A 57013-nucleotide genomic window follows, 5' to 3' on the forward strand; every position below is an offset into this window, starting at 1 on the left:
GGCGCCCCTTTTCGAGGAGCACCGGCGGCACGCCGAAACACCACCGGCGGCCGGGGCCTTCGGACCGGGCCGCCGTCATGTCGAGCGGAGTTGCGTCAGGCCAGGTGGTTGGCCTTCAGGAACGCGGTCGCGACCTTCGCCGGGTCCTGCTTGTCGACCTGCACCGCCTTGTTGAGGGCGATGATCGCCTGCGTCGTGAGCAGGTCGTTCACCTGCTTCAGCGTCTGCGAGAACGCCGGGCCCATCTGCTTGAGCTTGCTGGTCTTGATGATGGGCACGACCTGCTGGAAGCCGAAGATGGCTTTCGTGTCGGTCAGGACCGCGTACTTGCCCGAGGCCAACTGGCCGTCGGTGGTGAAGATCGCGATCGAGTTGATCTTCCCCTGGTCGAGGGCGGAGTACTGCGTGCCGATCGTCAACGGCTCGAACTGCAGCTTGTTCAGACCGTAGGCCTTCTTCAGACCGACCACGCCCTGGTAGCGGGTGCGGTTCTCCGGCGGACCGCCGTAGGTGAACGAGCCAGCCTTGGAGAGGTCACCGATGGTCTTGAGCCCGTACTTGGCCGCGTACGACTTCGAGACGGCGACGCCGTCCTTGTCCTGGAACGGTGTCGGCGACAGCACCGTCACACCGCGTCCGGCCTCGTACTTGGTGGCGCCGGCAAGCGTGATCGCCGCCGTCTTCGGCTGGTCACCGAGCTTCGCGAGCTCGGTGTAGATGACGCCCGTGTACTCCGGCAGGCCGTCGATCTTGCCGGACTGCAGGGCAGCGTCGGCGATCTCCGAGCTGCCGAGGTTCGGCTTCAGCTGAACCTTGTAGCCCTTGGCCTCGAGCGCCTGCTGGTAGAGGTCGCCGAGCAGGTACTCCTCGGCGAAGTTCTTGTCGCCCATGATGAACGTGGGCTTGCCCTTACCGGGCATGGAGGTGCTGCCGCCCCCGCTGCTGCCGCTGCTGCTGCTGCTTCCGCCGCTGCTGCCGCTGCTGCCGCCGCTGCCACTGGAACTGCAGGCAGCGAGAGTGGCCGCACTGACGACGGCCATGCCGACGACTGCGGCGCGAGCCACCATTCGACTTCTGATCACCATTTCTCCTTTTCCTTCAACCGCACCCGATACCCACAACGGGCGAGGCTTTACGCGGCGTCGGTCGACTCCGCGGCAACGTTGCCGCCCGCTTCGTTGAGCAGCACCTGGGTCTGCGTGCTCGACCGGAATCCGCGCGCCTGCAGCTTCAGACCGGTCGGTGTGACGGCTCGCTCGAGACCGAGGAAGACGAATTGCGAGATGAACGCGAGCGCGATGAGCACGTACGTGCCGCCGATGACGCCGGACAGGTGGAACGACGCCTCGTTCGAGATGATGTCGCCGAGCCCGCCGCCGCCGAAGAAGCCGGACAGGGTGGCCGTGGCGATGACGAACACCACGGCGGTGCGGACGCCGGCGAAGATCAGCGGCAGCGCGAGCGGCAATTCGACGCGCAGCAGCACCTGCCACGGTCTGAGCCCGATGCCCTTCGCCGCGTCGACCGTCTCCGGATCGACGCCGTCGATGGCGACGTAGGCATTGGTGAGCATCGGTGGGAACGCGAGGATGACCAGCGCGATGATCACATCTGTCTCCCCGACACCGACGATCGGCAGGAAGATCACCAGGATCGCCAGGCTGGGCAACGCCCGGCCGAGGTTGGAGATGTTGATCGCGAGGAACGACAGCCGGTGCAAGTGGCCGAGGACGATGCCGATCGGCAATCCGATAGCGACCGCGATGCCGACGGCGATGCCGGAGATCTCCAGGTGCGACCAGACGCGACCCAGCACGTAGCTGTGGTTGTCGCCGATGAAGGTGAATGCCTGGACGAAGTCGTTGCTCATCGCGTCACCGCCTCCGCCTGGTCCAGGGAGTGAGCAGTCGCTGGCCGCCCGCGAGCAGCGCGTCGGCGATGAGGGCCAACGCGATGCACATGACCGCCGCGGCGATGAACTCGGTGTTGATGTTGCGTTGCGAACCGTCGTAGATCGGCTGCCCCAAGCCCTTCGGGATGAGGCTGAACGCGGCGATGGTCGCAAGCGAGATGACCGTCACGGTCGCGACGCGCAGGCCGGCCACGATCGTCGGCAGCGCGAGCGGCAGTTCCACCCGCATGAGGATCTGCGATCTCGTCAGCCCGCTGCCCCGTGCTGCGTCGAGCACCTCGGGCGAGATGCCGGACAGACCGGCGAGCGTGTTGGTGAACAAGATCAGCAAGGTGTACGCGACCAGCGCGATCTCGACGGTGACGTAGTTGATGCCCGTGATCGGGACCAGCACTTCGAACGCAGCCAGCGACGGAATGGTGTACAGCAGGCTGCCGAAGAAAGTGACCGGCGCGACGAGAAAATTCGCGAAGTGCGCGAGGACCGCCAGCGTGAAGGCGATCACGAACCCGATGACCACGGCCACGACCGTCATCCCGATGTGTTGCAGCAACGCAGGTTTGAACACGCTGTCCCAGTGCGAGCTGAAGTAGTCCCAGCAGAACACCCGGTTGTTCTTGATGCACGACGACTGTTGGAACGTCGGGATGACCGGCCCGCTACCGGCGACGAAGCTCACGTCAGGCCGGCTGATTCGCGACGCTGTCGTGCCGACCTTCGCGCAGCACCGCCTGGATGATGTCCATCGTCACGTAGCCGGCAGGTTGCCCGTCGCCGTCGAACACGACCTCGCGGGAGGACGACTCGGTCATCATCCGCGACAGCCCGTCGCGCAGGCTGGCTTCGGTCCGCAGCGACTCGTCGCTCATCTGCTCGCCGCCGGAGCTTTCCCGGTCGGCCAACTCGACCTCGGAGAGGCGGGTGAGCGCCAGGCGCTTCAGGCCGCGGTCGGCTCCCACGAACTGCGCAACGAAATCGTTGGCCGGGTTGGCGAGGATCGCGTCCGGGCTGTCGTACTGCACGAGCTCGCCGCCCTCACGCAGGATGGCGATCTTGTCACCCATCTTGATGGCCTCGTCGATGTCGTGCGTGACGAAGACGATCGTCTTGCGCAGCTCGCTCTGCAGGCGCAGGAACTGGTTTTGCAGGCGGTCGCGGTTGATCGGGTCGATTGCGCCGAACGGTTCGTCCATGAGCATGAGCGGCGGGTCGGCGGCGAGCGCACGGGCGACGCCCACACGCTGGCGCTGACCACCGGACAGCTGGCTCGGATACCGCCTGCCCATCTCGGCCGGCAGGCCGATGAGCTCGAGCAGTTCGGCCGAGCGCGCCGTGGCGCGCTTCTTGTCCCAGCCGAGCAGCCGGGGCACGACGGCCATGTTGCCGTTGATGGTCAGGTGCGGGAACAGACCGATCTGCTGGATGACGTAGCCGATCTCGCGGCGCAGCTCGGTGGGATTGCGATCCATGACACTGCGGTCGTCGAGCAGGATGTCGCCGTCACTGAGATCGATCATCCGGTTGACCAGCCGCATGGCAGTGGTCTTGCCGCACCCGGACGGTCCGACGAGCACGCACACCTCGCCGGCCGGCACGGTGAACGACAGGTCGTTGATGGCCGGGGTCTCCTGGCCGGGATATCGCTTGGACACACCGCGGAACTCCAGCGGTGCTGCCGCGGCTCCCTTGGGGGCGGCTTGCGCCGCGGTCGAGGAAGCAGGCTCGGTGTTCGTCACGTGGAGTATTTCCGCCCTTCGAGCTACCAGAGTCGGTACATGATAGCCACACGGTTAACCCCACTGGATCACGTTGACGTCACTATTCGTTGCCCTTGTTTTGCGGCTTTTCCGCCGTTGGCGGCCAATTGCCCGCACGCTCCGTCTATGTCTTGTCCGCGGGTGTCACGCACGGTGACAGTTACTCCGCGTTCCTGCAGCCGCCGGACGAACTCGCGTTCGACCCGTTTCGGTGAGGCGTCCCACGCCGATCCGGGAGTCGGATTGAGCGGGATGAGGTTCACGTGCGCCATCCGTGGGCGCAGCAGGTCGCCGAGCAGGTCGGCCCGCCAGGGCTGGTCGTTGACGTCGCGGATCATGGCGTACTCGATCGAGTACCGGCGACCGGTCACCGCGGCGTAGTGGTCCGCCGCGGCGAGCACTTCGGCGACAGGCCATCGCGTGTTGACCGGCACGAGTGTGTCGCGCAGCTCGTCGTCCGGTGCATGCAGCGACACCGCCAGCGTGACGGCGAGTTCCGCAGCTGCCAACCGCTCGATCGCCGGCACCAGACCGACGGTGCTGACGGTGACGGAGCGGCGGGACAGGCCGAGACCGCGCGGCACGGGGTCGATGAGCCGGCGCACCGCGTCGCGCACCCGCGCGAAGTTCGCCAGCGGTTCCCCCATCCCCATGAACACGACGTTGGACAGCCGGCCCGGTACGCCGAGCACGCCGTCCGCGGTGGCCCGGGCCGCGGCGCGGACCTGGTCGACGATCTCGGCCGTCGACAGGTTGCGGGTCAGGCCGCCCTGCCCGGTCGCGCAGAAGGGGCAGGCCATGCCGCAGCCGGCCTGGCTGGAGATGCACACGGTGACGCGCTCGCGTGACGCGGTGCGTGCCGGATACCGCATCAGCACGCTCTCGACCTGGGCGCCGTCGTGCAGGCGCCACAGCGTCTTGCGCGTCATGGCGTCGTCGGTGGTGACGGTGCGCACATCGGTGAGCAGTCGCGGCAGCAGCGCCGCGCCGAGCTTGTCCGCCGCAGCCGCAGGCAGGTCGCTCATCGCGGCGACATCGGCGACGTGCCGGCCGTAGTACTGGCGCGCCAACTGGTCGGCGCGGAAGGCGGGCACGTCGCACTCGGTCACGGCCGTGCGCAGTGCGTCGGGCGCGAGGTCGGCAAGGTGGCGCGGCGGCGGGGTGCGCCGGGGCGCCGCAAAGACCAGCGGCAACGAGGAAGTCATGACACGTCCATTCTCGCAAACGGCTACGTCACGGGTCTGCTGCATCGACGCCGGTGACCAGCAGATCCGCCCGCTCGTCGGGGTGGTCGCGAGCGACATACGCCTCCTCGGACGGCATCCAGTCCTCGAGCCAGCGCGTCGTCATCGCTACGCCGTCGCGGGCGAGAGCACGGTGCAACCGCACGTCGCGCGGCGCGTCGACCCATACCCGCACGTCCCAGGGCACGTCCACCTCGGCGCGGGTGGCCGATACGCCTTCGACGACGACGACGCGCCCCGGTGCGATGTCGTGCCACTCGGCGGCGCGGTCGGCGTCCCAGCTCCAGCGTTGGTAGCGGGCAGCGTGGTCTGCCCGCAGCGGCGCGGCGACCTGCTGCTCGAACCGCTGCCAATCCCATTCGGCGACGTGCGGACCCGACAGGTCGTCGACGTGTACGACGCTCACCCGCGACGACGCGCCGCCGAGCCGCGCGGCGAAGGTCGTCTTACCGGCCGCGCCGCGCCCGTCGACACCGATCCACACCGTCTGCGCAGGCCGACGGTGCGCGACGTCGAGGATGTAGCGGATCGCCTCGGCCGCGGACACCGATCGCGGCGCCACAGCTGTCAGACCGGCGCGAACGCGGACAGCAGCAGGTACGCGACGGCAGCGCACGGCAGCAACGAGTCGAGCCGGTCCATCAGACCGCCGTGCCCGGGCAGCAGCGCGCCCATGTCCTTGATCTGCAGGTCGCGCTTGATCATCGACTCGCCGAGATCACCCAACGTGGCGGTGACGACGATCGCGAGACCGAACAGCAGGCCCTTCCACCACGCCTCGTGGAAGGTCAGCGTGCAGAACAGCACGCCGGCCGCGGCGCAGGCCACGACCGATCCGGCGAATCCCTCCCACGTCTTGCCCTTCGACACGATCGGCGCGAGTGGGTGTTTGCCGAACAGCACACCGGTCGCATATCCCCCGGTGTCGCTGCACACGACGGTGGCGACGAACGCGAGCACCCGCGCCGCGCCATCGTGCGGGTGCGCGAGCAGCACGGCGAAGCCGGCAAGCATCGGCAGGTACGCGATCGTGAACGCCGACGCGGCGACGTCGCGCGCGTAGTGCTCGGCGCCGTCGCCGATCCGCCAGGCCAGGACCGCGACGAACGTCAGCAGCACGGCGAGCACGAGGCCGCTGGGCCCGCGCTCCCACGCCGCGACGAGGGTTGCCGCCGCGCCCACCACCACGGGCAGCAGCGACACGTGCACCTGCGCGGAGCGCAACGCCCGCGTCATCTCCCAACAGCCGTAGAGGACAGCGAGCCCGACGATCACCGCGAAGCTCGGCCGGTAGGCGAACAGGCTGACCAGGATGACCGCGCCGAGGCCGACGCCCACGCCGATCGCCGCGGGCAGGTTACGTCCCGCCCGGGACCCGGGTGCGCCGGGCGCGGTCACGTCGTCCGGTGCAGCGGCCTCGGGTGCAGCGGCCGGGGGGGCAGTCCCGGGTGCCACAGCGTCGGGCGCCGCTGCCCGCAGCGGGCCGGATCGACGTGGCACCGGCGCGGCAGTGCGTTGCTGAACCGCGGGACCGCCGAGGCGCCGTGCCCGGCCGAGCGGCGACCGAGCGGCGTCCTGCGGCTGGGCGTCTTCGATCGGTTCGCGCTCGTCCGGCACGCGGTCAGACCTCGAGCAGTTCGGTTTCCTTGGACTTCACCGCATCGTCGACGCGGGCGGCGTAGCCGGAGGTCAGTTTGTCGAGCTCGCTCTCCGCGCGGTGCACCTCGTCCTCGCCCGACTCGCCGTCCTTGACCATCTTGTCCAACGCGTCCTTGGCGTGCCGGCGCACCGACCGGATGGACACCTTGGCGTCCTCGCCCTTGCCCTTGGCCACCTTGACGAGGTCGCGGCGGCGCTCCTCGGTCAGCTGCGGGAACACGACCCGGATGAGCTGGCCGTCGTTCGTCGGGTTGACACCGAGATCGCTGTCGCGGATGGCCTTCTCGATGGCCCCCAGCGTGCTGGCGTCGTAGGGCTTGATGACCGCCATACGCGCCTCGGGGACGTTGACCGTTGCCATCTGCGGGATCGGCGTCGGCGCGCCGTAGTAGTCGACGACGAGGCGGGCGAACGCGCTGGCATTCGCGCGTCCGGTGCGCAGGCCCGCGAGGTCGTCGCGCGCCACATGCACCGCCTTCTCCATCTTCTCCTCGGCCTCGAAGAGAATCTCGTCGATCACCGGTGCGTCCCTCCACTGGGTGCGCTGGCATGGACCAGCGTGCCGATCTTGTCACCGCGCACGACGCGAGCGATGTTGCCCGGTGCGAGCTCGAACACCACGATCGGCATCGCGTTGTCGCGGCACAGGCTGAATGCGGTGGCGTCGGCGACCGTCAGGCCGCGGCGCAGGACGTCGTCGTAGCCGATCTCGTCGAACTTGGTGGCGTCGGGGACCTTCTTCGGATCGGCGTCGTACACGCCGTCGACCCCGCTCTTGCCCATCAGCAGCGCGTCGCAGCCGATCTCCAGCGCCCGCTGCGCACCCGCGGTGTCGGTGGAGAAGTACGGCATGCCGACGCCTGCTCCGAAGATCACGACCCGGCCCTTCTCGAGGTGCCGCTCAGCGCGCCGCGGGATATAGGGCTCGGCGACCTGGCCCATGGCGATCGCCGTCTGCACGCGGGTCGGGACGCCTTCCTTCTCGAGGAAGTCCTGCAGCGCCAGGCAGTTCATGACCGTGCCCAGCATCGCCATGTAGTCGGCGCGGTCGCGGTCCATGCCGCCGTGCGACAGCTCCGCACCGCGGAAGTAGTTGCCGCCGCCGATGACGACGGCGATCTGCGTGCCGTCCGAGACGACCTCGGCGATCTGGCGCGCGATCGAGCGCACCACGCCGGGGTCGACACCCATCGCCCCGCCGCCGAGCACCTCGCCGGAGAGCTTCAGCAGCACGCGGTGGTAGCCGCGCCCCGCGACATCGGATGACGAAGGGGCCGCCTCGGTGCGTGTCATGGCGACCCCTTCTCCTCGTGCCACGAGTACTGCGTGAACGTCCGCGCCGACCCTAGCGGCGCGCGCCGGTCAGGCGGCGCCGACCTCGAAGTGCGCGAACTTGTCGATCGTCACGCCCGCGGTGTCGAGCACCTGCTTGACGGTCTGCTTCTCCTCGCGCACCGACGCTTGCTCGAGCAACACGTTGTCGGCGAAGAAGGCGTTGAGGCGGCCGTCGACGATCTTGCTGATCGCCTGCTCCGGCTTGCCCTCCTCGCGGGTCTTCTCCTCGAGCACGCGCCGCTGGTCGGCTACGACATCGGCGGGGACGTCGTCGCGGCTCAGGTACTTGGCGCGCAGGGCCGCGATCTGCATCGCCGCACCGCGTGCCGCCTCGGGGTCGGAGCCTGCGAACTGCACGAGCACGCCCACCTGCGGCGGCAGGTCGGACGCCTTGCGGTGCAGGTACGTCGCGACCTGGCCGTCGAGCTTGACGGCCCGGCGCAGTTCCAGCTTCTCGCCGATGACCGCCGCGAGCTCACGCACGCTCTCCTCGACGGTCTTGCCGTCCTTGAGCGTCTCGGCCTTCAGGGAGTCGGCGTCGGTGGCCGACGACGCCGCGAAGTGCGTGACGATGTCGCCGGCGAGCGTCTGGAACTGCTCGTTCTTCGCGACGAAGTCGGTCTCGGACGCCAGCTCGATCATCGCGCCCTCTGCGGCGGCGACAAGGCCGTTGGCGGCCTCGCGCTCCTGGCGCTTCTCGTTCTTCGCGTTGCCCTTGATCACGAGAATCTCGCGGGCGCGGTCGACGTCACCGTCGGCCTCCTCGAGCGCCCTCTTGCACTCCATCATGCCGGCGCCGGTGAGGTCGCGCAGCTTCTTCACGTCTGCGGCCGAAAAGTTCGCCATGGTGTTCTGTCTGTCCGTTCTCTTCGTGATGACGTGTGTCGTGGCGGGTGCCCGCCCCGGCGCGTCAGGCCGAGGGGGCCGAGTCCGCGGAGGCGTCCGCGGTGGCAGCCGAGCCGGCGGCCGCGGCCGACTGCGCGGGAGCAGCTGCGTCGCCGCCGGTCGGGGCGAGCAGATCGCGCTCCCACTCGGCGAGCGGTTCGTCGGCGGCAAGCTGACCGTCGGCGCCCTCGGACTTGTCGCTGCGGCCCGCGTTGGCCGCTTGGGCGGCGCGATCGCGCAGGCCCTCGGCGACGGCGTCGGCGATGACGCGGGTCAGCAGCGCGGCGCTGCGGATGGCGTCGTCGTTGCCCGGGATCTTGTAGTCGACCTCGTCGGGGTCGCAGTTGGTGTCCAGAATCGCGACGACCGGGATGTTGAGCTTGCGGGCCTCGCCGACGGCGATGTGTTCCTTCTTCGTGTCGACGACCCACACGGCGCTCGGCACCTTGGTCATTTCACGGATGCCGCCGAGGGAACGGTTCAGCTTCACCATCTCGCGGGTGAGCATGAGCTGCTCCTTCTTGGTGGCCACGCCCTCCCAGCCGGCCTGCTCGCGCGCCTCGAGCTCCTTGAGCCGCTGCAGCCGCTTGTAGACGGTCTGGAAGTTGGTGAGCATGCCGCCCAGCCAGCGCTGATTGACGTACGGCATGCCGACGCGGGTGGCCTGCTCGGCGATCGACTCCTGCGCCTGTTTCTTGGTGCCGACGAACAGCACCGTTCCGCCGTGCGCGACGGTCTCCTTGATGAACTCGTACGCGCGGTCGACGTAGTTCAGCGTCTGATGCAGATCGATGATGTAGAGCCCGTTGCGCTCGGTCAGGATGAAGCGCTTCATCTTCGGGTTCCAGCGCCGGGTCTGGTGGCCGAAGTGGACACCCGACTCCAGCATTTCCTTCATGGTGACGACGGCCATGCCTGTCGTTCTCCTCGTCCTTCGTGCGCGCAGCGTCGGCGAACTGTTCCGCCACACTGCGCGCGGCCTCGGTTGTTGCGACCGGCTCGGTGAGCCGACCGCCCTGGTGCCCGGTGTCGCGAACCAGGGGGCCGTGTGGACTGACGTCGTTACGGACCGAGGCTGGCCGCCAACCTCCCTCTTGCGATCAGGAGGCGGACACGCGAAGTCAGCCCGGTTGCCCAGGCTGCGTCGCCCATAGTAGCCGGTCCAGTGGCGTTCTTCGACCGGCGCTACCCGTCCGCAGGCCCGGGCACAAGGGCCACGACGATGTTGTGGACGGTCGGCACCGTCGTCCACAGCTGCGCGGGAACGTCGCCGCCGGGTCACCGCCCGCGGCGATGCTGCACACATGCATCGTTCGGGCGCCGGAACACTCGCAATTTCGGTGCTGGTCGCCGTGCTGATCTCGGGCGCGCCGGCCGCCGGCTCGGCTGCTGCCGGCGGACCGGGTGTTGCGGCAAGCGATGCCACCGGCCGATTCGCGTTCGCAGACCCGTCGCCGGCGCCGGTCGTTGCCGCGGCTGTCAGCTACTCCGCACCGTTGGCCAGCGGGTTGCAGGTCGTGCGCGGCTTCGACCCACCCGCGACCCGGTACGGGCCCGGACATCTCGGCGTCGACCTACGCACGACGCCGGGCGCGCCGGTGCTTGCGGCGGGCGCCGGTGTGGTGAGTTTCGCGGGCTCGGTGGCGGGGCGGGGCGTCGTCGTGGTCGGGCACGCCGACGGCGTCAGCACCGAGTACGAGCCGGTCCGGCCGCTGGTCCACGCGGGCGCCCGCGTTGCCCGCGGCCAAGTGCTCGGTGCACTCGACGGCGCGCATCGAGGATGTGCCGGCAGCTGCCTGCACTGGGGCGCACGCCGGGCCGGCGCCTACTTCGACCCGCTGACCCTCCTGCAGCGGCTGGGGGTGGTGCGTCTGCTGCCCTGGCACGGACCGGCTCCATAGCCGGCGCCTCTGCGACGCCGGCCAGGCACGAGTGCGCTAGGCCCTCGGGTGCGCGCGTGCGTAGGTGCGCCGGAGTCGTTCTACGGAGACGTGCGTGTAGATCTGCGTGGTGGACAGGTTGGCGTGGCCGAGCAGCTCCTGCACGGTGCGCAGGTCTGCGCCGCCTTCGAGCAGGTGCGTCGCAGCGGTGTGCCGGAGTCCGTGCGGTCCGATGTCCGGTGCGCCGGGCACTTGCGCGACCCGGCGGTGCACGATCGTGCGCACCGCGCGGGCGTCGAGTCGCCCGCCGCGCGCGCCGAGCAGTAGCGCGGCCCCGGAGTGTGCCGCCCGGAGCTCGGGGCGCCCGTGCGCGAGCCAGGCATCGAGCGCGTCGTCGGCTGCAGCGCCGAATGGAACGGTGCGCTCCTTCGCGCCCTTGCCGAGAACTCGCAGGACGTGGCGGCGCCGGTCGACGTCGTCGAGGTCCAGCCCGACCAGCTCGGACACCCGGATACCCGTGGCGTAGAGCAATTCGACGACCAGCTGGTCCCGTAGCCCGATCGCTGCTGCGCCGCGGTCGGCCTGCACCGATTGCGCGCCGGCGGGGTCGGGCTCCGGCCGCGCCGGCCGGCCGACAGCTGGGAATGTCACCGGGTCCCTGCCGGCGTCCGGCCCCTCGGGCGCGCCGGCGTCCGGAGCCTCGCGCGCGCCGGCGTCCGGCCCCTCGGACGCACCGGCAGGGTCGACGTCCAGCATCCGGTTGGCCTCGTCGACACGCAGGACATCGGGCAGCGTGCGAAGCGCTTTCGGGCTGGCGAGCAGCTGGCCGGGGTCGGCGTCGAGCAGGCCGGTGCGTTGGCCCCACGAGCAGAAGGTCCGCAGGCTGGCGGCGTGCCGGGCCAGGCTCGCACGCGACATCCCGCGAGTACGCAGGATCGCCAACCAGCTGCGCAGCATGTGCAGGTCGATGTCGCCGACCTCGGTGCCGCCGAGTCTTGCCAGGTGGTCGAGAAAGCCGACCAGGTCGGTGACGTAGGCGCGGACGGTGTGCGCGGAACGAGCGCGCTCGAGCAGCAGGTGCCGCTCGAAGTCGGCCGCTGCGCGCTGCAGTGCCGCCGGCAGGTCCGCGCGCAGCTGCTGTCGGTCCGGGCGCGCCGGCGAGTTTGCGGTGACCACGCTCTGACGGTGCGCGAGACCGGCGCGCCGGGTCAAGGCGCCACGCTGGAGTGCGGGAGACAGGCAGCTGCGCGCTGGTAGCCCAACCGCAGTGTCGGGGCGGGCGGTAGCGAGGCGTCACGCACCGCTGGGCCCGCGACCGGAACCGAACGGGGTGGGGGTTCGATCGGCCCCGGCCGCGGGGGCTTGTGGCGGTGTCGATGGAGCAAAAGTAGGCCCGCAGCCGGGCCCGGTCGGGGTGGGGTTCGACCGGGCCCGGCCACGGGGGTCTAGGTGGTGAGGCGCCCGGCTTCTGTGCGTCGTCGCACGCGGTTCCGCATACCGGATGAGGGCGGCATCCAGCGCCAAGAGTCGTCCAGGCGAGCGCCTGCCCGGCTTCGTCGCGCTGCATCGTGCACGGTCGCACCCCCCGAATGCGATCTGACGCAAAGGCACACATTGCCAGCGTCAGCGGCGCATCATGCCGCTCATCTGTTCGGCCGTACCGAAGTCAGCATCCACCAATCGAACAACAATTGCACGCGGTGGTTGCGCTGCTCAACTTCTCTGGCGACATAGACGGTAACTAGACGAGTTCGGCACTCTTTGGGGCCTCCCGTGACTACCGAACCGCACCCGGTGGGCACTGTCAGTGCTCGGCGGCGTTGCGGTCGCTGGGCGCGAGGCGGTGCCCGGCGCCGTCAGCAACGACGAGGCCGCGCGTCTCGAGATCGGGCAATGCACCCAGCACGGTCGGCAGCGGCAGGCCGGTGACGCGGACGAGTTCGTCGGGCCGCACGGCGCGCCGGGCCGGCATCGCGTCGAACACCAACCGGGTGGCCGGATCGAGCTCGTCGAGCGCCTGCTGCAGGGTCGTGCCGCGTTTCGGTACGCGGCTCTCGTCCGCCGCCTCGTCGCCGATCCGGCCGATGACCTGCACGACGTCGCGTACCGAGGTCACCAATGTGGCCGGCGCGTCCGAGTTCGCCAGCAACACATGACACCCCGCCGACATCGTCGAGGTCACCGGTCCGGGCACCGCCATGACCGGCCGGCCGAGTCGTTGCGCGTGCCCGGCAGTGTTCATGGCACCCGACCGGGCCGCGGCCTCGACCACCACGGTGCCGGTCGAGAATGCCGCGATCAGTCTGTTGCGGGTGAGGAAGCGGTGCCGGCGGGGCGCGCAGCCCGGCGGGCTCTCCGACACGAGCAGTCCCTGTGCGGCGGCGCGGTCGAACAGGGCTGCGTTGGACACCGGGTAGGGACGGTCCAGGCCGCCGGCGGACACCACGACCGTCGGCGCGCCGACGGCCAGCGCCCCGCGATGCGCCGCGGCGTCGATGCCGTGCGCGCCGCCGGACACCACGGTGAACTCGCGTCGAGCCAGGCCGGCCGCGAGGTCACCGGCGACATGGCTGCCGTACGGCGTGCTCGCTCGCGAACCGACGATGCCGACCGACTGCGTGCCGAGCGTGGCGAGGTCGCCGCCGCCGCGCACCCACAGCGACAGTGGCGGGATCGGCTCGCCGTATTCGGCGATGTCGCGCTTTCCGGCGTTCCACGTCCGCAGCCGGCGCACGCCTGCCGCCTCGAGCGCGGACAGCGTGAAGTGCGGCCACTCCGCACTCTCCGGCACCACCAGATGAACGCCGTGCCGGGCAGCGATCTCGAGGTCGGCACCGGGATCCGCGCCGTCTACGCGGGCCGCGGTGGCCTTCGCGAGTTCCTGCTGCTCCGGCGTGAACGACTCGGTGTCGTCGAGGCGGGTCGCCTCCGCGAGGCGGCACACTTCGGCGGCCACCCGCACCGCGCCACGCTTGCGTACCGCGTCCCACACGGGGATCGAGGCCGGCTCGGCTACTCGACTGAGCAGGGCCCGGGCGAGCAGCACCTGCTCGGTCACGCCGCCCACTGCTGCGACCTCCCGGTGCGGTAGTACAGCGCCTCGCGCACATGTTCCACACTGGGTTGCGGCGTGCCGGCGAGGTCGGCGATCGTCCACGCGATGCGCAACACGCGGTCGAAGCCGCGGGCAGTCAGCGTGCCCTTCGCCAGGGCGTCGTAGGCGCCGCCCAGCACCGGCGCGCCGAGCAACCACCGCGCCGAACGCAATTCCGCGCCCGGGACATCGCCGTTGCACCGCCACGGCGTACCGGTCCAGCGCCGTGTGGCGCGCGCCCGGGCCTCGAGCACGCGCTGCGCAACCGTCGCGCTGGAGTCACGTTTGGCCAGCGGATCGAGGAAGTCGCTCTGGCTGACCGGGTCGACCTCGACGCGCAGGTCGATGCGATCCATGAGCGGGCCGGACAGGCGTTGCTCGTGCCGGCGGCGCACGAGCGACGGACAGATGCACTGCACGCCCGGCCGGGCGCAGGGGCACGGGTTGGCAGCCAGCACGAGTTGGAACCGCGCCGGATAGCGCACCGCTCCCCCGCCGCGGTGGATCACCACGTGTCCGGTCTCGAGCGGTTGCCGCAGCGCATCGAGCGTGCTCGGCGCGAACTCCGATGCCTCGTCGAGGAACAGCACGCCGTGATGGGCGAGGCTGATCGCGCCCGGCCGGGCAAGGTGTGGGCCGCCGCCGACCAGCGCCACCGCCGATGCGGTGTGATGCGGCGCCTGCAGCGGCGGGCGCCGCACGAGCCGTGCTTGCGCGTCGAGCAGACCGGCCACCGAGTGCACCGCGGTGACCTCGAGGGCCGCGGCGTCCTCCAACGAGGGCAGCAGGCCCGGCAGTCGCTCGGCCAGCATCGTCTTGCCCGCGCCCGGGCTGCCCACGAGCATCAGGTTGTGCCCGCCCGCGGCGGCGATCTCCAGTGCGCGTTTGGCGGTCTGCTGACCTGCCACATCGAGCAGATCCGGCCCGTACTCGCCGGCGGCGGAACCGCCGTGCTGGTCGGCCACCGGCTCGAGCGCGGGACCTTCGCCGGTCAGCCACTGGACGATGTCGCGCAACGAGTCGGCCGCGCGGATGTCGACACCGTCGACCAGACACGCCTCGGCGGCGTTCTCCCGCGCGACCACGATGCGCCGCGCGCCGTGCTCGCGAGCGGCGAGCGCGGCCGGCAGGACGCCGCGCACCGGACGCAACCGTCCCTCGAGACTGAGCTCGGCGATCCACACGACGCCGTCGACCGCGTCGGCACGGACCTGCTCGGCTGCGGCGAGCACGGCGATCGCGATGGCGAGATCGAACCGGGAGCCGATCTTGCGCACGTCCGCCGGCAGCAGGGCGACCGTGACCTTGCGGTTCGGCCACGCGGCACCGGAATTGACGATCGCGGCCCGCATGCGGTCGCGCGACTCGACTACCGAGGTGTCCGCCCGGCCGGTGAACGACAGCCCGGGCAGGCCGGCGGAGATGTCGCACTCGACCTCGACCAGCTGCCCCGTCACGCCGGTCAGCGCGACGGCACGGGTGCGGGCGAGGGCCATCAGAACGCCCCGACGAGGTGGTCGACGTCGAGCGCGGAGCCGGCGCGATCACGGATGACCGAGACGACGTCGAAGCGCACGGTCTGCCAGAACGGCACACCGCCGCCATCGCGGTGTGCGGTCATCCACTGCCCGGCAAGGCGCCGGATCCGCGCCGCCTTGCGGGCGTCCACGGCTTCGGCCGGCAGCCCGTACGCGCGCGAGGACCGGGTCTTGACCTCGACGAACACCAGTGTCGCGCCGTCCCGGGCGACGATGTCGAGTTCCCCACCCGGCCCGCGCCAGTTGCGGTCCAGGATCTGCATGCCGCGCTCGCACACGAGGTCGGCAGCAACCTGCTCGCCGAATCGGCCTACGGCGTCCTTGACTCGCATGTGCCGAGGATGGCCGGTGTGCCGGACGGTGGGCGACGACCGCGGCGTGGCTGTGGACGGAGTTTGAGGGTTGGTTTGACAAACCCAGCAGCGGTCAGGCGTCGCCGTAGTCGGCGACCGGGCCCCGCTGGCGCAGCGGCCGGGCGCGGCGCACCGCGGCGTGCCGCAGCCGCGCCGCGCGGCCGCCCTCGATCGACAACAGCGCGGCGAGCAGCAGCTCGCCGCGATCCTGCGCGCGACCGCCGACGCCACCGCTGCGCAGCAGATCTGCCGACGCGGCCCCGAGCAGGCGCCGGACGTGGCGCGCCGCTTCGGCGGAAAGGCCCCAGCCGCGCTGCAGTTGACCGGGCGGGGGCAGCTCGCCGTGGTTCGCGGTGTGCCGGACGAGCGCGATCCAGGTGGGCACGTGGATGCGGGTGCCGTGCCAGATCGTCGCGGTCAGCGCGGAATACTGCCGGCGGCACCCGGCGCACTTCCACACCCGCCGAGCGGTCGCTGTGCCGGTTCGGGTGCGGCGCGCGCCCGACTCAGCGCCCGGTCGCAGGAAGTAGGCGCGGGCGTTGCCGCAGTGCGGGCACCGCGGGCCGTCCGGCCAGCGCAATGCCTCTACGTAGGCGTAGGCCTCGGCGACCGCTGCGAGGCGGCCGTGCGAATCGTGCGCCGCGTCAGCGACCGAAGCCGCCCTTGTCCGGCAGCGCGAGATCCGGCTTGTCCAGCTCCTCGACGTTGACGTCCTTGAACGTCACGACGCGGACCGACTTCACGAAGCGCGCCGGGCGATACATGTCCCACACCCATGCGTCGCGCATCGTGAGCTCGAAGTACACCTCGCCGTCGGCGTTGACCGGCTTGAGGTCGACCTCGTTGGTCAGGTAGAAGCGGCGCTCCGTCTCGACCACGTAGCTGAACTGAGCGGCGATGTCGCGGTACTCGCGGTAGAGCTGCAGCTCCATCTCGGTCTCGTAGTTCTCGAGATCCTCGGCGCTCATGTCGATCTCCTTGCGCGTGCGGCGATCATGCGGTCTCACCGAGGGGCTCGGCGGGGGCGTCCAGCAGGCCCACCACCTCATTGTCGCTCGCGGCCACCACCTGGCCCATCGCCCGGCGGACGTTGACGTAGCGGCGGCGGTGCTCCGGACACGGCCCGCGGGCGGTCAGCGCAGCCTCATGCGCAGGCGTGATGTAGCCCTTGTGCGCGAAGAACTCGTAGTCCGGCCACCGGTCGTGCAGGCCGGTCATGATCGCGTCGCGGGTGACCTTGGCGAGGATCGAGGCCGCGGCGATGCACGCGACCGTCGCGTCGCCCTTCCACACGGCGATGGACGGCACCGCGAGGCCGGGCACCGCGAAACCGTCGGTCAACGCGTAGTCCGCGCGGGGTGCCAGCGTGCCGACGGCGCGGCGCATGCCCGCCAGGTTGGCGACGTGCAGGCCGTACGCGTCGATCTCGGCCGCCGGGATGACGACGACGGTGTAGGCCAGGGCGCGCCGCACGATGCGGGCGTACAGGCGCTCGCGCACCGCCGGTGTCAGCACCTTCGAGTCGTCCAGCCCGTCGATCTGCCCGGCCCGACCCGGCGGCAGGATGCAAGCGGCGACCACGAGCGGCCCGGCGCAGGCGCCCCGACCGGCCTCGTCGGCCCCCGCGACGTACCGGAAACCGGCCCGGCCGAGCGCGGATTCGTACCCGCCCAGTGGGCCGTCACGTCGCACGACGACGCGCGCGGGCCGGAACCGCAACCCGGATGTCGCCGCCGTCGCCATGACGACCGAGGCTACCCAACCGCCAACGCCAACGACCGGGGCGGCCGGTCAGCGGTGGACGGAGCGCCGACGCCGTCTGCGGCGCACGGCCAGCGCCGGCAGCACGGTGGCCACGGACGCCACGCCCGGCAGCGCCGGGCCGGCCGCCGATGCGGTGCTCTCGAACGTCGACGGGGTGCCCAGGGTGCGCCATCGCGACGGCGGCCACGCGATCACGAACGCCTTGCCGATGACGTCGCCGTCCGGCACGGTGCTCGACTCCGGGTCGCAGTCGCTGTCGTTCGAGGTGCTCTCCCCGCCACCTGGCGTGCAGTGGTAGCGCGAGTCGGCGGAGTTGCTGCGATGGTCGCCCATCACCCACAGCCGACCCTTCGGCACGGTGACCGGACCGAAGGCGGGCATCTGGCCGTCGTCGGGATCGATGTACTTATAGGGCTCGTGCAGCGTGCGCCACGGGCCGTTCGCGCCGCTGTTGCTGATCATGACCTCGCCGGAGGCCGTGCCCTTGACCGTCTGGCCGCCGTCGGCGATGACCCGCTTGACGAGCACCTGCCCGTCGGGCGGTACGAAGCCGATCAGCTGACCGAAGCCGCGTACGAGGCGCAGTACGGGGTTGCCGGGTGGCTTGCTCGTGCCCGGCTCGGACCATCCGCGCGGCGCGTGGAACACCACGATGTCGCCCGGGTGCGGGTCGCGGAAGTCGTAGATCGGCTTGTTGACCAGGATGCGGTCCCCGTGGCAGCTGGGGCAGCCGTGCAACGTCTTCTCCATCGACTGCGACGGGATGTAGAACGGCTGCACCACGAACGACTTGACCAGGATCGCGATCACGATCGCGAGCAGCACCAGACCGGGCAGTTCCCACCACGGCGCCTTGCGCTTGGGCTTGCGATTGCGGCGCTTGGCCGCCCGCAGCCGGCGCCGGCGCGCGAGGAGGGAGTTGGAATCACCCAGCCGGCGTGCGGTGCGACCGCCGTCGGTGGGCTCGGTCGTGGTCGACGAGCCCGCGCCGTCATCACCGGGATTGCTGTCGGCCGAGGAATCCGCAACTGCTGAGGTCGTCTCGGACGAGGCGTCGTCCGGGGCGTCCTCGGCTGCCTCGGAGCGCTCGTCCGCCCGGCTGTCCTCGCTCATGCGGGGGTGGTCGCGGCGTAGGTCAGCGCGCGACGGTCTCGCGCTTCTCCTTGATCTTCGCCTTCTTGCCGCGCAGATCACGCAGGTAGTACAGCTTCGCCCGGCGCACGTCGCCGCGGGTGACGACCTCGATCTTGTCGATGACCGGCGTGTGCACCGGGAAGGTGCGCTCGACACCCACGCCGAAGCTCACCTTGCGCACGGTGAAGGTCTCCCGGACGCCGCCGCCCTGACGCCGGATGACCGCGCCCTGGAAGATCTGGATTCGCGAGCGAGTGCCCTCGATGACCCGGACGTGCACCTTGAGCGTGTCGCCGGGGCGGAAATCGGGGATGTCGGCGCGCAGCGAATCTGCATCGAGCGTGTCGAGGGTGTTCATGTCGCGGTATCGCTCTCGTCGTCGTGTCGTGCAGGTCGTGGCTGCGGTGCGCTCGGCAGGGCCGCGCACGCCCCGGGGCTCCGGCCGGGCTCGGTCCCCGCGCGCAGCTGCGCAGCAGGCAACCCCACGATGATGCCACATCGACCCGCGCCGCTCCGAATCCGTGCGGCGGTCAGGTCAGTGCGCGGATGCGCCGGGCTCGCGCAGTAGGTCCGGCCGCACCGCTGCGGTGCGCTGGTGCGCCCGCTCCTGGCGCCAGCGTTCGATCGCGGCGTGGTTGCCGGACAGCAGGATGTCCGGCACCGCGCGCCCGCGCCACGACGCGGGACGGGTGTACAGGGGCGGTTCGAGCAGGCCACCGGACTCGGGGGCGAAGGTGTCCTCGACGGCCGAGCGTTCGTTGCCCAGCACGCCGGGCAGCAACCGGCAGGTCGCCTCGACGATGACCAGCACCGCCGCCTCCCCGCCGGAGAGCACGTAGTCGCCCAGCGAGACCTGCTCGACGGGCATCCGCTCCGCGGCGTACTCGACAACTCGCGAATCGATGCCCTCGTAGCGGCCGCAGGCGAACAGCAGCCACGGTTCGGCGGCGAGCCGGTGCGCATCGTCCTGGGTGAACGCCCGACCGGACGGGGTGGGGACCACCAGGCGCGGTTGCGCCGGCGCGTCGGCGGGCGCGATGTCGTCCAGCGCGCGGCCCCATGGTTCGGCGCGCATCACCATCCCCGGCCCACCGCCGTAGGGGGTGTCGTCGACGGTGTGGTGGACGTCGTCTGTCCAGTGCCGCAGGTCGTGGACGCCGAGCGAGACCTGACCACGGTCGATCGCCTTGCCGAGCAGCGACTGACGAAGCGGCGCGAGGTAGTCCGGGAAGATCGTGACGGCGTCGATGCGCAGGGTGCTCACAGCTCGAACAATCCTTCTGGCGCGTCGACCACGACCGTCGCGCCCGCGATGTCGACCGCCGGCACGATCGCGCTGACGAACGGGACGAGCCGCTGCGCGCCCGCGACCTCCACCGCGAGGTACGACGCGCCGCCCGCGTGCTGGACATCGCGGATGGTGCCGATCTCCCGACCGTCGGGGGTGCGGGCGACGAGCCCGATCAGGTCGGTGTCGTAGAACTCGTCCGGGTCGTCGAGCGCGGGACGCTCCGCGGCCGGGACGAACAGCTGCACGCCGCGGATCGCCTGCGCGGCCGCGCGGTCGTCGCAGCCGTCGAAGTGGACGACGAGCTTGCCGCTCGACGTCGTCGCGGTGGCTACCCGTAGTGGCCCGGCCGACTCGGGCTCGGTCCGCAGCCATGCCCCCGCGACGAATCGTTCGCCAGGGGCGTCGGTCCACGGCTCGACGAACACGTCGCCGCGCACGCCGCGCGGTGGGCCGACCTTGCCGACGGCGACGAGATCGGGCGCTGCGTCGCGGGCAGCGTCCACGCCGACCGGGTCAGTGCCGGTCGACGTCGACGACGTCGACCCGGATGCCCCGCGCGCCGACCGAATCGCCGACACCACTCATGACCTGGCGCAGCGCTTTCGCGGTGCGGCCGTTGCGGCCGATGACCCGACCGAGGTCGTCCGGGTGCACCCGGATCTCGAGCCGCTGCCCGCGCCGGTTGTCGATCATGTCGACGCGGACGTCGTCGGGGTGGTCGACGATGCCCTTGACCAGGTGCTCGAGCGCTTCCTCGAGCACGTCAGCTCTCCGAGGCCGCGTTCTCGCCCGCGGCCGGCGCGGTGCTGTCGGCCTCCGCTGCGGGCTCTGCGGCCTTCTTGGCGGCACGCTTGCGCGGCGTCGTGGCCGGCGCCTCGGGCTCGCCGGACACCTCGCTCAACGCGGCGTTGAACCGCTCCTGCTTGTTCGGCTTCTCCGGCGCGAGCTTCATCGGCGGCGGGGCGGCCTCACCCTTGAACTTCTGCCAGTCGCCGGTGACCTTGAAGATCGCGGTGACGGCCTCGGTGGGCTGTGCGCCGACGCCCAACCAGTAGGCGGCGCGGTCGCCGTCGACCTTGATGACCGACGGGTCGTTCTTCGGGTGGTACTCCCCGATCGTCTCGATCGACCGGCCGTCGCGACGGGTACGAGAATCGGCGACGACGATGCGGTAGTGCGGCTCGCGCATCTTGCCGAGGCGCATGAGCTTGATCTTTGTTGCCACGGGTTCTGCTGCTCCAGACGTTCTGCGGTTGGACGCGCCCTGCCGGCGGGGAACACACCAGCGACGGACGGGCATCCGGGTGGACTGGCCGCCGCACGGTGAGAGGGTCCGCGCCCGGCCGGTACTCAGCACATCATTCTGCCAGACGGATCGGAGCGCGCCGAATCCTCAGCCGACGACGGCGCCACGCAGCAGCGTGCGGCGCGGCAGCATGACCGCCGTCAGGTCGGCGCGGGGATCGGTGTCGTAGACGATCAGGTCCGCCGACGCGCCCTCGACGAGGCCGGGCAGGCCGAGCCATTCCCGCCCGCGCCACGACGCCTGGGCGATCACCTCGGCTTGCGGGATGCCCGCGCCGACCAGCGCGCGGATCTCGTCGCGGACCAGGCCGTGCGGCAGCGAACCGCCGGCGTCGGTGCCGGTGAAGACCGGGACGCCGGCCTCGAACGCCGAGCGGATGCGTTCGCGCGACGTCGCGAACAGCGCGCGCATGTGAGCGGCGTAGGTGGGGAACTTGGCCACTGCGCTGTGTGCGATCTGCGGGAAGTTGTCGATGTTGATCAGGGTCGGCACCACCGCAGCGCCGGATTCGGCCGCCGCGGCGATCAGGTCGTCGGTCAGGCCGGTGCCGTGCTCGATCGAGTCGACGCCGGCCGCGATCAGACCTGGCAGGGCGTCCTCGCCGAACACGTGCGCCGCCACCCGGACGCCGAGTTCGTGTGCCCGCCCGATCGCTGCGACGAGCGCGTCGTCGGGCCAGGTCGGCGTCAGGTCGCCCGCCCCGCGATCGATCCAGTCGGCGGCAAGCTTGACCCACCCGTCGCCTGCGGCGGCCTGCCGCTCGACCTCTGCCACCAGCTGGTCCGGTTCGATCTCGACGCCGAGGTCGCGGATGTAGCGCTTGGTCCGCGCGACGTGCCGGCCGGCGCGGATCAGCCGGGGCAGGTCGTCGCGCTGTTGCACGCTGCGGTTGTCGACCGGCGAGCCGGCGTCGCGCAGCAGCAGGGCGCCGGCGTCGCGGTCGAGCCGCGCCTGCTCGGCCTGCGCGTCCGGGTCGGCGACGTGACCGCTCGGCGCGAGCCCGACGTGACAGTGCGCGTCGCCGAAGCCGGGCGTGATCCCGCCACTGGTGGCGATCGTGTCGGCGTCCCCGGTCGGCCGGGTGAACGTCAGCCGGCCGTCGACGACCCACGCGTCACGTTCGGTCTCGTCGGGCAGGAAGACGCCACGCAGGTGCAGGGTCACCGGCGCGACGTTACCGATCGGCCGCCGGTCTACGGACGGAAGTAACCGAACACGTCGAGGGCGGCTTGCGTGTTCCCGCCGTAGTTGTAGACGCCGAACTGATGACCGCCGGACAGCCCGACGACCGCCGAGTTGGACACCACACGTCCGGGTCCGAAGTTGAGGTTCGACGTCTTGGCCGACGGCAGGGTCGAGCCGGCGAACAGGTAGAGGTAGCTCGAGGCTGTCGTACTCGCCTCCACGGCGCCGGTGAACAACGCTGTCGCCCCAGCGGGGACGTCACCCACGTTTGCACCGTAGAAGATCGCCGAACGATTCGCCGGGATGGGCGCCGGCGGGTGCCCGGAGGCATTGCCGCCGTTGCCGGTACGCGTGTCGACGATGCGGTACGCGGACGGCAGCGGCACGTACTGCGCACCGGTGCCGGGAGCCAGGTAACCGATCACGTCGACGATGACGTCCGCGCTGCTGCCCCTGTCCGTGATGCAGAAGGTTCCGTCACCGGACAGGCCGACGACCGCGAGATTGGCCCGGACGTATCTGCCGAAGTTCAGGGTCGAGGTCGTCGACGAACAAGTCGGCGCCGCGCTGAGGTAACCGGAGGCAGTGGTGTCCGCGCTCGTCACGTTGACGACAGCGGCGGTGGCCCCTGCGGGAACTGCGGGGTCGACCGTCACCGTCTTGTTCGGTGCGACGACCCCCTTGTGGCCGCCGGTCGTGTCGCGGGTGTTGAGCACGCGGTTCGCGGGAGACACCGCGGTGTACAGCGACCGCCCGGCGTCGGTGCCGAAGTACCCGACCTCGTCGGCGACGACGTCGACGGTGCCGTACCCGTTGCGGATCACGAATTTGCCGTCGCGCACGGGGACGATCGCGAGCTGCGCAGCCGTCGGCACGGCGGTATTGAGGTTCAGGTTGTCCGTGCCGGGATAGGCGCTGCCGTAGGGATAGACGGTCAGGTAGGTCCCGGCCGTCGCTCCGGTGCCGGTCAGATTGACGGCCACCGCGGTCGCGTCGGTCGGCAGGCCCTGCACTGTCACTGTCGCTGTGCCTGCCGCGCCGAGTTTGGCGTGATGTCCGCCAGTGGACGTGCGCGTGTCGAGAAGTCGCTTCGGCGCAACGGCCTGGTAGCCGGACCCCTGCGCCGGCGCCACGGGACTGGCGGCCGGCGTCGGCCCCAGCGTCAGCAACCCGTGACCCATCTGGTTGCTGGGCGGGTCGAGAGGAGTGGCTGTGCTCGTCGAACGGCTCGCGCGCTGCTCGAGGAAGTTCTGGATCTGCGCGGCGTCGAACGACGAGTCGGCCGCCTTGACGAGAGCTGCGGCACCGGCGACGTGCGGCGACGATGCCGACGTGCCGTAGAAGCCCATGCCGTTGCTGTCGCCGGCGTCCGGTGTGCCGTACTCCGGGGAACTGACGCCGTCCCAGCCGGTGATGTCCGGCTTGACCCGCGAGTCCACTGTCGGCCCCTGGGCACTGAAGTCCTCGAGCACCCCCTGGGGGGTGTGATCGGCACCCACGTCCGCGGCGCCGACGGAGAACACGAACGGTGAGTCCGCCGGCTGTTCGATGCTGCCGGCCGCGGCGCGTGCCGGGAAGTTCTGGGCCTGCTCGGACTGGCCGACGTCGCCTTCGTAGTTCAGGTCGTAGTGAACCTTCGGGAAGCCGCTGCCGAGCTCGACCTCCAGATACCAGATCTGCGGAGTCGCGTTCGTATCGGTGATCGGGATGTCGAGGACCGGTGCCGTGCCTGGCGACTGCTGCACCGCTGTCGGGTTGCCGCTGTTGATCGGCGTCGTCGTGTCGCAGTCGTCGTCGTCGCACTGTTCGCCGAACGCCTCGAACGTGACGTCCGCCGATGACGTCGGCCACTGGTCCCAGCGCAGCACGAAGTCGGCCGAGCCGCCGCCGGACACGTCGTCGGCACCCGGCACGAAGACGCCGTCGTTCTCCTCGTCGTCATCGATATCGGTGCCGGTGATGTCGAGCAGTGAGTCCCTGTTGACGTCGGCGAACGTTCCGGACCAGTGATCCTGGGCGTCGTTGCCTGCCGATTCGACCCACAGGATTCCGGCCTTCCGTGCGCGCGCGACCGCTGCCGACGCGGAGTCGCTCGGGCCGGTGCCGTCGCCGCGCGCATCGCCGTCGAAGCCCAGTGAACAGTTGACGATCGACACGCCGTCGCTGATCGCCTGGGTCGTGGCGTCGTTGAACGTGACGTTGTCGGTGACGCAGTAGAGGTTCAACGTCGCGCCGGGCGCCATCTGGTGGACGATCTCGGCGACCGCGGTCCCGTGGTCGGTGTCGTCGACATCGGTGCCGCAGTAGTTGTCGACGGTCGTCCCGGCGGGCAGGTCGCCACTGCCGATGGCGCCGGACAGGTTGCCGAAGCCGGCGTCGACGATGCCGATCGTCACGCCCGAACCCGTGTCGCCCGGCGTCGCGCTCTGCCAGGTGTCCGCTTCGCTTTGCGTAACGCCCTCGGACGTCGGCCCGGCGTGGGTCCACGCCTTTTCCGGCGCGTGCATACCGGTCACCGCCGGCGATTTCCGCAACGCCGACACCTTGGTCTTCGATACGGCAGCGGTGATCTCCCCCGGCACGCTGCCGAGCACCTGACCGCCCGTGCTGCGAACGGCGTCGGCAAGGGCCGTCGCCGACGTGCCTGTCAGAGTTACCTCGGTCGACGATCCACGAGCAGCGTTGAGCGACCGGGTCAATTGCTGCGCGGCCGTCAACGGCTTCGGCGTTGCGCTGTGCCTCGGCACCGACGCTTGCCGGTGGTGCCGCCAGAAGCCCGAGGCGAGGTGTTGGGCGACCGCGTGCCCGTGCGTCGCCGGACTCGGCACGGCACGGGCCCCGGCGGGTGTGGACACGACTGCGGCGGACAGCGCCGCCGCGGTGACGGCGACGGCGAGGACAGGAACGACACGGCGCATGCGACGGCTCCGGGTGACGAGCGGATACCGTCTGGGCGCAACGGCGAGCGGACCCTAACACCCGTCGTCGACAAGATCGACCACGAGATGATGAAGAAGCGATCGCCCGACGCGCAGAGAGCCGCCGACCTCGCTCAGTGCAGGTAGATGCTGTTCGGTCCCGGGGCGGTGATGCGCGATCCGGGCCCGGAGATCGCATCGGGCGACGTGTCCAGCTTGACGTAGGAGTACTGCCCGCGGACCCCGTCGTTGCTCGTCAGCCCGGAGCAGCCGTCTCGCAGGTTCTCGCAGTCGAAGCGCTTGCCGCTCGCCAGGTGCACGTCCAGCCGCGACGGGTAGTAGAAGCTGAACGCGTTGCCGTCGTGATCGGGGTCGACCTTCTTCTCGGCCGCGTCGTCGCGCCACCGGTTGGACAGCAAGCGCTGGTCGGCGCTGCTGTCGTGTTTGACGTACTTGTCGAACCACGCGGTGGTGTACCAGTCGATGAGGTCCGCGCCGCGCAGCGAGGCGCCGAACGCCTGGTTCGGGATGAAGGAGAAGTCCAGGTGCGAGCCGCCGCGGATGATGATCTCGCCCGTGTCGACGCCGTTCTTGGTGTACTGGTGCGTCTCGACCGACTTCGCGTTCGGATCGGGCTGCGACGTGTTCGGCGTCGGCGGCAGGCCGTAGTCGGCGGACAGCCCGAGCCCGGGTTTGGTGATCGGCACGACCTTGCGCGCGGCCGGGTCCGCCGGGCAGTCCTGCTCGCCGATCGAACCGGAGCCGCCGGGCATGCTGCCGCTGCTCGGGCCCGGGCCGCCGAGGTTGTCCCACGCGACGACGGCGCTCACGCGCGGGTCGAACTGCGCGATGTAGGACACGCCCGCCGCGCCGTAGGAGTGGCCGGCCAACCCGATCTGCTTGGTGTTGAGCAGCTGCCAGAACGGGTTGTAGGCCGCGTCGAGACCCGCCTTCGCGCGCGACGTCTGCTCGGCCGCGTGGCTGGTGCCCGTCGTGCAGCTGGGCACCGGCTGGTACGGGTGGCTCTTGGTCGAGAGGAAGAAGTTCAGTGCGTCCTCGGTGCCGTCGTAGAACGGCCGGCCGTCACTCTGGGCCGGGAAGCCCTCGTTGGCGTCGGCCCCCTGGCCCCGCGTGTCGGACTGGCCCTGGCCCTGCGGGTCGAAGGTGAGCACCACGTACCCGGCCTTGGCCAGCGCTTGTGCGGCGTACCAGTACATCTGCTCGTCCGCCTGCACCGACCCGTTGGTGATCACGACACCGGGCCGCTTCGCCGGGCCGCCCTTCGTGGCCCACACGTGGCCGGACAGCGTCGCGCCGTTGCGCGCGGAGAACAGCACGGGCCGCACGATGCCGTAGCCGTTCGTCGCCCAGTCGTAGAGGCGCACGTCACCGGCGCAGCCGTTGCCGCCGTTCCAGCACAGATCGGTCTCGAAGGACCGTGCCGGGTCCGCCGCCTGGGCCGCGGTTGCATGGGCCAGGTTCTGCGCGCTGGCGGCCGTCAACCGGGCTTGGTACGCGGGCGTGTCGTAAACCGCCTGGCGCTGCTGGGTGATGGAGAAGTTCTTCGCCTCCACCACCGGGTCGAAGCCCGCGGCGCCGGCCGCACCCCCGAAGCCCAGCACCGCGGCGGCGGTGACCGCCGCCGCGGCCAACGGTGCGAGCACCCGCATGACGAAATGCCTGCTACAGCGCATGGAACGGTCCTCCCGGCAACGCGAAAATCGGGCAAATCGCGCCCAGCCTGAAGTGCGTCGGCCTGCCCGGCAACTCGGCACGGCAGGTATTGGCCGGCTCAGCCTGCGGCGGTCCAGGCGGCGGCGAGCTCGCGGCGTGCGTCGGCCAGCAGTTCGGGCAACACGCGGGTATGGCCGACGATCGGCATGAAGTTCGTGTCGCCGCCCCATCTCGGTACGACGTGCTGGTGCAGGTGCGCGGCGATGCCGGCGCCGGCGACGGCGCCCTGGTTGATGCCGAGGTTGAATCCGTGCGGCCCCATCACGCTGCGGATCACCCGCATGGCCTGCTGCGTGAACCGCGCGACCTCGAGGGTCTCCGCCTCGGTGAGCTCGGGATAGTCGGCGACGTGCCGGTACGGCACGGCCATCAGGTGTCCTGAGTTGTACGGATACAGGTTGAGCACGGCGTACGCGTGCTCGCCGCGCGCAACGATCAACGCGTCCTCGTCGGCTCGTCTCGGCGCGGCGCAGAACGGGCAGCCGTCGTCCGGGCCGTCACCGGTGGGCTTGTCCTGTCCCTTGATGTAGGCCATCCGGTGCGGCGTCCACAACCGGCCGAAGCCGTCCGGATCGCCGGCGAACGCCGCGGCGTCCTCGACCACCACGCCGGTCGCGACGTCGGCCGCAGCGTCATCGGCCGCAGCGTCATCGGCCGCCGCGTCGTCGGCCGCATCGTCGTCGGATTCGCTCACGCGAACATCTCGGCCGTCGGCGAGCCGTTGAACCGGCGCGCGACGGTGGAGACGATCTCCTCGATCGCCTCGTCGACGGTGATGCCGTTGCGTTGCGAGCCGTCGCGGTACCGGAACGACACCGCGCCCGCGTCGGCGTCCGTCGCGCCGGCGATCACCATGAACGGCACCTTCTGTCGCTGCGCGGTGCGGATCTTCTTCTGCATGCGGTCGTCGGATTCGTCGACCTCGACGCGGATGCCGCGCTCGCGCAGCTGCTCGGCCACCCCGTGCAGGTACGCCACCTGGTCGTCGGTCACCGGGATACCGACCACCTGCACCGGCGAGAGCCAGGTCGGGAAGGCGCCGGCGTAGTGCTCGGTCAGCACGCCGATGAACCGCTCGATGGAGCCGAACTTGGCCGAGTGGATCATTACCGGTTGCTTGCGGGTGCCGTCCTCGGCCTGGTACTCGAGCTCGAAGCCGCGCGGCTGGTTGAAGTCGTACTGGATGGTCGACAGCTGCCAGGTACGGCCGATCGCGTCGCGCGCCTGCACCGAGATCTTCGGGCCGTAGTACGCGGCGCCCCCCGGGTCCGGCACGAGTTCCAGGCCGGTGTCCACGGCGACCTGCTCGAGCACCGCGGTCGCAGCCGCCCACTCCTCGTCGCTGCCGATGAATTTGTCCGGATGGGTGTCGTCGCGCGTCGACAGCTCGAGGTAGTAGTCGCTCATGCCGAAGTCGTCGAACAGGCTCAGGCAGAAGCGCAGCAGATGCGCGATCTCGTCCGGCGCCTGCTCGGGAGTGACGTAGGAATGCGAGTCGTCCTGCGTCATGCCGCGCACGCGGGTGAGGCCGTGCACGACGCCTGACTTCTCGTAGCGGTATACGCCGCCGAACTCGAACAAGCGCAGCGGTAGCTCGCGGTAGGAGCGCCCGCGCGCCTTGTAGATGAGGTTGTGCATCGGGCAGTTCATCGCCTTGAGCCGGTACTCGCCGCCCTCGACGTGCATCGGCGGGAACATGCCGTCCGCGTAGTACGGCAGGTGGCCCGACGTATGGAACAGACCCTCCTTGCTGATGTGCGGGGTGCCGACGTACTCGAAGCCCTCCTCGATGTGCCGCCGCCGGACGTAGTCCTCCATCTCCCGCTTGAGCACGCCGCCCTTGGGGTGGAACACCGCCAGGCCCGACCCGATCTCGTCGGGAAAGCTGAACAGGTCCAGCTCCGCACCGAGCTTGCGGTGGTCGCGCCGCTGCGCTTCCTCGAGCCGCTGCAGGTGCGCCTTCAGGTCGTCGCGCGAGGCCCACGCGGTGCCGTAGATGCGCTGCAGCTGCGGGTTCTTCTCGCTGCCGCGCCAGTAGGCGGCCGCGCTGCGCATCAGCTTGACGGCGGGGATCATCCGCGTGGTGGGCAGATGCGGGCCGCGGCACAGGTCGGTCCACTCGCGCTCGCCGGACTTGGCGTTCAGATTGTCGTACATCGTCAGGCCGCCGGCACCGACCTCGGTGGCCTCCTCGTCGGTGGCGGTGGACTTCAGCCCGATCAGCTCGAGCTTGAACCGCTCCCCGGCGAGCTCGTCGCGCGCGGCGTCGTCGGAGATGTCACGTCGCGCGAACCGCTGCCCGGCCTTAATGAGCTGCGCCATCTTCTTCTCGATGGCGTCGAGGTCCTCGGGGGTGAACGGCCGATCGGGCAGGAAGTCGTAGTAGAAACCGTCCTCGATCGGCGGCCCGATGCCCAGCAGCGTGCCGGGGAACAGGTCCTGCACGGCCTGCGCCATGACGTGCGCGGCCGAGTGGCGCAGGACGGCCAGCCCGTCCGGCGACTGCGCGGCCACCGGCTCGACCTCGATGTCGGACTCGGGCGCCCACGCGAGGTCGCGCAGCGCGCCGTCGGCGTCACGCACGACGACCGCGCCGCCCGGGCCGGTGAGTTCGACGCCCGCACCGCGCAGCGCGTCGAGTGCCGTCGTGCCCGCCGCCACCGGGATACGTGCGGCGGTGACGGATGGGCGGACGCTGGCGGTCAACGTGGGCTCCTGGCGGGGTGTGGAGAGCGAGCGGGCGACATCTTGGATGCTAATGCGATGAATCTCTTCGAATACGAGGGCACGCGCCCGACGATCGCCGATGACGCGTTCATCGCCGAGACGGCGACGTTGATCGGCGACGTGACGGTCGAGGCCGGCGCGTCGATCTGGTACGGCGCGGTCCTGCGCGGTGACGACGGGCCGATCATCGTGCGGGAGCGGGCGAACGTGCAGGACGGCACGGTGATCCACACGACGCCCGGGGTGACCACCGAGATCGGCCGCGGCGCGACCGTCGCGCACCAGTGCATGGTGCACGGCGCCGTGATCGAGGACGAGGCGCTGGTCGGTAACGGTTGCGTGGTACTCGACGGCGCCCGGATCGGCTCGCGCTCGATGATCGCCGCGATGTCGCTGGTCGCCTCGGGGAAGGAGATCCCGCCCGGTGTGCTCGCCGCGGGCGTACCCGCCCAGGTCAAGAAGGAGATCGCCGGGACCCAGGCGGAGTTCTGGGTGAACATGAACCCGCAGTACTACCCGGAGCTCGCGAAGCGGCACATCGCCGGCGTGCTCCGTGTCGACCGATGAGCCGGACCACCTGAGCGCCTCTAGGATTCGACCATGACCGCCCCCGCGTCCGTGCACGTCGAGCACTCGGCGCCGGTCGATGCCAGCGTCGCCGACGCGTGGCGGGCGCTGCAGGACCCGGAGCGCGTCACCGGCGCGCTGCCGGGCGGCAGGTTGGGCACGACCGAGGACGGCGTCACGCAGGGCCGGCTCAAGGTCCGGTTCGGCGCGATCGCCCCGACGTACCGCGGCACCGCGCGTCTGGTCGAACACAACGCCCGCGCCCACCGCGTCGTGCTCGAGCTGCGTGGCGACGACGCCCGCGATGTGGGCACCATCTCGGCAACGGTCTCCGCGACCGTACGGCGCAGCGGCGAAACCGTCGCCCTGCGCGTCGTGGCCGACGTCGAGCTCACCGGGCGCGCGGCGCAGTTGAGCAGGGACAAGCAACGAACGGCCGTCCGGCAGGTGATCGACCGGTTCGCCGACGCGCTTGTCGACGCGAACGACGAAGGAGACGATGTGACCGACGAGTCGAGCGAGAACGCGTCACCGGAGGCAGCGCAAGAAGCGGCCGCGCGCAGGCGACGCCGTCCGTCGCCGGGGCCCGCCGGGGACGCCGAGGCGGCGCCGCCCGTCGAGGCCTCCGCGCCGCAGCCGGCCGAGCAGCCGCTCGACGACCCGTCCGCCGTCGAGACGTCCTCTGCCGCTGAACCGGAGCCGGGCGTCGAAGCCGTGCCGTTGGCCGCGGAGCCCAGCGGGACGCCCTCGTTCGGCACACCCGGCGGCATCCCGGTGCCGTCCCTGTCCGACGAACCGTCGGTGAACGGTCATCTGCCGGCCGCGGGCGGCACCGACCCCGACGAGCCGCCGCTGGCGAGGATGACCCGCCAGGCGATGGCCAAGCGCGTCGCGCCCGTTGCGCTCGGCATCGTGTTCGTGCTCGCCGCGGCCCGGCGACGCCGCGGCCGTAGCGCCTGAGTCGCTAACGCACGTTCGCCGCGAACCAGTCGACGATCTCCTCCCCGGCGGCCAGCCCGCAGCCGTCGGTGACCTCGACGTGCGGCGCCTGCCAGCCGCTCGCCACCAGCTCGCCGTGCCGCGGAGTGATGCCTCGATCGGCCGCGGCCAGCAGGTCGGTGTCGAGCAGCGAGTCGCCCGCGGCGAGGACGGTGGCAGACCCGGTGCGCCGCGCGATCTCGGCGATCGCCGCCGACTTGGTCAACGCCTGCGGCACCCAGTAGAGCTTGCGGCCCTGCAGGGACACCCGCCAGCCGCGTTCCGCGGCCCACGCCGTCTCCGCGGCGACGAGACCGGCGGGCACGCGGTCTCGTTCCAGCACGGCGTAGCAGAACAGGTCGCACGCCGTCCGCAGCAGCTTCGTCCACTGCGGTGCGCAGATTGCTTCCGCGTGGTCGTGCACGTCTGCCAGCGGCGCGCTGCCGTTGAGGCCGGCGCGTACCGAGTTCGTCCAACCCGCATCGGGCACGCCGTCGACCAGCACGATGCCGCCGTTGGCCGCAACCGCATACCGCACCGGCGGCCCGGGCAGCCGCACCCGGGCGAGTTGTTCGGGCGTCCGGGTCGTCGTCGGCACGACGAGCGCACGCTCGGCGAGCACGGCCAACGACGCCGCCGCGCTCGCGGTCATGAACGCGGAGTCGACGCGCTGGTAGGTCTCGACCGCAGCGACCGCGCATTCGCCGCCGCCCCAGCGGGCCATCGCCCGGCGCGAGTAGATGAGCGTCTGATCGAGGTCGGCGGCGACGAGCACGCTCATCGCGCTGCGGTGCCGTCGGCGCCGGTCGCCCCGCGGGTGTACCGGGGATGGATCAAGCCGACGCAGCTGTAGGTCAGGTCGGCGACCTCGTGCACGGGCACCCCGCGGCGCTGCGCCAGCAGCAGCACGTGTCGCAGCTCTGCGACCGCGTCCGGCCGGATCAGCACCGCCCACGGCACGCGCCGCAGCAGCACCCGGGTCGTCTCCCCGACGCCGGGCTTCACGAGCGTCACGTCGCCGATGCCGAACCGTTCGCTCAGCTGCTCGACCTGCGCCCAGCCGGTCCACGTCGGTGTGCGGTCAGCACGGTGCGCGGCGGGCAGGTCGCGCGCCACGTGCTCGGCCACCGCACCGAAGCATGCCGCGATCGTGTCGACGAAGGCCCGGGAGACGTCTGAACCCGCGAGCTCGCGGTAGCACTTCGCGCCGTGAAATTGCCCAGGCTTGAGCACCTGCTCGTTAAGGACCGTGCGCGACACCAGCCCGGACACCGTCGAGTTCAGGCACGCCGACGGCACCAGGAAGTCCGCGCGGGTGCCGAACGTGCGCACGCACGAACCCGGATCGGCGAGCACGGCGAGATCGGCGACGAATCGGGTGCCCAGCGCCGCGTTCACCGCGGTGATCGCGGCGTCGAGCTCGCGGACGATGGCGCCCTTGCCGGTCCAGCCGTCCACGAAGACGACGTCGGCCGGGTTGTGGTTACGCGCCAGGTAGCGCAGCGCGGTGCGGTCGATGCCGCGGCCGCGCACGATGCTCAGCGTGTAGTGCGGCAGGTCGTGGCCGTGCGCGAACGCGGCCCATCGACGCATCAGCACGCCCACCGGCGTCCCCGCGCGGGCGAGTGACGCCAACACCGGTCGCGGACCCCGCTCGGCGAGCACGAGCTCGGTGACCAGGCCGACCGCATGCGCGATGCGTCGGGCGGAGGCGGCAAGCGCGTCGTCGTACAGCGCGCGGTACTCCGCGTCCGGCTGGTACTCGACGGGCAGCGACTGCGCGTAGTGCGCGCCGCCGGACTGGATCGCCTCCTCGCGTTCCTCGGTCGGTGCCTCGAGCGCAACGCCGGACAGGTCGGTGAGCAGCCACGCCACGTCGGCCGGCGGGTAGCTGCCGAAGTCCGGCCCGCGCAGTGGCGGCGGCAACGGCCGCTCACACGGCAGCACGACGACGTGCACGAGCGAGCAGTGTTCGCGCAGCGACTCGACGAGCCCGTCGCGCAACCGAGCGGTGTCGGCGTCCTCGTCGACGACCAGCACGATGTCGCTGTAGTCGCCGATGTTGTAGGCGAACCGCTCGGCCGGCCCGTCTGCCGGATGGTCGTGCGCCGGGAACCGGACGGCGCTGCGCACCGGATAGCCGTCGATGTCGTGCACCACGACCGGGGACCGCGTGGTCGAGGACATCTGCACCTCGCGGGACGGTTCGCACAGGGCGAGGCCGATCAGCAGCGGCGCATACATCAGCTCCTCGGTGCCGAGCACGAGCACGCTGCTCCCGTGCAGCGCGTCGCGCACCCGCGCCGCGACCTGCTCGGCGGCTGCGCGGGCCGCGGCGACGTCGGCGGGCACCCAGCCGTGCCGTCCGCTCTCGCGCACCCCGGCGGCCCACGCGGCATCGTGGCGTAGCACCTGGCCGCTGCGCGCGGCAGACGACGGCGGTGCGGGCAACGCGGCCGCTGCGGCAGCGGTGTGCGCGCCGAACCCGGGCGGCGCGGTGAACGTCCCGCGGGCCAGGCTGACGACGTCGATGTCCGCGCCGAGCTCGGCGGCCGTCTTCGCGACCACCGAACGAGCCGCCTCGTCGCGCAGATCCACCAGCGCGGCCAGCACGTATTGCCGGCGCGGTGTGCGGGCGTGCAGTGCCGCGATCGTGTTCAGCGCGGTGCGGCCGGTGGATAGCTCGTCGTCGACGAGCACGAGCACGGCGTCCGGATCGTCGAGCAGCCGCGGGTCGGCCGGCAGCAGTCGGTGCGCCGTGGCATGGCTGTGTTCTTCTTCGAACGCCGCGTGCGCCGTGGCGGTCGCGACGTGGCGGCGGGTCGAGTGGAGGTACGGCGCCGCGAGCTGCTCCGCGACGCAGTGCCCGAGCGCCGTGGCGGTTTCCGCTAAGCCGAGCACGACGGCACGCTCACCACCCAGTGACTGCGCGACCGCGGCGCCCAACTCGCAGCCCACCCGGTGGATCACCCGCGGATCCGCCGGGACGTGCTTGCCCAGCACCGTCGACACGAGCAGGTGCGCTCGGCGCGGGTTGTGCCGCAGCCCGAGCGAGACGAGCTCGGGCAACCGCACGTCACCGTCGAGGCTCGCTCCGAACGTGTCGGCGACCCAGCTGCGCGACGTCATCCGTGCAGGCCGGCGCCGAGCAGGTCGACGAACGAGACCCCGTCGCGCGCGACGCCGAACGCATGTGCACGCAGCATCGTCCGGCGTGCCCATGCGGTGTGCGGCTTGCTCTCGTTCATCTTGTTGCCGAAGCTCGACGCGGCGGCGCCGCCACAACCGTCGGTGGCCAGCACGTCACGCGCGTCGGCGTCCTCCTCGGCCGTCACGACGGACAACGCGTGTACGGCTGCGACGTGCGTCGGGTGAATGACGGTCTTGCCGATCAGCCCGTTCGCGCGGTCGAGCACGACCTCGCGGATCAGCCCGTCGAGGTCTGCTGCGATCAGCTCGGCGCGCAGCGCGCGGTCGTCGTGCGCGGCGAACGGCGACTCGCGCAGCTGTGGTTTGAACAATCGCTCGGTAGCCGGGTAGTACTCCCACACCGGCCCGGCGACGACGTAATCGGGCGCGGCGTCGCCGACCCGGCCGAAGACATTGACCACGGCGCTCAACACGTCGGCGACGACGCGCACGTCCCACACCGTGAGGTCGCGGGCGCGCCGCAGAGCCCATGCGGCCGACAGATCGGTGGCGCCGACCCGGATCGCGGGTACGAGTTCGCGGTACTTGTCGATGAGCCTGCGCACGCCGAGCAGCGCGTCCACACGCGACTCGAGATGACCGAGCTGCGCCGACTCGAGCACCGGCATGACGAGCAGCCGGCGGCCGATCCGCTCCCCCGCCTGCACGACCGCGTCCAGATAGGCGCTGGCGTTGTCCTCGGTGAACTTCGGCACTACGAAGCCGGTGAGCGCTCGGGCGTCGTCGCCCAGGTCCGCGACCAGTGATGCGATCTGATCCACGGCCCGCACCCGCACGAACACCATGGGCAGCGCGTCGTCGCCCGCGGCGAGTTCGCGCAACTGCCGCACGGCGTTGTCCTGAGCCGCTGGCACGTCGTCGTCGGCCACCGCGTCCTCGAGGCAGATGACCACGCTGACGACACCCGCCGATGCGCATCTGCGCACGTCCTGCGCGAGCTGCGGACGGGTGGCCGGGCAGTAGAGCGCGGCGCCCATCGCCGTGCCGAGCAGATCGGGCGCGGCATCGACGCCGAATTCCTGCGGTGCACGGAGGAACAGCCGGTCGCACTCGGCGTCGGCGAGGAAGTCGAAATGCCGCATTCGCGGATGATCGCATGCCGAAATGTCGCCTGCATTCACTTTGTCCGACCAACGGACGACGCACCGGTTCTTCCTAAGCGGTAGCCGGGCCGATGCGCCACCATGAGTGCATGACGCAGATGACGATGGGCGCGAACATGCCGCTGCCCGGCCCGGCGGTGCGCGCAGCGCTGACGTGGCGGGCGGGTCCGGGCGTGCCGGACGTGGATGCGTCGGCATTGTTGCTGGGCGCCGACGGAGACGTCGGCTCGGACGCCGACTTCGTCTTCTACAACCAGCCGGCACATGCCAGCGGCGCGGTGCGACTCGTGGGCAAGACGTCCGCGCCGCAGGCCACCGACGCCGTCGACGTCGACCTGGCCGCCGTGCCGGGAACCTGCCAGCGGATCGTGCTCGCCGCGTCGTGTGACGGCGGCGTCTTCGGGCAGGTGCCGGAGCTGACGTTGACCCTGCTCGACCCGGCCTCCGGGGCGCCGCTCGCGGTGTTCGCGATGCACGCCGACGCCGAGACCGCGTTCGTCACCGGCGAGGTCTACCGGCACGACGGCGGGTGGAAGTTCCGCGCCGTCGGCCAGGGTTACGCGTCCGGGCTGGAGGGCCTGGCCGGCGACTTCGGCATCACCGTCGGCAGGCCGTCGCCGCCGATCCCGGCACCGCCGCCGCCGGCTCAGCCACCAGCCGACGCGCCCGCCCCGGCACCGGCGCGGCGCGAGCGCACATACGTCGACACGGCCGGGTCCTTACTCGACCTCGACACCCCGCTCTGACTGCCGGACAACACGGTCCGGGCGTCGAGCAACCGGGGCGCAGACCGTGTCGATCACCGGGACGCCCGCGGCGAGGTCACGGCGCCGGGCGCGTCAGCTCGCTGGTCGGGTCGATGAGGATCTTGGCGTGCCGGTCGGCACGGCCCAGGGTGTCGAACGCGCTGGCCACGCCGCCGAACCCGACCGTGCCGGTCAACACCGGCTCGGCGCGCACCTTGCCGTCGGCGAGCAGGTGCAGCGAGTCGCGGAAGTCGCGCGGCGTGTAGCCGAGCACGAAACGCAGGTCGATCTCCTTGTTGATCGCCAGCGCCGGTCGGATGCGATCGGCCTCCATGCAGACCCCGACGACGACCACGCGGGAGAACAGCGGCGCGGAGGTGATCAGCTGATCGATCACGCCGGGCACGCCGACGCACTCGAAGATCACCGGGTGCTTGGGCGTCGCGGCGCCGGTCACCTCGGCGAGCTGCCACACCCGCTCCCACGGCACGAGCGGCAGGCGGCGCAACTTGTCCATGGTCGATACCGCGAGATCGAGGACCTGTCCGGCGCGCGTCAGGTGGCCGTGCTCCTCGGCGGTGTCGAACGGCGACTCGACCGCGGGATCGACGACGACGTCGGCGCCGCACGCGCCGGCCAGCGCGCGCCGGCCCGCGGAGAAGTCGCTGGCGATCACCGTGCGCACGCCACTGGCCTTGAGCATGCCGATGACCGCCAGACCGACCGGCCCGCAGCCCACGACCACCGCGACCTGGCCGCGGCTCACCTCGCCGCGGCGCACGGCGTGCAGTCCGACAGCCATCGGCTCGGTCAGCGCTGCCAGCTCGGTGGACAGACCGTTCGGGACGGCGAAGGTCAGCGATTGCTCGGCGAGCACCTGCTCCGCGTAGCCACCAGGCGCCTTCGGCGACAGACCGGTGAGATGCACCGTGCCCTCGCGGCGAAGCAGCGGGAACGACACCACCCGGGTGCCGGATTTGAGCGCGCTGCCGGTACGCGGGCCGCGGTCGACGATCTCGCCGCAGAACTCGTGCCCGAGCACCACCGAGTCGCTCGAGCGGAAGACGTCGTCGTAACCGACCTCGCTGGTCAGGTCGGCCAGCTCGTCGCAGTGCGCCCGCGCATGCAGGTCCGAGCCGCAGATCCCGCAACGCAACACCTGCAGCAGCAGCTGCCCTGGCCCCGGCTCGAGGTCGTCGACCTGCGCAACGGCCAACTCGCCGCCGGTGCATGTCACTGCTCGCATCGCGCCCTCCTCAGTCGACCGGGTTGCGGTCGTCGCGCCAGGTGATGCGGTCGTACCCGTAGGCGCGCGCGGCCTCGCGCACGTCACCCGCGATCGTCCCCACCTCGGCCCGTACGACGAGTTCGCCGGCGACGTTGTACACACTGACCAGCACTGCGGTCGTCCCGGCGTGCAGCGTTTCGAGCGGCAGCTCGACCCGGCCGCCGCCGAACGTCGTGACCACCAGTGTGCCGCCCCAACGCAGCTCGGTACGCGATTCGGAGAACGCGTACACCGACATCCGACGCAGGTCAGGGGTTTGGCGCAGGTCGAGACGCAGGTGCTCGAATTCGTCGCGGCCGCCGACGATCACCGGCCGCCGCGACGACGGCGCATACCGGTTGCCGCCCGCCGCGTACTGCACGGTCGACGACGCACCGTCGGCCAGTTCGTACGCCGCGCCCAGCCGCAGGTCGCCGACGGCCGGCGAGCACGCCGCTTCGATCATCAGCGTGCCGATGCCCGACTGCACGCGGGTGAGACGCGCCGCCGGGTCGGCGACGCCGAGCAGCTGCGTGTGGTCCGGCGGCACGGTCAGCCCGCGCACCGGCCGGCGGGCGACCCGCGCGGCTCGGCGTGCCGCCGCCCCGCCACCGTCCGGCTGTGGTGCCGGCGTCGCGTCGGACAGGTCCAGCGAGTTGCTGACTGCGGGCGGCGGCGCGTTGCCCGCCGCCCGACCGGGGCGGTCGAAGGAGATACCTGCCGAGCCGGCTGCGGGAGCGGGCGGCCTCGCACGGCCCGGTCGGTCGAAGGAGATACCTGCCGAGCCGGCTGCGGGAACGGGCGGCCTCGTACGGCCCGGTCGGTCGAAGGAGATTGCCGCGGCCGCCTGCGGCGGGGCCGGCACGGTGCGCGGCGCCGACCGGTGCGTCAGGAACGGCAGGTCCGCGCGGGGCGGCGCGGCGGCCGGATCGGTGTTCACAACGGAATGCCGTAGTCGGCCGCGACGCCGGCGATACCCGTCGCGTAACCCTGGCCGAGCACCTTGAACTTCCACCCGCCGTCGTGCCGATACAGCTCGCCGAGGACGACGGCCGTCTCCGAGTGGAACCCCGGTGCCAGCTCCTCGGAGCGCACCAGCTCGGCATCGCGATCGGCGTCCGACACGCGGATGACGCACGAACGCAGCTGACCGAGCGTGCGGCGCTGGGCGGGACCGTCGTTCACGTACAGCACCGCGACGATGCGCGCGATCTCCGGCGGCACCGCGGCGAGGTCGACTTCGATCTGCTCGGCGTCGCCGCCGAGCGCCGCGTCGCGCTCGGCCACCGACTCGTCCGCCGAGCTGAGCTGGTTGAAGAAGACGAAGTCGCGGTCGTCGCGAGCACGCCCGTCGGCACCGCACAGGATCGCGGCGAACACCAGGTTGTCCTCGAGCGCCCGCTCGGCGCCGGCGTTCCACCGCATCCCGAGGACGGCGGTGCGCAGGCTGGGCACCTCGCGGGTCAGCGCGACGTTCGCCCCACGCTTCATCTCCGCCATGACGTCAGCGACTGTAGTGCGCGCGAGCGGCGTCAGAGATCGAGGTCGGACCGGGTGAACTTGGTGCGCAGGAAGTTGCCCTGGCTGAACAGCGCGTCGACGTCGTGCGCGCGGGCGGCCTGCAGCACGTCGTCAGCGGCGTCAGCCAGTGATTCGAGCTGCTCGCGCAATGCCGCGCGCGGGGTGCGCCCGGACGGTCCCTCGCGGTCGGTGACGGCAGGATCCAGTGCCAGGTACGCACGCAACGTCGTCGGCAGGTAATCGCCCACGATGCCGTTGATCGACACCACGGCGTAGACGTCGAGCGGGCGATCGGCTGATGTCGCGATCACCTCACGCATGATGTCGGTGACCTCACGGGCCAGCACCACGGCGTCCACCGGCAGCTTTCCGCCGTTGTGGTTGACGAACCGGATGAGCTCGACGAGCCGTTCCTGCAGCCGCTCGGGGGCGTCGTCGGCGTCGCCGGCCGCGTCCGTCTGCGGCGGCGGGTCGTCGTGGTTGCCGCGCCGGAAGAAGCCGGGCACGCCTCAGTCCGGTGCGGACGTCACGAACCGGCCGGCGGCAACTGCCCCGCAGCCGAGTCACCGGGCAACTCGGCGGTGTTGCCCTCGCCGCGCCGGGTGCGTTCGAGGTACGGCCGGGCCCGCTCGATCTGGCCCTCCAGGGCGGTGACCGTCTGCGCCATCGAATCGACCGACTGTGCGCGGAACGAGTCGATCGCGTCCATCGTCTGGAACACGTTGTCGAAGGCCGCCTGCAGCTTCTGCACGTCGATGGTGCTGCTCGCCGCCTGCTGGTTGATCTCCGCGCCCTGCTGGCGCAGCTGCTGCGACGTCGACTCGATGAGGTTGGACGTCGTCGTGTTCAGCGCGCTGATCTGGTCGAGCACGAGCTTCTGCCTCGCGAGCGCCTGCGAAACGATCACCGCGGTGCGCAGCGCGGAGATCGTCGTGGTCTGCGCGCGGTCGACGCCCTTGATCAGCTCCAGGTTGTTCTTGCGGACGAGGTCGAGTGCCATGTAGCCCTGCACCGACACCGCCATCTGGGTCATGATGTCCTGCCGCCGCTGCCGGATGGCGAACAGCGCGTCGGACTTCAGCGCGGTGGCGGCGTCGCTGTTGCCGGCAACCTCGAGCTCGCTGACCTTCTGCGTCACGGCGTCGTCGAGGGCGGAGGCGAGCGTGTTGTACTCGCTCAACTTGCCCATCGTGGTCCACATGTTCTGCTTCTCGGTCTCGATCGCCGCGTTGTCCTTGCGCAGGTCGTCCTGCCCGGAGTCGAGCGACTTGATGATCGCGTTGAGCTGCGTCTGTGCCGACTCGTAACGCTGGAAATAGCGTTGGATCTTGTCGCCGCCCGGCAACCACTTGAGCACCTTCTTCGCGCCGGTGAGGTCCGCGCGGTTGGGGTCGAGGTCGGTGACGGTGTTGCGCAGCTCGTTCAGCGTGCCCGCGACGCGGGTCTGCGCGTCGCCACCGCCGCCGCCCTTGCCGGCCTTCATGACGGCCGCCGGCCGGTCCAGCATCCGGTTCGACACGCCGGCCGACGCCCGCAGTTCCTTGTCGCCCATCGACGCGATCGAGTCGACCTTCTTCGCGAATTCCGGCGTGCGGGTGTCCATCGCGGCGAGCTCGTTCGCGAATCCCGCGGCCCGCTGCGCGAGCTCGGCCTTGCGCGCGTCGGGCACCGGGACGGCGCCCGCGGCCTGCTCCTCGGGCACGGCCTGCACCGGCTGTGGCGGGTCCAGGACGAGGCCGCCCGGCGCCGGCTGCGCAGCCGCCGTCGTGGTGGTGGGCGCCGGCTGGTTGGCGGTCGCACCGAGATCGAGCTCGGACATGTCGTGACTCCTTGCGGTACGTGCGAGTAGTGCTGTGCCGATCCTGCTACAAATGCGCGGCGATGGCCGGGAGCAGATCGCGGAACGTGCGCCCGGACGCCGGCTGACCGATGGCGGTCATCGACCAGCCCGAGCCGTCACGGGCGACCTTGGCCATGATCTGCGCGGTGTGCGTGCCGCTGCCGGTGAGCTCGTAGCGCGCGAGCTCTGTGTCCGCCTGCTCGTCGATCAACCGGCAGAACGCGTTCTCGATCTCCGAGAAGTCCTGCCCGGTGAACGAGTTGACGGTGAACACCAGCGTGCTGACCGTCGGCGGCACCGAGGCGAGGTCGACCCGGATCGACTCGTCGTCGCCCTCGCCCTCACCGGTGAGGTTGTCGCCGGTGTGCTGCACGGAACCGTCGCGGCTGGTCAGCTGCTGGAACCACACCTGGTCGACGAGGTTGCCAGTGGTGTCGAACAGCAGCGCCGACGCGTCCAGGTCGATCGTCTGCGCGCGTTTGCGGCCGAACAGGCCCTTCTTGGCGGCGGCGTCCCAGCCGAGGCCCATGCGCACCAGACGCAGGGTGCCGCCCTCCTTGCGCAGCGAGACGGTCTGCCCCTTCGACAGGTTGACGGTCATTTTCTGCCCCTGGTCCAGTTCATGCCCCAGCCGTAGGCCTGGTCCAGGGCGCGTTGCGCGCCGTCAAGGTAGTTCACCTCGCGGCGCACGACGAGCTCGCCGCCCTGGTTCTCCAGCATCGCGATGGCACAGATGCGTGCGCCGTCGCGCGTCTCGTCGAGCACGACCTCGACCGGCGCCGCACCGACCGGGTACATCGTCACCACGCCCTGCGCCGCCGCCCAGTTGGCCGCGCCCTCGTAGATCAGCGCGAAGACGAGGATGCGCCGGATGGCGGGCAGCGCCGCCAGGTCGACGGACAGGTTCTCCCCGCCCTCGACGCTGCCGGAGCGGTCGTCGCCGTCGAGCCGGATGATCTCGCGGCCGCTGCCGTCGCGGGCGGTGAACGTGTTGCCGAGTGCCTGCACGACCCCCTTCGTGCCGTCGGCGAACTCGTACAGGCAGCCGAGGTCGAGGTCGAGCGCCACGTTCTTGTGGAAGAAGCCGTGCGCCTGCGGGCGGGCGTTCCAGTTCAGGTTCACACGCAGCACGCCGCCGGTGCCGCCGTGTTTCGTCAGCGACACTGTCGGCGCCGCTTTCGTGAGGACGACCTTGGTCTGGGCCGCCGGTGCACCCCCCGGCGGGGCCGCCGACGGCGGCGGCGCGGGCGGGGTGTTGGGCCGCTTGGTGTAGTCGATCGGCATGGCAGACCTCCGCTAACTCGCGACGGCGGCGGTTTCCGCCGCCGTCGGTCGGGGTTCGTCGTCCCCGGTGCGCTTGTTCCGGACGATCGACGACACGAGTGCGGCGCCGATGAACGCGACACCGACCAGGCCGGTGACGACCTCCGGCACCTCGTACTCGATGGTGATCAGCAAGATGATGGCCAGCGCGCCGATCGCCCACAGCGCGCCGTGCTCGAGGTACTCGTACTCGCTCAACGTGCCCTTGCGCACGAGGTACACGGTCAGCGACCGGATGAACATCGCGCCGACGCCGAGGCCGATCGCGATGATGATCGGGTCCGAGGTGATCGCGAACGCGCCGATCACACCGTCAAAGCTGAACGACGCGTCGAGCACCTCGAGGTAGAGGAACAGGAAGAACGCGGCGCGCCCGACGACCTGGGCCGTCTTAGGTTTCCGGACGGTGGCTTCCGCGCCGTCGTCGTCCCCATCGTCGTCGTCGACGTCGAACAGCTCACCGAGCCCGTTGACGAGCAGGTAGGTCGCCAGGCCGAGGACGCCGGAGATCAGGACGGTCGACGTGCGGTCGTGGGTGTGCGTGTCGGCGCTCTCGCCGAGTGTGTACGCCGCGGCGGCGAGAGTCGCGAGCGCGATCACCACCGACAGCTGATCGAGCCGGCCGATGCGCTGAAGCGGTCGCTCGATCCAACTCAACCAGGTCAGCTCCCGCTCCTCGAACACGAAGTCGAGGAACAGCATGAGCAGGAACATCCCGCCGAACGCGGCGATCGCCGGGTGGGCCTGGCGGAGCAGGTAGCCGTACGTGCCGACCTTGTCCGGGCTACCACCGTCCAACGCGAGCCGGATCGCGTCCACCGGCGTCTTCTGCGCACTGAGGCTGACGATGAGCAGCGGGAAGATCAGCCGCATGCCGAACACCGCGATCGCGACGCCGACCGTCAAGAAGATCTTCTGCCAGAAGGCGCTCATCCGCACCAGCACGGTGGCGTTGACGACCGCGTTGTCGAACGACAACGACACCTCGAGGATCGCCAGGATCGCCACGAGGGCCAATCCGGTGCCGCTGTCGTAGACGAACCCGAGTACCAGCCCGAGGACGGCTATGCCGATGGACGCCCCGAAGGTGCGCAAGAACACCGCTACTACCCCTCAGCCTCCCGACCGCTCAGCCGACGTTGACGCCGAAGTCGCGCGCTATGCCCGACAGCCCGCTGGAGTAGCCCTGGCCGACAGCCCGGAACTTCCAGTCCGTGCCACTGCGGTACAGCTCGCCGAAGATCATCGCCGTCTCGGTCGACGCGTCCTCGGACAGGTCGTAGCGGGTGATCTCCTTGTTGTCGGCCTGGTTGACGACGCGGATGAACGCGTTGCGGACCTGGCCGAAGGACTGCTGCCGCGCCTCGGCGTCGTAGATCGACACCGTCACCACGATGCGGTCGCCCTCCTGCGGCACGCCGGCGAGATTGACCTTGATGGCCTCGTCGTCGCCCTCGCCCTCACCGGTGAGGTTGTCGCCGGTGTGCTCGACCGAGCCGTCCGGGCTGGTGAGGTTGTTGAAGAAGACGAAGTGCGCGTCGGAGAGGATCTTGCCGTCCTGGCCGACCACCAGCGCTGAGGCGTCGAGGTCGAAGTCCGTTCCGGTGGTGGTGCGCGCGTCCCAGCCGAGGCCGACGAGCACGGCCTGCAGCCCGGGCGCCTCCTTGGTCAGCGAGACATTGCCACCCTTGTTCAGGCTCACGCTCATCGTGCTTCCCTTTCCACGAGGATCCACAGGTCCCGGACTGTTCGTTCATGGGTCCAACGTGCGCGGCCACCCGGTGAGTTCCGTGGGGCTGCGCCGGCCCGGTCCCGACCGACCCTAGCGGCGTCCGGGGTGATGACGCGATCTTGCGTCGTCGATCAGGCGTCAGTCGTCGTGCGCGACGACGAAGTAGTACTGCTTCGATCCCGGGTCGAAGGCCCAGCCGACCTGGAAGGACGTCATCGAGGCGTCGCCCAGCTTGGCGCGCTGCTCGATCTTCGCCACGACGGATTTACCGGTGGGTTTCGTCACCTGCGTCTCGGCGTATCCGTCCGGGCAGTTCCCGTCGCCCTGGTGCTGCGCGCACTTCGCCGCCCCCGCCGAGACCTTTCCCGGCACGGCCTGCATGCCGTTGTGCGTGCGATAGGCGTTGATCGCGGCTACCGCGTCGCCGATGTCGTAGTCGAGGGCACACGTGGACTTGGTCGGGCAGCTGGCGCGCTCAGGATGCGAGCTGGTCGCCGCCGACGTCGACGACGCGGACGACGGCGAGGAGCTGTGCGACGCGGCCGACGCCGTGGACGTGGGGCCGAGGGTGTCGTCCGGACCGGCGTTGTCCTGCCCGCTGCCCCCGCTACCGCCGCCATTGGCGACCAACACCAGGAGCACGACGAGCAGCACCGCCACCAGGGCCAGCATTCCGAGCAGCCATGCGGCGCGGCGACGCAGGTCCGAGTCGCCAGACTCGTCGGTCACCCGATCGTCCTCCCCGCCGTCCTTCGTGGTGGTCAACGCCGGCGTACGGCGGACCCGGCCTTCCCCGGCACGGCCTTGTCACGAATTATGACGCGCTGGAGCTGAGAGATGTTGCCCCGAGTGGATCACGTTCCGGTCACGTCCGGCCCAGGGCCCGCGCTCAGGCGAGGGTTGCGGCGGCCAACGTGTCGACGACGGCGTCGAGGTCGCCGGTCCGTGCGAACGTGTCGCGCTGCAGGCGGCTGCCGGTGCCGCGGGTACGGATCGTCGCGACTCCGTCGAACACCTCGGCGGCGTCGCCGAGCACCGGTTGCAGCGCGTCGAACAGGCCGTCGACGAGCGCCCATGCATCGACGAGTCCGCCGGTGCGCGGATCGACCAACTGGTCGGTGACGCCGTGCCGTGCGGCGCGCCAGTTGGCCGCCCGCAGCCGTTCGGCGCGGCCCGCGTCGGGCGGCACCGGCGGGAGGACGCCGCGCGCACAGCCCTCGACCACGGCGCGGCACAGTCCGGCGAGCGCCACCGCGTCCCCGGTGTGCACGCACACGTCCGCGACCCGAAATTCCAGCGTCGGGTACTTCGCCGAGAGCCGGGCGTCGAAGTAGAGCATGCCCTCGTCCAGCGCGGCGCCGGACTCGATCAACGCGGCGACGATGCGCTCGTAGTCGGCCACGTCGGCGAACGGCCCGGTGGCCCCGGCGGTGGGCCAGCGCTGCCACAGCATCGCGCGGTAGCTCTCGTAGGAGGTGTCCCGGCCCCCGCGGAACGGCGAATTCGCGCTCAACGCGAGCACGAGCGGTAACCAGGGGCGCACGCCGTTCAGCAGCGCGACGCCCTCGGCCCGCGACTCGACGGACACATGGACGTGCATCCCACAGGAGAGCGCGCCGCGCGCCGTCTCGCCGAAGATGTCGCTCATCGTCTCGTAGCGGTCCTCGCGCGTGGTGGTTGCGCCGTCGTCGGTGGGCGCGACACCCACCGCGAGCAGCCGGACCCCGTGCTCGTCGGCGCTGCGCGCCAACTCGACGCGCCGCCGGCGCAACTCGGCGTGCAGCTCACCGAGGTCGGTGTGCGGCGTCGTGCCGAGCTCGGCCTGCTCGCGCTTCAGCTCGTGCTCGAACTGTCCGTCCGACCGGGTGTCCGCGGCATGCGCCACCGGGTCGCCGACGGGACGCAGCTCACCGTCGCGGGCGCCGATGAGCAGGAATTCCTCCTCGACGCCAAGCGTCCGCGGTTGCGCCATGCGTGCAGTCTGCCGGGCCGCGGTCCCGCGCTCAGTTCGGTGTCGGTGTCGGTCGCTGCGTGTCGGCCGCGGCAGCGGTGCCCGCCGCACGGGTGCCGTCGGCGCCGCTGTCGCCGCGGACGTACAGGTACCAGTAGGCGCCGGCGACGAACACCCCCGCGCCGACGGCGTTGCCGAGGAACGCGAAGATCAGGTTCAGCACCGTCTGACCGGTCGTCACCGAGCCGGCGCCGACGAACTCTGCCAGCGGCAGGAAGAACATGTTGGCGACGACGTGGTCGAATCCCAGGGCGACGAAGGCGGTGATCGGGAACAGGATCGCCAAGATCTTGCCGCTCACCGACATGGCTGCCATGGCCAGCCAGACGGCCAGGCACACCAGCCAGTTGCAGGCGATCGCGCGCAGGAACTGCTCCACGTGCGTCTCGGTGCTCGCCTTGCCCATGGCCAGCGCGCCGAGACGGATCCAGCTCGCGCCGGCGGTGCCGTCCGCGCCCTTCTTGATCACACCGGTCTTGTCCGCGAGCACGTAGGCCACGAACAGTGAGCCGGCGAGGTTGCCGATGGTCACCCACAGCCAGTTGACCAGCATCCGCGCGATGCTGACCTTGCGGTCGAGCACTGCCAGCGGGATCAGCATCATGTTGCCGGTCAGCAGCTCGGCCCCGCCGACGATGACAAGGATCAGCCCGAGGCTGAACACGAGGCCGGTGAACAGTGTGATCAGCCCACCCCATGTCTTCGGGTCGAGCCCGGAGGACACGATGACGGCGAGCAGTGCACCGAAGGCGATGTAGGCGCCGGCGAGGAACCCGCCGACGAGCGCTTTCGCTGGTCCCAGGTTCGCTTTGGTGATGCCGGACTTGATGGCGGCGACGGCGATCTCGGGCGGGGCGAGGAAGGTCATGCACCCAACCTTTCCGCAATTCGCCGCGTTGTGCGCGATGTCGACGACATTGGTGCGCCGCGGGGTAGCGTCGCAGCGTGGGCGTCGCGAAGAGCTTCCTCGGCTGGCCGGTCGTCCGGCAGCTCACCGGCCCGGACGCGCTGGGCCGCGGCGCCGCCGCGCACACGAATGCGAGCTCGGCACCGGCCGCGCGCATCGCCACCGCCGACCGCGTCGTCGACAGCATCTGCCCCTACTGTGCGGTCGGCTGCGCCCAGAAGGTGTACGTCAAGGACGAGAAGGTCGTCCAGATCGAGGGCGACTCGGCCTCGCCGATCAGCCGCGGCCGGCTGTGCCCCAAGGGCTCGGCCAGCGAGCAGTACGTCAACTCCCCCGGCCGGCAGACCGCGATGCTCTACCGCCGTCCGGGCGGCACCGAGTGGGAGCCGTTGGATCTCGAGACGGCCACGGACATGATCGCCGACCGGATCGTTGACACCCGGGCGCGCACCTGGCAGGAACAGGACCACGAGGGCAAGTTCGTGCGGCGCACGCTCGGCTTCGCCGGCCTCGGCGGCGCGACCCTGGACAACGAAGAGAACTACCTGATCAAGAAGCTGTTCACCGCGCTGGGCGCCGTCCAGATCGAGAACCAGGCCCGTATTTGACACAGCGCCACCGTCCCCAGTTTGGGGTCTTCGTTCGGCCGCGGCGGCGCGACCAGCTTCCTGCAGGACCTGCAGAACTCCGACTGCATCGTCATCCAGGGTTCGAACATGGCCGAGTGCCACCCGGTCGGCTTCCAGTGGGTGATGGAGGCCAAGGCGCGCGGCGCGAAGGTCATCCACATCGATCCGCGGTTCACCCGCACGTCTGCGGTCGCCGACGCCCATGTGCCGCTGCGCGCGGGTAGCGACATCGCGTTCCTCGGCGGCGTCGTCAACTACATCCTCGAGAACAACCTGTGGTTCGACGACTACGTCAAGACGTTCACCAACGCGGCGACCATCCTGCGTGACGACTTCCACGACACCGACGACCTCGACGGCATCTTCTCCGGCTACGACCCGGAGACGGCCACCTACAACACGACAACCTGGCAGTACGAGGACGGCACGATGCACGCGTCGGCCGGCAAGCGCAACGTCGGCAACGACCTGCCGCTGACCGCTGACCCCGCGCATCACGACGACACGCTGCAGCACCCGAACTGCGTGTTCCAGGTGCTCAAGCGGCATTACGCCCGCTACACGCCGGAGATGGTGTCGCGGGTGTGCGGCGTGCCCGTCGAGCAGTTCCTCGCCGTGTGCGAGGCCGTCACCGCGAACAGCAACCGGGAGCGCACGACGGCGTGGGTGTACTCGGTCGGCTGGACGCACCACTCGGTCGGCATCCAGTACATCCGCGGCGCCGCGATCGTCCAACTGCTGCTGGGCAATGTCGGCCGGCCCGGCGGCGGCATCCTGGCGTTGCGTGGGCACGCGAGCATCCAGGGGTCCACCGACATCCCGACGTTGTTCGACCTGCTGCCCGGTTATCTGCCGATGCCCACGGCCGAGCAGGAGTCGATGCAGCAGTACCTGACCGATCTTGCCGACACGGGGCAGAAGGGATTCTGGGCGGCGGCCGAGCACTACAGCGTGAGCCTGCAGAAGGCATGGTGGGGCGACGCTGCGACCGCTGAGAACAAGTGGGCCTTCGACTACCTGCCGCGCATCAGCGCCGACCACGGCACCTACCGCACCGTGATGGACATGAACGATGACAAGGTCGAGGGTTACCTCGTCTTCGGGCAGAATCCCGCGGTCGGTTCGGCGCACGGCAAACTGCAACGCCTGGCGATGGCGCACCTGAAATGGCTCGTCGTGCGGGACGTCAACATGATCGAGACCGCGACCTTCTGGAAGGACTCCCCGGAGATCGAGACCGGCGAGTTGCGCACCGAGGACATCGACACCGAGGTGTTCTTCTTCCCCGCGGCGGCCCACACCGAGAAGAGCGGGTCGTTCACCCAGACGCAGCGGATGTTGCAGTGGCATCACAAGGCCGTCGAGCCGCCGGGTGACTGCCGCAGCGAACTCCACTTCTTCTTCCACCTCGGTCGCAAGCTGCGCCAGCGGCTCGCCGAATCGACACTCGAGCGCGACCGGCCGCTGCTCGACCTCACCTGGGACTATCCGGTCGACGAGAGCGACGAGCCGTCCGCGGACGCGGTGCTGGCCGAGGTCAACGGCTTCCACCTCACCGGCGCCAAAGCAGGGCAGCCACTGTCGTCCTACACCGAGATGAAGGCCGACGGATCCACGTCCGGTGGTTGCTGGATCTACACCGGCGTCTACGCCGACGGGGTGAACCAGGCCGCGCGCCGCAAGCACACCGACGAGCAGAACTGGGTGGCCCCCGAATGGGGCTGGGCGTGGCCGGCGAACCGGCGCACCCTCTACAACCGTGCTTCGGCGGACGCCGAGGGCAGGCCGTGGAGCGAACGCAAGGCCTACGTGTGGTGGGACGCCGACGCCGGCAAGTGGACCGGGCACGACATCCCGGACTTCGTCGCCGACAAGCCGCCGGACTTCCGCCCCGAGCCCGGCAGCAGCGGCGCCGAAGGACTCGCCGGCGACGACGCGTTCATCATGCAACCGGACGGGAAGGCATGGCTGTTCACGCCGACCGGGTTGGTCGACGGGCCGATGCCCGCCCACTACGAGCCGCAGGAGTCCCCGGTCGACAATCCCTTCTACCGGCAGCAGGCCAACCCGGCCCGTGAGGTCTTCCGACGCAAGGACAACCTGCAGAACCCGTCCGGTCGCCAGCCCGGGGCAGGTGTGTTCCCGTACGTGTTCACCACCTACCGGTTGACCGAACATCACACGGCGGGCGGGATGAGCCGGTGGGTGCCCTACCTGACCGAGCTGCAGCCGGAGTTCTTCTGCGAGGTGTCCCCCGAGCTGGCCCGCGAGCGGGGCCTGCAGAACCTCGGCTGGGCGACGATCGTCAGCGCCCGGACCGCCATCGAGGCGCGTGTCCTCGTCAGCGACCGCATGGTGCCGCTGCAGGTGAACGGCGGGGTCGTGCACCAGATCGGCCTGCCCTATCACTGGGGCGTCGGCAAGGACGCGCTGTCCAGCGGAGACTCCGCCAACGACCTGTTCGGTGTCACCCTCGACCCGAACGTGCACATCCAGGAGTCCAAGGTCGGGTCCTGCGACATCCAGCCGGGCCGACGGCCCACCGGGCCGGCACTGCTGCGCTTCGTCGAGGAGTACCGCAGCCGTGCGGGTATCACCGTCGAGACCGGCAATGAGCAATGGCAGGAGACCTGACGTGGCGCAACTGTCCGGCCCGGACCCGCATGTCGCAGCTTCCGCAGGCTGGACCGGTGACGAACCACGCAAGGGGTTCTTCACCGACACCTCGATCTGCATCGGCTGCAAGGCGTGCGAGGTCGCATGCAAGGAGTGGAACGGCGTCCCCGACGACGGTTTCAACCTGCTCGGCTCGTCCTACGACAACACCGGCGCGTTGGGGGCATCCACGTGGCGGCACGTCGCGTTCATCGAGCAGGCACGCCCGCTGGGTGGACAGGACGCCGGCGTGGAGGGCACCCCGGTGGGCGCGGCGGCCAGCGACGCGGTCAACGAGATGGCCGGCGAGGCGCTGACCGGTGACCGCAACGTGCTCGGGACCGACAGCACCGTGGCGCTCGGCATGCCGTCGACGACGCTGCCCGGCGCCGTCGACCCGGACGGCCGGCGCACGGACTTCCGCTGGCTGATGTCCTCCGACGTCTGCAAGCACTGCACGCACGCCGCCTGCCTGGACGTGTGCCCGACCGGGTCACTGTTCCGCACCGAGTTCGGCACCGTGGTCGTCCAGGACGACATCTGCAACGGCTGTGGCTACTGCGTGCCGGCCTGCCCGTTCGGCGTCATCGACCGGCGGGTCGGCGAGAAGGGCGCGAAGAACGTCGGCATCGCCCAGAAGTGCACGCTGTGCTACGACCGGCTGCAGGTCGGCGCCGAGCCCGCGTGCGCGAAAGCCTGCCCCACACAGTCGATCCAGTTCGGCAACCTCGACGAGCTACGCGAGCGTGCGCAGGCGCGCGTCGAACAGCTGCACGAGAACGGTGTGCCGGAGGCACGGCTCTACCTCGAGGGGCCGGACGACGGCATCGGCGGCGCGGGGGCGATGTTCCTGCTGCTCGACGAGCCCGAGGTCTACCGGCTGCCGCCAGATCCGGTCGTCTCGACACGCGACCTGCCACAGATGTGGCGCACCGCGGGCGCGGCGGCGCTCACACTGCTCGCCGGTGCAGTGACTGCGTTCGCGGGACGGCGCCGGTGACCGAGGCGAACGACCGCGGCAATGCCGTCGACCGCGGCGGCGTCACCGACCAACGCTCCGGCGAGCACGCGCAGCCGCCGACCCAGCTGGGCAGCCGCCGCCGTCGACGCCGCGGTGGGCGTGGCGGCGATGGCGCACCCGTGGTGCCCGATGCCGAGTTCACCTCCTACTACGGGCGGCCGGTGGTCAAGGCGTCACCGTGGGAGGGCGACATCCCGGCGTACCTGTTCCTCGGCGGCCTCGCGGCCGGATCGTCGCTGCTCGCCGCAGGGGCCGACGTGACCGACCGGCCCGCGCTGCGTCGGGCCGCCCGGCTGACCGCGCTCGGTGCCATCAGCGGCAGCTTCGCGGCGCTCGTGCACGACCTCGGCCGGCCCAGCCGGTTCGTCAACATGCTGCGCGTCGCGAAGCCGACGTCGCCGATGTCGGTCGGCACCTGGCTGCTGACGGCCTACGGACCGGCGGCCGGCGTGGCCGGCGCGCAAGAGGTCGTGGCGCTGGTCCCGAAGCTGCTGCCGAGACCGTTGCGCGTGCTGTTGCAGGCGCTCGCCCGGCCCGCCGGACTCGGCGCAGCTGCCGTAGCGCCGACAATCGCCGCGTACACCGCCGTGCTGCTCACCGACACCGCGACGCCGGCGTGGAACTCCGCGCGGCGTGAGCTGCCGTTCGTGTTCGTCGGGTCAGCGGCGGCCGCGTCCAGCGGCATGGCCATGATCACCGCGCCCGTCGCGCAGGCCGGACCGGCCCGCAGGCTGGCGGTCGCGGGCGCAGCGTTCGAGCTCGCGGCCAGCCACCGCATGGAGTCGTCGATGGGCCTACCGGCCGAGGCCATGCACCAGGGGACGCCGGGTCGGCTGATCCAGGCCAGCCGCGTGCTCACCGCGGTCGGCGCGCTCGGCGCGGCGCTGTTCGGTCGTTGGCGTCCGGCTGCGGTCGTTTCCGGTGCGGCATTGGTGGCGGGCTCGGCCGCCACGCGCTTCGGCGTGTTCGAGGCGGGACAGGCGTCGGCACGCGATCCGCGCTACACGGTCGTGCCGCAACGCGAGCGCGTCGACGCGCGGCGTGCCGAGGCGCAGGATCTGCAGGCCTGATCGCCCCAGCGCGATAATGGCCGCCTACGGGTCGCCGACCCGGTGTCACGAAGGGCCCGGTCGGTGCCGCGATGAGCACGGTGCAACGCCTGGACCAGTTTCAGCGCCGGCATCCGAAGGTCGGCTTACCGCTTGCGGTTGTCTACAAGTTCTTCGATGACCAGGGCCCCTATCTCGCAGCACTCATCGCCTTCTACGGCTTCCTGTCGTTCTTCCCGCTGTTACTGCTGCTCTCGACGATCCTGAACTTCACCCTCGCGGACAACCCGGATCTGCAGCATCGGGTCCTTGACTCGACGCTCGGGCAGTTCCCGGTGGTCGGCACATCACTGCACAACGAGAGCGGCGTCAAGGGCAGCGGCCTCGGGCTGGTGTTCGGCATCCTCGGTACGGTCTACGGCGGCCTCGGCGTGGCGCAGGCCGCGCAGAACGCGATGAACTCCGCGTGGCGGGTGCCGCGCAACGACCGGCCCAACCCGATCCGTAGCCGACTGCGCAGCATGCAGTTGCTGCTCGTCGTCGGGCTGGCGATCATCGGCACGACCATCCTGTCCGCCCTGGGTGCGCGCGCCGACGCATTCGGCGCGAGCATCGGCGACGGTCTCAAGGTGCTGTTCATCGCGCTGGCCGTGGTGGTCAACGCCGCCGTGTTCACGCTCGGCTTCAAGGTCGCCACCGCGCGCCCGCTGACCTGGCGCGAGACCGTCCCCGGCGCCGTCGGTGCCGCGGTGGCGTGGCAGGCGCTGCAGTACATCGGCACCTTCCTCGTCGGCGGTGTGGTCAAGAACGCTTCGGAGTCGAATTCGGTGTTCGGCATCGTGCTCGGCTTGATCGCCTTCATCTACGTCGAGGCGATCGTGGTGGTGTTCGCGGTGGAGCTGAACGTCGTCCGCGCGCAACGGTTGTGGCCACGTGCGTTGCTCACGCCGTTCACCGACAACGTCGTGCTCACCGACGCCGACGAAGCCGCCTACACCGGCCAGGCACATGCCGCGCGACTCAAGGGCTTCGAGGACATCAGCGTGAGCTTCCATCCGCACGAGCCCGACTGATGCATCTCGAACATGCCGCAGTGATCGTGCTCGACCACGACGCAGCGATCCGTTTCTACGTCGACGCGTTGGGCTTCGAGCTGGCCGAGGACACCCCGTCGCTGACGAACGACGGCCGGCCGAAGCGCTGGGTGGTGGTCCGGCCACCGGGCGCGCAGACGGGCTTGCTGCTCGCACAGGCGGACGGTGACGCGCAGGCGGCGGCGGTCGGGCAGCAGTTCGCCGGACGCGTCGGGTTGTTCCTCCGCGTGGACGACTTCCCTGCCGCGCACGCGCGGATGGTTTCGCACGGCGTGCAATTCGTCAGCGAACCGCGCGACGAGCCGTACGGGCGGGTCGCGGTGTTTCTCGACGTCGCCGGGAATCGCTGGGACCTGCTCGGCCCGCCTCTCACATAACCGACCGGGTTAGTGATTCCGACCGTTGATCGTCGGCACTTGTTGATCGTCGGCACTCAGTGAACGTCGGCACTCACTGACTTGGCACCGGCTGATCGCGGCCTCGAAGGTCAACTCACCGCTCGCATACGGTACCAAGTCGATCGCTGCCGCATCGGCATCCTCCACCCCCGAACGCGACTGATCGCAGCCCGGTGGGTTACGGCCGCTCTCGCTGTTTCGGCTTGCCGCGGTACAGCCCTTTCTCGCTTATGCGGGTCGTGCGTCCCAGGACAACGTCGCGGATCTCCTCCGCTATCCCCCGGGCGTCGAATTCTTGGTGAACCCAGATCCCCAGCACAACAGGTCCTTCGACGAAGCTGTCCTCGAGGCGCTGCCCCTCGCGCAACTGTTCGTACACGACGCGACGGGAGCCGTCGTCCGCTCCGGGCCAGGCGATGAAGTCGAGGTCGAGCAGGAGCTGCTCCAACTCGACCTCGCCGCACCGGACCACGTCGGCGGTCGTAGCGACGTACACGGATCCGCCATCTTCGCCTTCGAGGTACACGACGCTCGGCATATGCAGCTGAGCCGCTGCCAATGATGGGAAAGACCGGCGATCGTCGGCCTCACTCCAGCCGGAGAGGCTCGCGTGATCACCGTGTCCACCCCTGTTCACGTCCGGATCTTGGCACAGATCTGCACGCCCCGGTCAGACTGGTTCTGTCGGACCCTTGTTCTAATGTGTTCGGTATGGGGAGCGAGGTCGTTGAGGAGCTGGTCGGGCCGCTGCGCGCGGCGCTCGATCACTTGCTGGACGCGTCGTTGACCATGCTGGGTTCGGTCGAGGTGACGCAGCTGTTGCGCGAGCTGGAGGTGCAGCGCCGGCGGCTGGCCGCGGTCGATCATCGGGTGCTGGCCGAGGTTGACGAGCGGGGGGTGGCCGGGGAGTACGCGCGCTCGAGTACTGCGGACCTGCTGGTGCAGATGCTGCGGGTGACACCGGCCGAGGCGAAGGCCCGGGTGCGCCAGGCCCGTGCGGTGCAGCCGAACACGACGCTCACCGGTGCGGTCACGCCCGCGGTGTTGCCGCGCTGCGCGGCCGCGGCGCGGGCGGGGGAGATCTCCGCTGCGCACATCACGGTGATCGCCACGGCCACTGACCGGGTCTCGCGTCGTGTCGCGCACGAGGTCGTGCCGGTGTGTGAGCAGTTGCTGGTCCAGGCTGCGCGGCACCAGCACCCGGGCGCGCTGGCGCAGACCGCCGACATGCTGCTCGCCCGCCTGGACCCGGACGGGCGCGCCCCCGACGATGCCGAGCTCGAACGCCGCCGCGGGTTCACCCTGGCCCGGCGTGGTCGAGGCTCGAGCCGCCCGAGCGGGGAATGGACCGCGGAACTGACCGCCCTCTGGGACGCCATCCTCGACGCCCTCGCCGCGCCACAGCCCGCCGCCGACGGCGGCCCGGACGACCGGTCCCCGGCACAACGGCGACACGACGCCATGATCGAAGCCGGCAACCGACTCCTGCGCTCCGCTGACCTGCCGACCGCCGGCGGTGCACCGGTCACCGTCCTGCTCCGCATGCACGCCCAAGACCTCACCGACCAACACGCTGCCGACCCGCTCAACAGCCACCACGCCGACGCCGACGCCGGCGGTGGCGTTCACGCTCGCGTGGGTGTTGCGCAGACCGCGAACGGTGACCTGTGGCCCACCGCCCTCGTGCAGGCCAACCTCACCGACGCCGCGATCGTGCCCATCGTGGTCGACCACCACGGTGCGGTGTTGTTCTGCGGACGCACCAAACGCCTGGCCACCCCCGCGCTGCGCTACGCCCTCGCCGCCCGCGACGGTGGCTGTTGCTTCCCCGGCTGCGAGCGCCCCGCCGCCTGGTGCGAAGCCCACCACATACGCGAATGGGCCGACGGCGGACCCACCGACATCGACAACCTGTGCCTGCTGTGCCGCTACCACCACCGCCAATTCGCCCGACACGGCTGGCACGTGCAGATGATCAACGGCCGCCCGTATTGGATCCCACCCACCTTCATCGACCCACAACAAACACCCCTCCACAACACCGTCCACCACGCCACCGAAATCGACTTCCCCATCGACGTCGACGTCGGCCTCGCCGGCTGATGAGGGTCGAAGTGACCCCCGTTTGCAGATGGGCGCCACGTCGATGGGCGGTGATGGACAGTGACGGTCGGCGCGCGGTCGACCTGCCACGCCGGAACCGCAACCGCTGCCTGACGACGGTTGGCGCCCCAGCGACCGACGAACAGCGACCGGCGACAGCGACCGGCGAGCGGCAGCAGCTCAGCGGATGGTGATGGTCGGCGCTCCGGCGACTGTCTCGCCGATCACCGGGTAACCGGGCACCTCGCCGACAACCAGCAGGCCGCCGCTCGTCTGCGCGTCGGCGAGCAGCAGCAGTTCGTCCTCGTCGACGTGCGCGTCGAGGTGCGAGCGCACCCAGTCGAGGTTGCGACGCGTGCCGCCGCTGACGTAGCCGTCGCCCAGCGCCTGACGTGCACCGTCGAGATACGGCACGGCGGCCGCCTCGATCGTGGCCCCTACGCCGGACGCGCGCAGCATCTTGTACAGGTGACCGAGCAGCCCGAAGCCGGTGACGTCGGTGGCCGCGCGTGCACCGGCGGCCAACGCCGCGCCCGCGGCGTCACGGTTGAGCGCGACCATCGTGGCGATCGCGTCGGCGAAGATCTCACCAGTGCTCTTGTGCCGATTGTTGAGCACGCCCACGCCCAGCGGCTTGGTCAACGTGATCGGCAGCCCGGGCTCGGCAGCGTCATTGCGCAGCAGCCGCTCGGGATCGACGATGCCGGTCACCGCCATGCCGTACTTCGGCTCGGGGTCGTCGATGCTGTGCCCGCCGCCCACCGCGCAACCGGCCTCGCGGGCGACGTCCAGCCCGCCACGCAGGACCTCGCGCAGCAGGTCGGTCGGCAGGGTGTCCCGCGGCCAGCCGACGAGGTTGACCGCGACGATCGGCCGGCCGCCCATCGCGTAGACGTCGCTGAGTGCGTTGGCCGCGGCGATGCGTCCCCAGTCGTACGCGTCGTCGACGACCGGGGTGAAGAAGTCCGCGGTGTGCACGATTGCGGTGTGCTCGTCGAGGCGCACCACAGCGGCATCGTCCCCGTCGTCCAACCCGACCAGCACGTCGGCGCGGTGCTCGCCGGACAGCCCGCGCACGATGTCCTCAAGCTCGCCCGGCGGGATCTTGCAGGCACAACCGCCACCGTGCGCGTACTGCGTCAA

General features: G+C 70.6%; 55 protein-coding genes and 1 pseudogene (1 of these 56 cut by a window edge). 10 read left to right on the plus strand and 46 right to left on the minus strand.

Annotated elements, in window-relative coordinates; genetic code table 11:
* Window positions 1-95: 95 nt before the first annotated feature.
* The 11 genes from ACFFCN_RS02740 to rpsB all read right to left on the minus strand — a co-directional run bounded on the left by ACFFCN_RS02740 (window position 96) and on the right by rpsB (window position 9705).
* Window positions 96-1082: a glycine betaine ABC transporter substrate-binding protein gene (locus ACFFCN_RS02740; RefSeq protein ID WP_375489488.1), complete on the minus strand. Its 987-nt coding sequence runs from the start codon at window positions 1080-1082 to the stop codon at window positions 96-98.
* A gap of 50 nt (window positions 1083-1132) precedes the next feature.
* Window positions 1133-1870: an ABC transporter permease gene (locus ACFFCN_RS02745; protein WP_375489490.1), complete on the minus strand. Its 738-nt coding sequence runs from the start codon at window positions 1868-1870 to the stop codon at window positions 1133-1135.
* A 4-nt stretch (window positions 1871-1874) separates the two neighbouring features.
* Window positions 1875-2591: an ABC transporter permease gene (locus ACFFCN_RS02750; protein ID WP_375489492.1), complete on the minus strand. Its 717-nt coding sequence runs from the start codon at window positions 2589-2591 to the stop codon at window positions 1875-1877.
* A 1-nt stretch (window position 2592) separates the two neighbouring features.
* Window positions 2593-3648, minus strand: coding sequence for an ABC transporter ATP-binding protein (locus tag ACFFCN_RS02755; RefSeq protein ID WP_375489494.1), 1056 nt, complete (start codon window positions 3646-3648; stop codon window positions 2593-2595).
* 68 nt (window positions 3649-3716) lie between these two features.
* Window positions 3717-4874, minus strand: coding sequence for a 23S rRNA (adenine(2503)-C(2))-methyltransferase RlmN (rlmN, locus tag ACFFCN_RS02760; RefSeq protein ID WP_375489496.1), 1158 nt, complete (start codon window positions 4872-4874; stop codon window positions 3717-3719).
* Window positions 4875-4902: 28 nt separating this feature from the next.
* Window positions 4903-5475 (minus strand): uridine kinase, encoded by a 573-nt coding sequence (locus ACFFCN_RS02765; protein WP_375489498.1) that lies wholly within the window; start codon window positions 5473-5475, stop codon window positions 4903-4905.
* Between the two features lie 5 nt (window positions 5476-5480).
* A complete protein-coding gene (locus ACFFCN_RS02770) occupies window positions 5481-6530 on the minus strand; it encodes a phosphatidate cytidylyltransferase (protein ID WP_375489500.1) in 1050 nt (349 codons plus the stop codon).
* 4 nt (window positions 6531-6534) lie between these two features.
* The gene (gene frr, locus ACFFCN_RS02775; protein ID WP_375489502.1) at window positions 6535-7092 is read right to left on the minus strand and encodes a ribosome recycling factor; all 558 of its coding nucleotides are present in this window, start codon (window positions 7090-7092) and stop codon (window positions 6535-6537) included.
* A complete protein-coding gene (gene pyrH / locus ACFFCN_RS02780; protein WP_375489504.1) occupies window positions 7089-7865 on the minus strand; it encodes a UMP kinase in 777 nt (258 codons plus the stop codon). The genes frr and pyrH overlap by 4 nt, the downstream gene beginning before the upstream one ends.
* A 69-nt stretch (window positions 7866-7934) precedes the next feature.
* Window positions 7935-8753 carry a translation elongation factor Ts gene (gene tsf, locus ACFFCN_RS02785; protein WP_375489506.1) on the minus strand — a complete coding sequence of 273 codons (819 nt, stop codon included), beginning with the start codon at window positions 8751-8753 and terminating at the stop codon, window positions 7935-7937.
* A 64-nt stretch (window positions 8754-8817) separates the two neighbouring features.
* Complete coding sequence (gene rpsB / locus ACFFCN_RS02790) at window positions 8818-9705, minus strand: 30S ribosomal protein S2 (protein WP_375489508.1); 888 nt, start codon at window positions 9703-9705, stop codon at window positions 8818-8820.
* Between the two features lie 391 nt (window positions 9706-10096).
* Here rpsB and ACFFCN_RS02795 point away from each other — a divergent pair, with 391 nt between their 5' ends.
* Window positions 10097-10693 carry a M23 family metallopeptidase gene (locus ACFFCN_RS02795; RefSeq protein WP_375489510.1) on the plus strand — a complete coding sequence of 199 codons (597 nt, stop codon included), beginning with the start codon at window positions 10097-10099 and terminating at the stop codon, window positions 10691-10693.
* 36 nt (window positions 10694-10729) lie between these two features.
* Here the strand turns inward: ACFFCN_RS02795 and ACFFCN_RS02800 are convergent, their stop codons facing one another.
* From ACFFCN_RS02800 to thrS, 18 genes are all read right to left on the minus strand, one after another.
* Entirely contained in the window at window positions 10730-11848 is a 1119-nt protein-coding gene (locus tag ACFFCN_RS02800) for a tyrosine recombinase XerC (RefSeq protein ID WP_375489512.1), read from the minus strand.
* Between the two features lie 628 nt (window positions 11849-12476).
* The gene (dprA, locus tag ACFFCN_RS02805) at window positions 12477-13739 is read right to left on the minus strand and encodes a DNA-processing protein DprA (RefSeq protein ID WP_375489514.1); all 1263 of its coding nucleotides are present in this window, start codon (window positions 13737-13739) and stop codon (window positions 12477-12479) included.
* The gene (locus tag ACFFCN_RS02810; RefSeq protein ID WP_375489516.1) at window positions 13727-15262 is read right to left on the minus strand and encodes a YifB family Mg chelatase-like AAA ATPase; all 1536 of its coding nucleotides are present in this window, start codon (window positions 15260-15262) and stop codon (window positions 13727-13729) included. Before ACFFCN_RS02810 ends, dprA begins: the two co-directional genes overlap by 13 nt.
* The gene (locus ACFFCN_RS02815) at window positions 15262-15636 is read right to left on the minus strand and encodes a YraN family protein (RefSeq protein WP_375489517.1); all 375 of its coding nucleotides are present in this window, start codon (window positions 15634-15636) and stop codon (window positions 15262-15264) included. The genes ACFFCN_RS02810 and ACFFCN_RS02815 overlap by 1 nt, the downstream gene beginning before the upstream one ends.
* Window positions 15637-15730: 94 nt before the next feature.
* Entirely contained in the window at window positions 15731-16339 is a 609-nt protein-coding gene (locus ACFFCN_RS02820; RefSeq protein WP_375489605.1) for a transposase, read from the minus strand.
* A complete protein-coding gene (locus ACFFCN_RS02825; RefSeq protein WP_375489519.1) occupies window positions 16302-16625 on the minus strand; it encodes a DUF2469 domain-containing protein in 324 nt (107 codons plus the stop codon). The genes ACFFCN_RS02820 and ACFFCN_RS02825 overlap by 38 nt, the downstream gene beginning before the upstream one ends.
* Before the next feature lie 25 nt (window positions 16626-16650).
* Window positions 16651-17400, minus strand: a complete 750-nt coding sequence (locus ACFFCN_RS02830) for a ribonuclease HII (RefSeq protein WP_375489521.1) — start codon at window positions 17398-17400, stop codon at window positions 16651-16653.
* 48 nt (window positions 17401-17448) lie between these two features.
* A complete protein-coding gene (lepB, locus tag ACFFCN_RS02835; protein WP_375489523.1) occupies window positions 17449-18534 on the minus strand; it encodes a signal peptidase I in 1086 nt (361 codons plus the stop codon).
* A 22-nt stretch (window positions 18535-18556) separates the two neighbouring features.
* Window positions 18557-18913: a 50S ribosomal protein L19 gene (gene rplS, locus ACFFCN_RS02840; protein WP_375489525.1), complete on the minus strand. Its 357-nt coding sequence runs from the start codon at window positions 18911-18913 to the stop codon at window positions 18557-18559.
* Between the two features lie 177 nt (window positions 18914-19090).
* Window positions 19091-19810 (minus strand): tRNA (guanosine(37)-N1)-methyltransferase TrmD, encoded by a 720-nt coding sequence (trmD, locus tag ACFFCN_RS02845; protein ID WP_375489607.1) that lies wholly within the window; start codon window positions 19808-19810, stop codon window positions 19091-19093.
* 5 nt (window positions 19811-19815) lie between these two features.
* Window positions 19816-20349, minus strand: a complete 534-nt coding sequence (rimM, locus tag ACFFCN_RS02850; RefSeq protein ID WP_375489527.1) for a ribosome maturation factor RimM — start codon at window positions 20347-20349, stop codon at window positions 19816-19818.
* A 10-nt stretch (window positions 20350-20359) separates the two neighbouring features.
* Window positions 20360-20608 carry an RNA-binding protein gene (locus tag ACFFCN_RS02855; RefSeq protein ID WP_375489529.1) on the minus strand — a complete coding sequence of 83 codons (249 nt, stop codon included), beginning with the start codon at window positions 20606-20608 and terminating at the stop codon, window positions 20360-20362.
* 1 nt (window position 20609) lies between these two features.
* Entirely contained in the window at window positions 20610-21071 is a 462-nt protein-coding gene (gene rpsP / locus ACFFCN_RS02860; RefSeq protein ID WP_375489531.1) for a 30S ribosomal protein S16, read from the minus strand.
* Window positions 21072-21239: 168 nt separating this feature from the next.
* Window positions 21240-22316 (minus strand): amidohydrolase family protein, encoded by a 1077-nt coding sequence (locus ACFFCN_RS02865; protein WP_375489533.1) that lies wholly within the window; start codon window positions 22314-22316, stop codon window positions 21240-21242.
* Window positions 22317-22345: 29 nt separating this feature from the next.
* Entirely contained in the window at window positions 22346-25255 is a 2910-nt protein-coding gene (locus tag ACFFCN_RS02870) for a S8 family serine peptidase (RefSeq protein ID WP_375489535.1), read from the minus strand.
* Window positions 25256-25389: 134 nt separating this feature from the next.
* Window positions 25390-26949, minus strand: a complete 1560-nt coding sequence (locus ACFFCN_RS02875) for an alpha/beta hydrolase (RefSeq protein ID WP_375489537.1) — start codon at window positions 26947-26949, stop codon at window positions 25390-25392.
* A gap of 98 nt (window positions 26950-27047) precedes the next feature.
* Entirely contained in the window at window positions 27048-27524 is a 477-nt protein-coding gene (locus ACFFCN_RS02880; protein WP_375489609.1) for an HIT domain-containing protein, read from the minus strand.
* A gap of 155 nt (window positions 27525-27679) precedes the next feature.
* Window positions 27680-29695 carry a threonine--tRNA ligase gene (thrS, locus tag ACFFCN_RS02885; RefSeq protein ID WP_375489539.1) on the minus strand — a complete coding sequence of 672 codons (2016 nt, stop codon included), beginning with the start codon at window positions 29693-29695 and terminating at the stop codon, window positions 27680-27682.
* Between the two features lie 57 nt (window positions 29696-29752).
* Here thrS and ACFFCN_RS02890 point away from each other — a divergent pair, with 57 nt between their 5' ends.
* A complete protein-coding gene (locus tag ACFFCN_RS02890) occupies window positions 29753-30283 on the plus strand; it encodes a gamma carbonic anhydrase family protein (protein ID WP_375489541.1) in 531 nt (176 codons plus the stop codon).
* Between the two features lie 33 nt (window positions 30284-30316).
* Window positions 30317-31243: an SRPBCC domain-containing protein gene (locus tag ACFFCN_RS02895; RefSeq protein ID WP_375489543.1), complete on the plus strand. Its 927-nt coding sequence runs from the start codon at window positions 30317-30319 to the stop codon at window positions 31241-31243.
* A gap of 4 nt (window positions 31244-31247) precedes the next feature.
* Here ACFFCN_RS02895 and ACFFCN_RS02900 read toward each other — a convergent pair whose 3' ends face one another.
* From ACFFCN_RS02900 to ACFFCN_RS02910, 3 genes are read right to left on the minus strand one after another with little or no spacing between them, the layout of a single operon-like run.
* A complete protein-coding gene (locus ACFFCN_RS02900; protein ID WP_375489545.1) occupies window positions 31248-32042 on the minus strand; it encodes an HAD family hydrolase in 795 nt (264 codons plus the stop codon).
* A complete protein-coding gene (locus ACFFCN_RS02905) occupies window positions 32039-34390 on the minus strand; it encodes a phosphoribosyltransferase (RefSeq protein WP_375489547.1) in 2352 nt (783 codons plus the stop codon). The genes ACFFCN_RS02900 and ACFFCN_RS02905 overlap by 4 nt, the downstream gene beginning before the upstream one ends.
* Complete coding sequence (locus ACFFCN_RS02910) at window positions 34387-35553, minus strand: HpcH/HpaI aldolase/citrate lyase family protein (protein ID WP_375489549.1); 1167 nt, start codon at window positions 35551-35553, stop codon at window positions 34387-34389. The genes ACFFCN_RS02905 and ACFFCN_RS02910 overlap by 4 nt, the downstream gene beginning before the upstream one ends.
* A gap of 110 nt (window positions 35554-35663) precedes the next feature.
* Here ACFFCN_RS02910 and ACFFCN_RS02915 point away from each other — a divergent pair.
* A pseudogene (locus ACFFCN_RS02915) lies at window positions 35664-36254 on the plus strand (TerD family protein); the annotation flags it as partial.
* Between the two features lie 142 nt (window positions 36255-36396).
* Here ACFFCN_RS02915 and ACFFCN_RS02920 read toward each other — a convergent pair.
* The 12 genes from ACFFCN_RS02920 to ACFFCN_RS02975 all read right to left on the minus strand — a co-directional run bounded on the left by ACFFCN_RS02920 (window position 36397) and on the right by ACFFCN_RS02975 (window position 46882).
* Window positions 36397-37566, minus strand: coding sequence for a zinc-binding dehydrogenase (locus ACFFCN_RS02920; RefSeq protein ID WP_375489551.1), 1170 nt, complete (start codon window positions 37564-37566; stop codon window positions 36397-36399).
* A 10-nt stretch (window positions 37567-37576) separates the two neighbouring features.
* Window positions 37577-38527 (minus strand): hypothetical protein, encoded by a 951-nt coding sequence (locus ACFFCN_RS02925; RefSeq protein ID WP_375489553.1) that lies wholly within the window; start codon window positions 38525-38527, stop codon window positions 37577-37579.
* Entirely contained in the window at window positions 38524-39087 is a 564-nt protein-coding gene (locus tag ACFFCN_RS02930; RefSeq protein WP_375489555.1) for a TerD family protein, read from the minus strand. The genes ACFFCN_RS02925 and ACFFCN_RS02930 overlap by 4 nt, the downstream gene beginning before the upstream one ends.
* Window positions 39088-39119: 32 nt before the next feature.
* On the minus strand, window positions 39120-39614 hold the full coding sequence (locus tag ACFFCN_RS02935) for a hypothetical protein (protein ID WP_375489557.1): 495 nt from the start codon (window positions 39612-39614) through the stop codon (window positions 39120-39122).
* 20 nt (window positions 39615-39634) lie between these two features.
* Window positions 39635-40927, minus strand: a complete 1293-nt coding sequence (locus tag ACFFCN_RS02940) for a toxic anion resistance protein (protein WP_375489559.1) — start codon at window positions 40925-40927, stop codon at window positions 39635-39637.
* Between the two features lie 46 nt (window positions 40928-40973).
* Entirely contained in the window at window positions 40974-41549 is a 576-nt protein-coding gene (locus tag ACFFCN_RS02945; RefSeq protein WP_375489561.1) for a TerD family protein, read from the minus strand.
* Window positions 41546-42232: a tellurium resistance protein gene (locus ACFFCN_RS02950; protein ID WP_375489563.1), complete on the minus strand. Its 687-nt coding sequence runs from the start codon at window positions 42230-42232 to the stop codon at window positions 41546-41548. Before ACFFCN_RS02950 ends, ACFFCN_RS02945 begins: the two co-directional genes overlap by 4 nt.
* Before the next feature lie 12 nt (window positions 42233-42244).
* The gene (locus ACFFCN_RS02955) at window positions 42245-43372 is read right to left on the minus strand and encodes a DUF475 domain-containing protein (RefSeq protein WP_375489564.1); all 1128 of its coding nucleotides are present in this window, start codon (window positions 43370-43372) and stop codon (window positions 42245-42247) included.
* Between the two features lie 28 nt (window positions 43373-43400).
* Window positions 43401-43979 carry a TerD family protein gene (locus ACFFCN_RS02960; RefSeq protein WP_375489566.1) on the minus strand — a complete coding sequence of 193 codons (579 nt, stop codon included), beginning with the start codon at window positions 43977-43979 and terminating at the stop codon, window positions 43401-43403.
* A gap of 162 nt (window positions 43980-44141) precedes the next feature.
* A complete protein-coding gene (locus ACFFCN_RS02965; protein ID WP_375489568.1) occupies window positions 44142-44732 on the minus strand; it encodes a hypothetical protein in 591 nt (196 codons plus the stop codon).
* Window positions 44733-44892: 160 nt separating this feature from the next.
* Window positions 44893-45975 (minus strand): glutamate--cysteine ligase, encoded by a 1083-nt coding sequence (locus tag ACFFCN_RS02970; protein ID WP_375489570.1) that lies wholly within the window; start codon window positions 45973-45975, stop codon window positions 44893-44895.
* Window positions 45976-46006: 31 nt separating this feature from the next.
* The gene (locus tag ACFFCN_RS02975) at window positions 46007-46882 is read right to left on the minus strand and encodes a formate/nitrite transporter family protein (protein ID WP_375489572.1); all 876 of its coding nucleotides are present in this window, start codon (window positions 46880-46882) and stop codon (window positions 46007-46009) included.
* Window positions 46883-46959: 77 nt separating this feature from the next.
* On the opposite strand from ACFFCN_RS02975, the gene fdh reads away from it, so the two are divergent.
* From fdh to ACFFCN_RS03000, 5 genes are all read left to right on the plus strand, one after another.
* Window positions 46960-50184, plus strand: coding sequence for a formate dehydrogenase (gene fdh / locus ACFFCN_RS02980; protein WP_375489574.1), 3225 nt, complete (start codon window positions 46960-46962; stop codon window positions 50182-50184).
* Window positions 50162-51205, plus strand: coding sequence for a 4Fe-4S dicluster domain-containing protein (locus ACFFCN_RS02985; protein ID WP_375489576.1), 1044 nt, complete (start codon window positions 50162-50164; stop codon window positions 51203-51205). Before fdh ends, ACFFCN_RS02985 begins: the two co-directional genes overlap by 23 nt.
* Window positions 51202-52296, plus strand: coding sequence for an NrfD/PsrC family molybdoenzyme membrane anchor subunit (gene nrfD / locus ACFFCN_RS02990; RefSeq protein WP_375489578.1), 1095 nt, complete (start codon window positions 51202-51204; stop codon window positions 52294-52296). Before ACFFCN_RS02985 ends, nrfD begins: the two co-directional genes overlap by 4 nt.
* A gap of 71 nt (window positions 52297-52367) precedes the next feature.
* Window positions 52368-53348, plus strand: coding sequence for a YihY/virulence factor BrkB family protein (locus tag ACFFCN_RS02995; RefSeq protein ID WP_375489580.1), 981 nt, complete (start codon window positions 52368-52370; stop codon window positions 53346-53348).
* Window positions 53348-53746 (plus strand): VOC family protein, encoded by a 399-nt coding sequence (locus ACFFCN_RS03000; protein WP_375489582.1) that lies wholly within the window; start codon window positions 53348-53350, stop codon window positions 53744-53746. The genes ACFFCN_RS02995 and ACFFCN_RS03000 overlap by 1 nt, the downstream gene beginning before the upstream one ends.
* A gap of 199 nt (window positions 53747-53945) precedes the next feature.
* Here ACFFCN_RS03000 and ACFFCN_RS03005 read toward each other — a convergent pair whose 3' ends face one another.
* A complete protein-coding gene (locus ACFFCN_RS03005; RefSeq protein WP_375489584.1) occupies window positions 53946-54293 on the minus strand; it encodes a hypothetical protein in 348 nt (115 codons plus the stop codon).
* 185 nt (window positions 54294-54478) lie between these two features.
* Between ACFFCN_RS03005 and ACFFCN_RS03010 the strand changes: the two genes are divergently transcribed.
* A complete protein-coding gene (locus ACFFCN_RS03010) occupies window positions 54479-55870 on the plus strand; it encodes a DUF222 domain-containing protein (protein ID WP_375489586.1) in 1392 nt (463 codons plus the stop codon).
* A gap of 180 nt (window positions 55871-56050) precedes the next feature.
* On the opposite strand, the gene selD is transcribed toward ACFFCN_RS03010, so the two are convergent.
* Window positions 56051-57013, minus strand: partial view of a selenide, water dikinase SelD gene (gene selD, locus ACFFCN_RS03015; protein ID WP_375489588.1) — the 3' portion only. Its footprint extends 42 nt past the window's final position; 963 of the gene's 1005 nt are visible here — the last part of the coding sequence; the start codon falls outside the window, past its right edge; it ends in the stop codon at window positions 56051-56053.

Origin of the sequence: uncultured Jatrophihabitans sp., assembly GCF_964246335.1 — a bacterium.
Classification (GTDB): Bacteria; Actinomycetota; Actinomycetes; order Mycobacteriales; family Jatrophihabitantaceae; genus Jatrophihabitans.

Excerpts from the sequence above, each read along its gene's own strand:
- ACFFCN_RS02940 (WP_375489559.1), bottom strand. The coding sequence starts at position 40,927 with ATGTCCGAGCTCGATCTCGGTGCGACCGCCAACCAGCCGGCGCCCACC.
- ACFFCN_RS02945 (WP_375489561.1), bottom strand. The coding sequence starts at position 41,549 with ATGACCGTCAACCTGTCGAAGGGGCAGACCGTCTCGCTGCGCAAGGAG.
- ACFFCN_RS02995 (WP_375489580.1), top strand. The coding sequence starts at position 52,368 with ATGAGCACGGTGCAACGCCTGGACCAGTTTCAGCGCCGGCATCCGAAG.
- ACFFCN_RS02895 (WP_375489543.1), top strand. The coding sequence starts at position 30,317 with ATGACCGCCCCCGCGTCCGTGCACGTCGAGCACTCGGCGCCGGTCGAT.
- ACFFCN_RS02830 (WP_375489521.1), bottom strand. The coding sequence starts at position 17,400 with ATGGCGACGGCGGCGACATCCGGGTTGCGGTTCCGGCCCGCGCGCGTC.
- tsf (WP_375489506.1), bottom strand. The coding sequence starts at position 8,753 with ATGGCGAACTTTTCGGCCGCAGACGTGAAGAAGCTGCGCGACCTCACC.
- ACFFCN_RS02910 (WP_375489549.1), bottom strand. The coding sequence starts at position 35,553 with ATGCGGCATTTCGACTTCCTCGCCGACGCCGAGTGCGACCGGCTGTTC.
- rplS (WP_375489525.1), bottom strand. The coding sequence starts at position 18,913 with ATGAACACCCTCGACACGCTCGATGCAGATTCGCTGCGCGCCGACATC.
- ACFFCN_RS02900 (WP_375489545.1), bottom strand. The coding sequence starts at position 32,042 with ATGAGCGTGCTCGTCGCCGCCGACCTCGATCAGACGCTCATCTACTCG.
- rlmN (WP_375489496.1), bottom strand. The coding sequence starts at position 4,874 with ATGACTTCCTCGTTGCCGCTGGTCTTTGCGGCGCCCCGGCGCACCCCG.
- ACFFCN_RS02795 (WP_375489510.1), top strand. The coding sequence starts at position 10,097 with ATGCATCGTTCGGGCGCCGGAACACTCGCAATTTCGGTGCTGGTCGCC.
- ACFFCN_RS03000 (WP_375489582.1), top strand. The coding sequence starts at position 53,348 with ATGCATCTCGAACATGCCGCAGTGATCGTGCTCGACCACGACGCAGCG.
- ACFFCN_RS02920 (WP_375489551.1), bottom strand. The coding sequence starts at position 37,566 with ATGCGAGCAGTGACATGCACCGGCGGCGAGTTGGCCGTTGCGCAGGTC.
- lepB (WP_375489523.1), bottom strand. The coding sequence starts at position 18,534 with ATGAGCGAGGACAGCCGGGCGGACGAGCGCTCCGAGGCAGCCGAGGAC.
- ACFFCN_RS02810 (WP_375489516.1), bottom strand. The coding sequence starts at position 15,262 with ATGGCCCTCGCCCGCACCCGTGCCGTCGCGCTGACCGGCGTGACGGGG.
- ACFFCN_RS02975 (WP_375489572.1), bottom strand. The coding sequence starts at position 46,882 with ATGACCTTCCTCGCCCCGCCCGAGATCGCCGTCGCCGCCATCAAGTCC.
- ACFFCN_RS02960 (WP_375489566.1), bottom strand. The coding sequence starts at position 43,979 with ATGAGCGTGAGCCTGAACAAGGGTGGCAATGTCTCGCTGACCAAGGAG.
- pyrH (WP_375489504.1), bottom strand. The coding sequence starts at position 7,865 with ATGACACGCACCGAGGCGGCCCCTTCGTCATCCGATGTCGCGGGGCGC.
- rpsB (WP_375489508.1), bottom strand. The coding sequence starts at position 9,705 with ATGGCCGTCGTCACCATGAAGGAAATGCTGGAGTCGGGTGTCCACTTC.
- ACFFCN_RS02930 (WP_375489555.1), bottom strand. The coding sequence starts at position 39,087 with ATGGCGGAGATGAAGCGTGGGGCGAACGTCGCGCTGACCCGCGAGGTG.
- ACFFCN_RS02815 (WP_375489517.1), bottom strand. The coding sequence starts at position 15,636 with ATGCGAGTCAAGGACGCCGTAGGCCGATTCGGCGAGCAGGTTGCTGCC.
- ACFFCN_RS02905 (WP_375489547.1), bottom strand. The coding sequence starts at position 34,390 with ATGACGTCGCGCAGCTGGGTCGCCGACACGTTCGGAGCGAGCCTCGAC.
- ACFFCN_RS02970 (WP_375489570.1), bottom strand. The coding sequence starts at position 45,975 with ATGGCGCAACCGCGGACGCTTGGCGTCGAGGAGGAATTCCTGCTCATC.
- ACFFCN_RS02825 (WP_375489519.1), bottom strand. The coding sequence starts at position 16,625 with ATGAGCGCCGAGGATCTCGAGAACTACGAGACCGAGATGGAGCTGCAG.
- ACFFCN_RS02950 (WP_375489563.1), bottom strand. The coding sequence starts at position 42,232 with ATGCCGATCGACTACACCAAGCGGCCCAACACCCCGCCCGCGCCGCCG.
- ACFFCN_RS02875 (WP_375489537.1), bottom strand. The coding sequence starts at position 26,949 with ATGCGCTGTAGCAGGCATTTCGTCATGCGGGTGCTCGCACCGTTGGCC.
- ACFFCN_RS02985 (WP_375489576.1), top strand. The coding sequence starts at position 50,162 with ATGAGCAATGGCAGGAGACCTGACGTGGCGCAACTGTCCGGCCCGGAC.
- ACFFCN_RS02745 (WP_375489490.1), bottom strand. The coding sequence starts at position 1,870 with ATGAGCAACGACTTCGTCCAGGCATTCACCTTCATCGGCGACAACCAC.
- ACFFCN_RS03010 (WP_375489586.1), top strand. The coding sequence starts at position 54,479 with ATGGGGAGCGAGGTCGTTGAGGAGCTGGTCGGGCCGCTGCGCGCGGCG.
- ACFFCN_RS02890 (WP_375489541.1), top strand. The coding sequence starts at position 29,753 with ATGAATCTCTTCGAATACGAGGGCACGCGCCCGACGATCGCCGATGAC.
- ACFFCN_RS02870 (WP_375489535.1), bottom strand. The coding sequence starts at position 25,255 with ATGCGCCGTGTCGTTCCTGTCCTCGCCGTCGCCGTCACCGCGGCGGCG.
- ACFFCN_RS02880 (WP_375489609.1), bottom strand. The coding sequence starts at position 27,524 with ATGGCCTACATCAAGGGACAGGACAAGCCCACCGGTGACGGCCCGGAC.